The organism is Paenibacillus sp. JT31N11 (assembly GCF_056269285.1).
This window is the reverse complement of the sequence record NZ_JBWDNQ010000001.1, coordinates 1,441,785-1,499,455: the sequence shown is the minus strand read 5'-3', so window position 1 is coordinate 1,499,455 and position 57,671 is coordinate 1,441,785. Positions and strand designations below refer to the sequence as shown.

Annotated in this window: 38 protein-coding genes (1 of these 38 only partly in view); 5 read left to right on the top strand and 33 right to left on the bottom strand. The window is 53.6% G+C overall.

Translation table 11 applies throughout. From position 1 onward, the window contains the following. Nucleotides 1-546 precede the first annotated feature (546 nt). From AC0YNV_RS06530 to AC0YNV_RS06410, 25 genes are all read right to left on the bottom strand, one after another. A complete protein-coding gene (locus AC0YNV_RS06530) occupies nucleotides 547-1,473 on the bottom strand; it encodes a pectinesterase family protein (protein WP_475766827.1) in 927 nt (308 codons plus the stop codon). 132 nt (nucleotides 1,474-1,605) lie between these two features. Further along, nucleotides 1,606-2,511: a 4-hydroxy-tetrahydrodipicolinate synthase gene (gene dapA, locus AC0YNV_RS06525; RefSeq protein WP_475766825.1), complete on the bottom strand. Its 906-nt coding sequence runs from the start codon at nucleotides 2,509-2,511 to the stop codon at nucleotides 1,606-1,608. A gap of 36 nt (nucleotides 2,512-2,547) precedes the next feature. Next, nucleotides 2,548-4,557 carry an alpha/beta hydrolase family protein gene (locus AC0YNV_RS06520; RefSeq protein WP_475766823.1) on the bottom strand — a complete coding sequence of 670 codons (2,010 nt, stop codon included), beginning with the start codon at nucleotides 4,555-4,557 and terminating at the stop codon, nucleotides 2,548-2,550. Nucleotides 4,558-4,616: 59 nt separating this feature from the next. Then, nucleotides 4,617-7,736 (bottom strand): glycosyl hydrolase 2 galactose-binding domain-containing protein, encoded by a 3,120-nt coding sequence (locus AC0YNV_RS06515; RefSeq protein WP_475766822.1) that lies wholly within the window; start codon nucleotides 7,734-7,736, stop codon nucleotides 4,617-4,619. A gap of 58 nt (nucleotides 7,737-7,794) precedes the next feature. Then, nucleotides 7,795-10,182 (bottom strand): glycoside hydrolase family 95 protein, encoded by a 2,388-nt coding sequence (locus tag AC0YNV_RS06510; protein ID WP_475766820.1) that lies wholly within the window; start codon nucleotides 10,180-10,182, stop codon nucleotides 7,795-7,797. Nucleotides 10,183-10,189: 7 nt separating this feature from the next. Then, nucleotides 10,190-11,656, bottom strand: a complete 1,467-nt coding sequence (locus tag AC0YNV_RS06505) for a DUF5060 domain-containing protein (RefSeq protein ID WP_475766819.1) — start codon at nucleotides 11,654-11,656, stop codon at nucleotides 10,190-10,192. After that, nucleotides 11,653-13,119, bottom strand: coding sequence for a DUF5060 domain-containing protein (locus tag AC0YNV_RS06500; protein ID WP_475766817.1), 1,467 nt, complete (start codon nucleotides 13,117-13,119; stop codon nucleotides 11,653-11,655). The genes AC0YNV_RS06505 and AC0YNV_RS06500 overlap by 4 nt, the downstream gene beginning before the upstream one ends. Before the next feature lie 235 nt (nucleotides 13,120-13,354). Beyond that, on the bottom strand, nucleotides 13,355-14,713 hold the full coding sequence (locus AC0YNV_RS06495; RefSeq protein ID WP_475766815.1) for an ABC transporter substrate-binding protein: 1,359 nt from the start codon (nucleotides 14,711-14,713) through the stop codon (nucleotides 13,355-13,357). Nucleotides 14,714-14,789: 76 nt separating this feature from the next. After that, on the bottom strand, nucleotides 14,790-16,172 hold the full coding sequence (locus tag AC0YNV_RS06490; protein WP_475766814.1) for an ABC transporter substrate-binding protein: 1,383 nt from the start codon (nucleotides 16,170-16,172) through the stop codon (nucleotides 14,790-14,792). Nucleotides 16,173-16,393: 221 nt separating this feature from the next. Beyond that, nucleotides 16,394-17,086: a hypothetical protein gene (locus AC0YNV_RS06485; RefSeq protein ID WP_210045957.1), complete on the bottom strand. Its 693-nt coding sequence runs from the start codon at nucleotides 17,084-17,086 to the stop codon at nucleotides 16,394-16,396. 70 nt (nucleotides 17,087-17,156) lie between these two features. Then, on the bottom strand, nucleotides 17,157-18,038 hold the full coding sequence (locus tag AC0YNV_RS06480; protein ID WP_475766812.1) for an ABC transporter ATP-binding protein: 882 nt from the start codon (nucleotides 18,036-18,038) through the stop codon (nucleotides 17,157-17,159). A 2-nt stretch (nucleotides 18,039-18,040) separates the two neighbouring features. Further along, nucleotides 18,041-20,974 (bottom strand): ABC transporter permease, encoded by a 2,934-nt coding sequence (locus tag AC0YNV_RS06475; protein WP_475766809.1) that lies wholly within the window; start codon nucleotides 20,972-20,974, stop codon nucleotides 18,041-18,043. Nucleotides 20,975-20,978: 4 nt separating this feature from the next. Next, nucleotides 20,979-22,010: an efflux RND transporter periplasmic adaptor subunit gene (locus tag AC0YNV_RS06470; RefSeq protein WP_475766808.1), complete on the bottom strand. Its 1,032-nt coding sequence runs from the start codon at nucleotides 22,008-22,010 to the stop codon at nucleotides 20,979-20,981. Next, complete coding sequence (locus AC0YNV_RS06465; protein ID WP_475766807.1) at nucleotides 22,000-22,701, bottom strand: ABC transporter ATP-binding protein; 702 nt, start codon at nucleotides 22,699-22,701, stop codon at nucleotides 22,000-22,002. The genes AC0YNV_RS06470 and AC0YNV_RS06465 overlap by 11 nt, the downstream gene beginning before the upstream one ends. A 139-nt stretch (nucleotides 22,702-22,840) precedes the next feature. Beyond that, on the bottom strand, nucleotides 22,841-23,815 hold the full coding sequence (locus tag AC0YNV_RS06460) for a carbohydrate ABC transporter permease (protein WP_475766805.1): 975 nt from the start codon (nucleotides 23,813-23,815) through the stop codon (nucleotides 22,841-22,843). Nucleotides 23,816-23,853: 38 nt separating this feature from the next. Next, nucleotides 23,854-24,720, bottom strand: a complete 867-nt coding sequence (locus AC0YNV_RS06455; protein WP_210045962.1) for a carbohydrate ABC transporter permease — start codon at nucleotides 24,718-24,720, stop codon at nucleotides 23,854-23,856. Then, nucleotides 24,717-26,996 carry a DUF5696 domain-containing protein gene (locus AC0YNV_RS06450; protein ID WP_475766803.1) on the bottom strand — a complete coding sequence of 760 codons (2,280 nt, stop codon included), beginning with the start codon at nucleotides 26,994-26,996 and terminating at the stop codon, nucleotides 24,717-24,719. Before AC0YNV_RS06450 ends, AC0YNV_RS06455 begins: the two co-directional genes overlap by 4 nt. Continuing rightward, complete coding sequence (locus tag AC0YNV_RS06445) at nucleotides 26,993-29,119, bottom strand: YIP1 family protein (RefSeq protein ID WP_475766801.1); 2,127 nt, start codon at nucleotides 29,117-29,119, stop codon at nucleotides 26,993-26,995. Before AC0YNV_RS06445 ends, AC0YNV_RS06450 begins: the two co-directional genes overlap by 4 nt. Before the next feature lie 25 nt (nucleotides 29,120-29,144). Next, nucleotides 29,145-30,044, bottom strand: coding sequence for a carbohydrate ABC transporter permease (locus AC0YNV_RS06440; RefSeq protein WP_379113237.1), 900 nt, complete (start codon nucleotides 30,042-30,044; stop codon nucleotides 29,145-29,147). After that, nucleotides 30,041-30,961 carry a carbohydrate ABC transporter permease gene (locus AC0YNV_RS06435; protein WP_475767318.1) on the bottom strand — a complete coding sequence of 307 codons (921 nt, stop codon included), beginning with the start codon at nucleotides 30,959-30,961 and terminating at the stop codon, nucleotides 30,041-30,043. Before AC0YNV_RS06435 ends, AC0YNV_RS06440 begins: the two co-directional genes overlap by 4 nt. A 31-nt stretch (nucleotides 30,962-30,992) precedes the next feature. Then, the gene (locus AC0YNV_RS06430) at nucleotides 30,993-34,031 is read right to left on the bottom strand and encodes an extracellular solute-binding protein (protein ID WP_475766799.1); all 3,039 of its coding nucleotides are present in this window, start codon (nucleotides 34,029-34,031) and stop codon (nucleotides 30,993-30,995) included. 25 nt (nucleotides 34,032-34,056) lie between these two features. Further along, the gene (locus tag AC0YNV_RS06425; RefSeq protein WP_475766797.1) at nucleotides 34,057-35,178 is read right to left on the bottom strand and encodes an ABC transporter ATP-binding protein; all 1,122 of its coding nucleotides are present in this window, start codon (nucleotides 35,176-35,178) and stop codon (nucleotides 34,057-34,059) included. A gap of 179 nt (nucleotides 35,179-35,357) precedes the next feature. Next, nucleotides 35,358-36,236, bottom strand: a complete 879-nt coding sequence (locus tag AC0YNV_RS06420) for a helix-turn-helix domain-containing protein (RefSeq protein ID WP_475766795.1) — start codon at nucleotides 36,234-36,236, stop codon at nucleotides 35,358-35,360. Between the two features lie 19 nt (nucleotides 36,237-36,255). Then, nucleotides 36,256-38,403, bottom strand: coding sequence for an MGH1-like glycoside hydrolase domain-containing protein (locus AC0YNV_RS06415; protein ID WP_475766794.1), 2,148 nt, complete (start codon nucleotides 38,401-38,403; stop codon nucleotides 36,256-36,258). Nucleotides 38,404-38,620: 217 nt separating this feature from the next. Next, nucleotides 38,621-41,788, bottom strand: coding sequence for an S-layer homology domain-containing protein (locus AC0YNV_RS06410; RefSeq protein WP_475766792.1), 3,168 nt, complete (start codon nucleotides 41,786-41,788; stop codon nucleotides 38,621-38,623). 530 nt (nucleotides 41,789-42,318) lie between these two features. On the opposite strand from AC0YNV_RS06410, the gene AC0YNV_RS06405 reads away from it, so the two are divergent. The 4 genes from AC0YNV_RS06405 to AC0YNV_RS06390 all read left to right on the top strand — a co-directional run bounded on the left by AC0YNV_RS06405 (nucleotide 42,319) and on the right by AC0YNV_RS06390 (nucleotide 47,489). Then, nucleotides 42,319-43,662 carry an ABC transporter substrate-binding protein gene (locus AC0YNV_RS06405; protein WP_475766791.1) on the top strand — a complete coding sequence of 448 codons (1,344 nt, stop codon included), beginning with the start codon at nucleotides 42,319-42,321 and terminating at the stop codon, nucleotides 43,660-43,662. Nucleotides 43,663-43,823: 161 nt separating this feature from the next. Next, nucleotides 43,824-44,906 carry a GerAB/ArcD/ProY family transporter gene (locus AC0YNV_RS06400; protein ID WP_475766790.1) on the top strand — a complete coding sequence of 361 codons (1,083 nt, stop codon included), beginning with the start codon at nucleotides 43,824-43,826 and terminating at the stop codon, nucleotides 44,904-44,906. Then, entirely contained in the window at nucleotides 44,896-46,341 is a 1,446-nt protein-coding gene (locus AC0YNV_RS06395) for a spore germination protein (RefSeq protein ID WP_475766788.1), read from the top strand. Before AC0YNV_RS06400 ends, AC0YNV_RS06395 begins: the two co-directional genes overlap by 11 nt. Then, nucleotides 46,338-47,489, top strand: a complete 1,152-nt coding sequence (locus AC0YNV_RS06390; RefSeq protein ID WP_475766786.1) for a Ger(x)C family spore germination protein — start codon at nucleotides 46,338-46,340, stop codon at nucleotides 47,487-47,489. Before AC0YNV_RS06395 ends, AC0YNV_RS06390 begins: the two co-directional genes overlap by 4 nt. A gap of 144 nt (nucleotides 47,490-47,633) precedes the next feature. Here the strand turns inward: AC0YNV_RS06390 and AC0YNV_RS06385 are convergent, their stop codons facing one another. Next, a complete protein-coding gene (locus AC0YNV_RS06385) occupies nucleotides 47,634-49,493 on the bottom strand; it encodes an LTA synthase family protein (RefSeq protein ID WP_475766784.1) in 1,860 nt (619 codons plus the stop codon). A gap of 212 nt (nucleotides 49,494-49,705) precedes the next feature. On the opposite strand from AC0YNV_RS06385, the gene AC0YNV_RS06380 reads away from it, so the two are divergent. After that, complete coding sequence (locus tag AC0YNV_RS06380; protein ID WP_475766782.1) at nucleotides 49,706-50,827, top strand: GerAB/ArcD/ProY family transporter; 1,122 nt, start codon at nucleotides 49,706-49,708, stop codon at nucleotides 50,825-50,827. 296 nt (nucleotides 50,828-51,123) lie between these two features. On the opposite strand, the gene AC0YNV_RS06375 is transcribed toward AC0YNV_RS06380, so the two are convergent. The 7 genes from AC0YNV_RS06375 to AC0YNV_RS06345 all read right to left on the bottom strand — a co-directional run. Then, nucleotides 51,124-51,735, bottom strand: a complete 612-nt coding sequence (locus AC0YNV_RS06375) for a nitroreductase family protein (RefSeq protein WP_475766780.1) — start codon at nucleotides 51,733-51,735, stop codon at nucleotides 51,124-51,126. 76 nt (nucleotides 51,736-51,811) lie between these two features. Continuing rightward, a complete protein-coding gene (locus AC0YNV_RS06370; RefSeq protein WP_475766779.1) occupies nucleotides 51,812-52,633 on the bottom strand; it encodes a GNAT family N-acetyltransferase in 822 nt (273 codons plus the stop codon). Between the two features lie 309 nt (nucleotides 52,634-52,942). Beyond that, nucleotides 52,943-53,119, bottom strand: a complete 177-nt coding sequence (locus AC0YNV_RS06365) for a hypothetical protein (RefSeq protein WP_475766778.1) — start codon at nucleotides 53,117-53,119, stop codon at nucleotides 52,943-52,945. Nucleotides 53,120-53,743: 624 nt separating this feature from the next. Further along, nucleotides 53,744-55,000, bottom strand: coding sequence for a cytochrome P450 (locus AC0YNV_RS06360; RefSeq protein ID WP_475766776.1), 1,257 nt, complete (start codon nucleotides 54,998-55,000; stop codon nucleotides 53,744-53,746). 404 nt (nucleotides 55,001-55,404) lie between these two features. Beyond that, nucleotides 55,405-56,199 carry a Nif3-like dinuclear metal center hexameric protein gene (locus AC0YNV_RS06355; RefSeq protein WP_475766774.1) on the bottom strand — a complete coding sequence of 265 codons (795 nt, stop codon included), beginning with the start codon at nucleotides 56,197-56,199 and terminating at the stop codon, nucleotides 55,405-55,407. 276 nt (nucleotides 56,200-56,475) lie between these two features. Then, complete coding sequence (locus tag AC0YNV_RS06350; RefSeq protein ID WP_475766773.1) at nucleotides 56,476-57,126, bottom strand: succinate dehydrogenase cytochrome b558 subunit; 651 nt, start codon at nucleotides 57,124-57,126, stop codon at nucleotides 56,476-56,478. An 88-nt stretch (nucleotides 57,127-57,214) separates the two neighbouring features. Continuing rightward, nucleotides 57,215-57,671, bottom strand: the final stretch of a protein-coding gene (locus AC0YNV_RS06345) for an NAD(P)/FAD-dependent oxidoreductase (protein WP_475766772.1). 728 nt of this gene lie beyond the right edge of the window; the window shows 457 of its 1,185 coding nt (coding positions 729-1,185); the start codon falls outside the window, past its right edge; the stop codon is at nucleotides 57,215-57,217.

Here is a 57,671-nt window from a genome sequence, read left to right as displayed (position 1 = left end):
CGCGCCGTGCGGCCCCTCGACCTTCTGGAGTTCATTATAACTCGGGGTAAAATCCTATTTTTAGGCGGAATCCGCTTCTTCTATAGGGATATCCTGCGCAAGACGACGGGCCGGAGATGGCCGCCTGTCCAGGTCGTCATTCTTAATACATACTTACTACGCCGGTTGGCGATGCTGCACGGTTTTTCCCGTTTACAGAACCTCAACCTCCGGGCAGCCGGCCTGCAAGAAGGATTTTGCTTGCTGGAATTGGCGGCTTCACCGTGCCATACTTTCGCCTTCTGATATCGTAAGAAGAAACAGCATCGTCGCGGATTTATGGCGGCAACCGCAAGTTTCTTCGTCTTCTTCCAATTACTGTATGGATATTGAGCCTGATTTATATTTTCACAACGTTCAAAAAAAGATCGGCAAGACCATTTTCCATTCCAGGCTCATGAGATACATCCTGTAGAATGGATCTTACACACGCGCCGCAGCAGATCCGCCGTCTCCCATCTTGACTATCCGGTACGTTCAACCACCAATGTTTCGGGATTCCACTCTTTACAATCCGCTGTAATCCACCGTCATTGCATCGGGGTCCCATCCATCGCTTCCGCCCAGCGCGGACGATTTCAGCCCGTCGGCTTCCGGTCCCGGCAGCCGTTTCGCCCAGGCTGCGCGGCTTTCCGGCCGGGCACCCGGACCGGTGCTGCCGAATTCGGCGAACGAGGCCGTCTTTTCCCGGCTCGGATCGCGCCAGTTGTCCCAGCCCGCCGGCCGGATGTGGCGGTCCATCCACGAGCGGACAAACGCGACCTTGGCGTGCGGCCGCCAAGGCCTGCCGAGACTGACGCTGTGCTCCGGCGCTGCGCCGGTCAGCTTGCAGTTGACAAAGACGTAGCCATAAGCCTGCTCCTCGGCTGTGGAGGCAGCGGTCACATATCCGCTATGTCTTCGGATGCTGTGAATTTCACATCGCTCGAACACCGCCGTCGCCGATCCGAATATAAAATCGACCGTTCCCTCGATGTAACTGTCTGCGTAATATTGTCTTCCCTGTCCGGGCGTGTACAAGGTATCCTGGTTTCCCCGGATACAGACGTCGCGGAAGACGGCCCGGTCTCCGGCCACGGCCAGCGCCAGCGCCTGCCCTTTGTACAATCCGGCCTGATTGGAGAAGGTGAGTCTTTCCGCGTGGAAATCATCGGCGTAAACATAGGTGCTGGCGCTGTTGTCGTTGCCGATCTTCATGCCATCCTGTCCGATCATGTTCGCGTAATCCGAATAAACGAGCACAGTGCCCTCGCGGCTTTCCCCGATCAGACTAAGCCCCTTCTTGCTTGCCGGAACGATAACCTTCTCTTCGTAAATGCCCTTGCGGATATAAATAACCGTCCTCCCGTCGGAATGCTCCGGTGCAGCCGCCACCGCCTCCTGGACGGTCCGGAAATCGCCTTCCCCGCGGCCATCCACCACTATTGTCGCCACTTATCCTGTCCCCTTTCCCGATCCCATCCTCTAAACGCCCAACCCGCTTACTCGCATTTTCCGGACAACGGAGCATCCCCCGGTTATCCGACTCGAAGCTGAATATAAAGCTGTATCCTGTCGTCATTCATTTCATGACAATTCCTCGCGGATGCAGCCCAGCTCCCGGTAGTATCCGAGCACATGATCGAGCTCTGCGGAAGCATCCGGATTAAGCGGAGCGATCGGTGACCGGCATGGACCTGCGTCAAGTCCCATACGGTTCATCGCTTCCTTGAATACCGACGGCAGCGTCGCCTTCTGGTACACTTGCGACAGTGGAGCCAGCAGCGCCTGCGCCTTCTCGGCCGCCTCCTCATCACCGTTTTGCCAAAGGTTATAGATGGATACAAGCAGCTCCGGCAGCACGTTGGCCGACCCGCTGACGCCGCCTTTTCCCCCAGCTCTCAGCGTCTGCAGGAGCAGAGCGTCCGAACCGGAGAGGACGGCAAAATCCGGCCCCGCAGCGGCAATGTACTGCTTAATCAAATCCAGGCTGCCGCTGCTGTCCTTGATCGCGACGATATTGCCGACTTTCGCAAGCTCCGCGACCGTCCGCGGCTCGAGATTGACACCCGTCCGTGCGGGGAAATTGTACAGCACGATCGGCAGCGATACCGACGCGGCGACGCTCCGGTAATGGTCGATCAGCTCCTGCTGGGTGAAGGGAAGAAAGTACGGCGCAATGATCGACAGCGCATCCGCTCCGATCTCCTCCATCCGCTCGGACAGCGCCGCGACCTCTCTTGTGCTGATGCCGCCCGTTCCCGCATAAATCGGAACCTTTCCTTTCGCTTCTTCCACGACGATCTTCATGATCCGGATTTTCTCCTCCTGCGTAAGGGAGAAAAATTCCCCGTTCGTGCCGAGACCAAACAGCCCGTGTGCGCCGGCGTCCAGAAAGCGTCGGACAAACCGGCGCAGCGCGCCCTCGTTTATTTCCTGATCCTTCGTAAAGGGCGTCATAATCACAGGAATAACTCCTTGCAGCAGCTTCACTTGATTCAACCTCCATCATTCGATTCTTGAAACAGATCAGTTGGCCCGGTTAAGATCGGCTTCGACTGCGGCGGGTTCAGCTTCCCGCTTCAAACGGCCTTCCGCCTCCAGCCACCGGTCCATGTCCGGCAGGTCGAAATACCGCAGCATGTCGGGAAGTATATAGCTGAGCGAGTCTTCAGACTCACCCCATGGACTGCGGATCCATTCCGCCAGGCTGACGAAGGAGCGGTCCATCCTGACGCTTTTTACCTTCGGCTGGAGCATTGCGGCCCAGCCCGCATATACCGCATACCTGCCGCAGCCGTATAATTCGATATCCTCTTCGTCGACCACGTCAGCCATTCCCGCCGCCAGATCCACGGCGCGCAGAACATCATAGACGCGCATGGCCGCCAGACTGTCACCAAGCCACATCAATTCATCCGTATGCTTGTCGAGAACACCAAACAGCTTATACGGATCTTCATCCGGTTCGTCCAGATGCGGCAGAAGGGGGCCAACCGCTGTAGGATTGAGCACCATAACGATTCTGCCCGCCGAACAGGCCTGCCGGATCCATGAAGCATGCGGCTCCAGGCAATGTGTCCCGCGGTCCCAAACTGCTATGGTTACCGGACGTTTGCCGCTTTCCGGACAGTCGTCGCTGAAAAACAGGGCATGATTCAACAAGCCGCGCTGGCTCCACCATACGGCGCGGCTTACCAGCATCCCGTCATAAACGCCGCCTCCGGCATGGCGGGGATTCATGTCAACGGGGCACCTGCCTGCATAAACGGCTGATCGCAGCCATTCCACAGCCTTTTGCTTCAGCATACCGCCCTGAAGCTGCCGCCTCTCCGACTCGATCTCCGCAAGCCGCTTCCCATTCTCATCATATATGCCCATTGCCCCGTCCAGCTCTCCGATCACCTGTCCGCTCCGGGTGCACCACAGCTGCTCCGGCGGCAGCAGCTCAATGCTTTTCTCAGCCGGAGGCCCGGAAGTTTCCAGCAGATGCTTCGAGAAGAACCGGACGGCCGCGCGCACCAGCGGGACAGTGAAGCGGTGCGCGTTCTCGTCCTCGTACAATTCCAGACGATCGCCCTGTCCGAACAGCTCCCAGAACCTTTTGTTCACTCCGACCGTATGACGCGGCCCTTCGATCGGGACGGAATCGTAAGTTGTCGCAAGCACAAGAACCGGACGGGGCGCCATGGCAAGCACAATATCCTCATGATCGAAGCCGGACGCCGAGAAGCCGGGCCATTTCTGCTCCGCGTCCTGCGTCTTGCCGGTAAGCAGGAAGTACGGGCGGTTCATGATGAATCCGCCGGGTGCGGCAGCCGCTAACCGGCGGTCGTACATCATCAGGAGCGAGGTCTGCATCCCCCCGCCGGAATGGCCGATTGCTCCGATCCGGTTAGGATCGACCTCCGGCCGGGTGCATAAATAGTCGATCGCCCGGACTGCGTCATGCAGCATGAAGCGCGCCAGGCTGTCGCCCATCGGCAGGAGCCTGCGGCCGGCATTCTCATGATCCCGCACGCTTGACATGAGGGCCTGCCTCGTGACCGGGTCAAACAAGTTCAACCGCTCTCCCTGGCCGATCGGATCAATCGCCAATACGACAAGTCCGGCATGAACGAGGTGATGGCAGGCGGTCTGATATTCGTCGCAATGCTTGGCCTTCTCGCGGTGGCCGCATAACAGCAGCACCGCGCCGCGCGGCCGTTCGATGCCCGCTGGAACGTATAAGTTCGCGGTTACATGCACATTGGGCCTCGATTCAAATATCACTTTCTCGATACGGAAGCCGCTGCCCTCGACGATCCCGGAAATCCATGGATTCAGCGGAGTGTCCATTGGCGGCATGCCCCCGACGGACCGCTCGATGCCTTCGCGGACGGCCATCTGCCGGCGCTCCACGTCCGCAATCGTTTGAAGCTTCGCCCGCTCCCGTTCGCCTTCCGCCGCCGCGCGCATCGCCGCTTCGTATACCAGCCGCGGCAGCTGGCTTCTCACATCGAAGCCTGCAACCCGCGAGTTCTCGAGTTTTTCCCACATGGCCGAATAGTCGCCTCCTCCTTGAAATCGCTGGAAACGCTTGAATCGCTGCACTGGAATTAGGCCTGCCTTTCCTGACTGGACACCGACTGCACCGCAGCGGCCTCATGACCGCGGCCGGAACTCCCCAGCAAGGAAATAAGGAACCGGTCAAGCACCGGATTGCAGCCGACCCGTCCGGCAAGCGGCAGCGCGATGAAATAGATGACACCCTTACCGAGAAGCTTGCTTGCAACGACAGGCAGCTTAACCTTCTCGCCGGCCGAGCGCCGGTACAGATAGGTGAACACAATGGTCTCCAGCCCTTTCCCCGCCAGCTGGCTGTCGGCCATTCCCTCGATCCGCCCGCAGCTCTTGTCATAGAAGTAAGAGAAATCGTCTTCTCTCATCCATTCCAGGCCGGGCGTTCCGCGTTCAATCGCCAGCGTGTATCTGGTTTTCATTCTGACCGCTTCCACATTTTCCCCTTCAATCTCCCAGGCATCCTGCTCGCCTCCGCTGCCGCTGCCGCGGATCAGCAGGAGTGAAGCGCCTTCCCTCACCCGCTTCAGCAGGGAAGCCTTGCGGACCGCGAATTCCTTGCCTGACGAGACGATAAGCGGAACATCGCCGCGCCAGTCCGCGCCCTCATCCGCCCCGGTCTCTTTAACCGCCTCCGCAGACAGCCGCAATGAGGCGGCAAGCCGCTTGGCATCCTCCCCGATATATGCGGCCTTAATAGGAAGACTCCCGGCTGCGATATCCGGAAACGCTTCGAACTCCAGGCGTTCCCTGTTCACGGCATTTCCGGCCTCGTCAAGCAGGGAAGCGTCCACATACAGACAACGCCTTTCCGTGACCTGAGGAACGGTGAACCGGATCGTGCCCGCATACTTCGAGGCCGTATGCGGGACGGACTCCGCAGGCAGCTCATAATGCCCATAATCGCCTGCTTCGTCCCGCAGCGTCGCGAGAATGCGGCAGTTCTCAAGCGCATTTGCCGTGTCATTCAGAAGCCACACCTCGATCTCCAGCTGTTCCCCCTCGTACGCCTTCAGCCTGTCGCAGCGCAGATGAACGCGGACCGGCTCCAGACAGGAGCGGTAAATGAAATAGGCCGGCTTCGGGACCCGGTCGACGCCGACCAGCGCCTTCATCCAGCCGGAAGGCCATGCGTCAATCAGCAGATGCACGGCGGTGGAAACGACATAATCGACTCTTCTTCTCCATGCGTCCGTCATCCATTTCGTCGCCAGGCTTTGATGCCGCTGGCTGGCGCGAATCCATTCCCCGATCGTCCGCTGCTCCGTATACCAGTCGCCGTGCATGCCGTATGTCTGCGCACGGACGATTTTCTCGGGGGTCCAGGGCTCATTCTCGCTTTCGACGGCTGGAAGCCAAGCCTTGGGATAATAAGCCCTCATGACATCCAGATTATCGAGCCCCTCCGCTCCGTATTCGCCGCAGCCCGCCTTCCATCCCTCCCGGATGGGCGGCAGGAAGCCTTGGTGCATTTTGCCGACGGGCATAATATTGTCGGTGTACCACATGGTGTAGCAATGAAAATCGGGAAGCCCCTCGCGGGTCGGCGGGTCGTAATCTCCGTCGGTGTTCTTGACGACGCGATCCGGATTCTCGATATAAATCGCCTGCCTGGCCGCGACGAAGAACGCTTCCAGTTCATCGCGGAACAGGAAACGATGGCCTTTCCTTCTCTTCTCCGTCCGCGAAGGCTCATTGATCAGCGATACGATGACGGAGGACGGATGGCTCCTGATGAGCCGTTCCATCTCCGCCGCCTGCCGCACCGCTTCGACGAACTGATTGCGCCGGATATGGCCGAACGTCGGCAAATCGCTTTGATGCAGCATGCCAAGACGGTCGAAATAATCGTAAATTTCTTCCTGTACGGGACGCTGCGTCATCCGGAAAAAATTCATATTTGCCAGCTTGGCGATGAGGATGTCGTCGATCAGCTGCCCGTCATCACCGCGCATCACACACTGCTGGAGATGGCCCATCTCATTGGCGCCGCGCAGTATAATCGGGCGGTTGTTGAGATAGAGAGACCCCTTCGGCAGCGACTGTTCATCCAGTTGAAATTTCCGCATCCCGAAATGGCGGTCCCGACAATCGGTCCATTGGCCTCCGCTCCCCAGAGAGACGCGGGCTACATACAAGCAGGGCGATTCCAGCTCCCACAGCCGGAAAGCCGGCAATTCGATCCTGTACCTGAAATAGTTCATTCCCGGGCCGGCATACGCTATAACGAACGAAAAAGGACCGTATGTCTCACCGGTGAAGTTGTCCGGCAGAATTTCGATGCATATTTCCCTGTCCTCGATCAGGCCGTCCGTCGCATTCTCCGCGTCCACCCATATCTCCGCATACGCTTCGTCTATATTGGGCCTGACGAATATGTCCTTGATGAACAGCGGCGGCCTTTCCTCCACAAATACCTTGTTATACAAGCCGGCGCCCGGAGGGCAGTGATGCCAGCCGCTTTCCGGATCGTCCCACCCCGGACCGGTCGCCGCATATATTTTGTCCCCGTCCAGCAGCGTTCCGCCGACACCCATCATGGGATAATCGTTTTGTACTTCGATCACAAGCGTATTGTTCTCCTGCAGCAGCTCCGTCACGTCGAATTCGAAAGGGGCGAAGAAGCCCTCATGCGCGCCTACGCATTTGTCATTGAAATAGACAGCCGCCTTGTAGTCGACTCCCTTGAATGCGATATAAACGCGATTATCCGGCGAAGCCGGGCGGAAAGCGAATTCGGTGCGGTAATATCCCGTCCAACGTCCTTCTTCATCCGTCGGTCCCCGAAAATCGGGAATACCCGCCGTCTCCCATTTGCCCTCGCCCTCCAGGATGCGCCGGAACCGGCTGTCCTCCTCCGCCTTGTAACGGAATTGAAATTCGGCGAGCTCTATCCGTGAACGCTCCAGGCTGGCCTCTGGCGCCAGCTTTCGCAGAAATGGCGCATATTGGCCGCGAAGCTGTTCAAGCTGCTCCTGAAAAAGGGCAAGCTGCTGCTCATACGAGGCTTCCTCCGGTTTATCCGATGCTTGCCGGCCGGGCGCAAAATAGGTTTTCTGATAAGCTAACGGCGGGATCTCCTTAAAATGTTCCCCATTAGACGGATGCTCGCGGGAAGCGATTTCCGCAAACGGGTCGTGCTGACGATGTCGCTCCATTTCATGCCCCCTGGCGGAAAATTATAATTCCGGCAGCACTGTGCCGCCGGATTCTGCGTTAAAGAGCTTCACTCCTGTCCATCTCGCCTGCGTTTCCCATAAACGCTGAAGCGCGCAGCTCACGGCGCACCGGGGTCAGGAAATAAGTTCTGCCCGCTTCTGCTTCGAATTCCGTGATGAACCCGTCTGAGGTTCGTGCGACCTCCGCCTGATCCGCAGCGATATGCAGCGTCATCAGCGGATAAGCGTATACGACCCGGCATAATCCGCTCTTCGTCGCGATAATCCGGCAGCCTGCAAGCTGTCCATCAGCCCATTCCAGATCGACTGTATAACCGCCACGCGCCCTTAGTCCCTGAACGCTGCCCTGCTTCCAGGCGCCTGGCAGCGCCGGCAGCAGATTCAATTGTCCGCGGTGAGACTGCAGCAGCATTTCCGCAACGCCCGCCGTTCCGCCGAAGTTGCCGTCAATCTGGAACGGGGGGTGATTGTCGAACAGATTCGGCAGCGTGGAGTTGGCAATCAGCAGCTTCAAATGCTCGTAAGCCTTCTCCTGCTGTTCCAGCCGCGCCCAGAAATTCACAATCCATGCCCGGCTCCAACCTGTATGTCCCCCGCCGTTTTCCAGCCTGCGCTCCAGCGCCCGCGCCGCCGCCGCCGCCCATTCCGGCGTATCGCGGACATGGATCATTTCCCCGGGGTACAGGGCGAAGAGATGGGAGATATGCCGATGTCCCGCTTTGGCCTCATCCCAGTCCTCCAGCCATTCCTGCAGCTGGCCGTATTTGCCGATCTGCGGCTGAGGCAGACGGCGCAGCGTATCCTCCCATTTGCGGCAAAGCATCTCATCCGTCGGCACCATCTTCGCCGCCTCCAGGCACGCGCTTAGCAGCGTATACACAATTTGCGTATCCATGGATGGAGCCATGCAGAGCGAGCCCACTGCTCCATTGGAACGGATAAACCGGTTCTCGGGTGAAGTGGAAGGTCCGGTTATGAGCCGTCCCTGCTCATCCTCCGTCAAGTAGTCCAGGAAAAAATCCGCCGCTTCGCGCATGACCGGGAACGCCTTCTCACGCAGAAACGCCTCATCCATGCCGAACCTGTAATGCTCCCAAAGATGCAGGGAAAGCCAGGCCGCGCCCATCGGCCATACCGATGCCGGCATATGATTGCCTTCGATTTGCGTCGATCCCCACATATCCGTATTATGATGGGCGACGAACCCGCCGCAGCCGTATATTTCGGAAGCCGTTCTTCTGCCATTGGGCCTCATCCGCTCGATCAGATCGAACAGCGGTTCATGGCATTCGGACAGATTGCATGATTCGGCAGGCCAATAATTCATCTCCGTGTTGATGTTGATCGTATACTTCGACTCCCAGGACGGGGTATAGCTCTCGTTCCATATGCCCTGCAAATTCGCAGGATTGCTGCCGGGGCGCGAGCTGGACATGAGAAGATAGCGCCCGTACTGGAAATATAGCGAAATAAGCGGAAGATCCTCTTTTCCCTCCTTGAAGCGATCCAGCCGCACATTGGTCGGGACCTTCTGCGCAAGGGCGCCGCTGTCAGGGGACCCGAGCTCAAGCCGGACCCGCCGGAATTTGGCGGTGTGCTCCGCAGTATGGTCCCGCTTCACCTCCATGAAGCCTTTGCTTGCCGCCGCCTCCACCTGCCGGAGGCATTCCGCTTCGGGGTTGTCGAAACGGAATGTCGTGGCTGCCGACAGATAGAGCGTGACCTCCTCGGCATGGCGGACCAGCAGAAAATCCCCGATCGTCTGCACCGTTCCTCCCTTGGCGGAAGCCTTGAGCGCGGTGCAGAAGGAAATGCCGTTCTTCCCGCATTCCCCCTTCATCAGCAGGCTGTCGCCGGTTGGCGTGGCCGTGCCTTCGTCGAAGGGGCGCCGGCTCAATTGAAACCGGAGGTTCAATTTGCCCGGCGTTTCGCTGGCGATCCGGATGACGATCACCTGATCAACCGAGCTGCTGAACATCTCGCGCTCGTAGCGTACGCCGTTCAAGCGGTACCTTACATGCGCGATTCCCTGCCCGATATCAAGATCCCGGTAATAATCCGAGATCATCTCCTTCTCCCCATTATGGTAAATGTTCAAATCCCCGAGCGGCTGATACGGATTCAGCGATTTCGGAATCGACATCATCCCCATCTGGGCCAGCTCCTCCGCCTCCTGCTGCCGCCCTTCCCTGAGCAGCCGCCTGACTTCGGGCAAATTCCGTTTCGCCTCGGGATTATCTCCGTTCTTCACACCTCCGTACCACACGGAATCTTCATTCAACTGCAGCCTTTCCAGATAGACCTTGCCGAAAATCATTGCTCCCAGCCGTCCATTGCCGATCGGCAGCGCCTCATCCCAGATTTTGGCCGGTTTGTCGTACCAGAGCTTTGATGAATAGGGTGCGGATTCCATTGTTTTATCCAAGGCCGTGTCACTCTCCCGTTATAGCGTTACTATCCTCGTTGACCCTTTGAATCCGTAAAGCATAATAAAGCTCCGACGGCAGCTCGATGCGCGATCTTCCTTCAAACCTTCCCTCTAAAGGGGTTACCGTCATGTTCCAGGTGTCGATCAAATCCGCTTTGTACGTTCCTTCGGGGAAGGCAAATTCCCGGAAAGCAAAGCGGTGCGGGCCGAAATACTGAAAATAAAAGTCGCCGGCGATTTCCAGCGTTGAAGCGTCGTAGCGAGCGGTGCAGTATTTGATCGAATCCGGCGCCTCCGCGAGCAGCCGCGCCAGAAAAGCGATCCGCGGCACGCTTGCTCCATGGAGCTCTCCTCCATGCGACCACCAGAGAATATCGTCTGGATGGACGTAGGTTTCCCCGTGCGTCACATAGCCGCCGCGGAACGTCCCTTCCCAAATCCGGCATACCATCTCTTCCGGCGTAAGACTGCCCCATCGGGTATGGATGTTTCCTTCATAACCGCATTCGTCGATCACGACCGGCTTGCCATAATTGCGCGTGCATCCGGAAACGGCCTTGACATCATTGGTTTGAATGCTGGCGTGGGTAACCCAGGGCTTACCGTAATCGTACCGCTCGCGGCAGTTATGGATCGAACGCAGATGATTGCCGTAATCGCATTCCTGAACGATGCGGAAATACCGGTCCCAATCCTCCGGCTTTTTCTCTGTCATCAAATCATATTCATTGGCGAGCGACCACCATACATTCCGGTAAGCGGCCAGTCTGGCGAGCGTATAGCGCAGGTAGCGCTCATCCTGCTCCGCGTTCATCCGGTCGAAGCCCCAGCGCCCCTTGTCGTACGGGTGAAACAGAATCAGATCCGCCTGGATGCCGAGCTCGGACAGCGCCAGAACATTACGCTCCAGCTCCCCGAAATATGCGGGATTGAATCTCGCAAGGTCGAATCCGTCCCTTGGCGATCCATCGAACGGATAATGCTCCGGCTCATCGGGATTAAACAGGTACGACTTTGGAAACAGACACATGCGAAGCTTGTTGAAAGGCGAAGACTTCAGTGTCTGCAGCGTTTTCTCCCGCAGCTCCCCGTCTTGCAGATGCCAGACATAGCATGTTGTGCCCAGCGGAAAATAGCGGGTACCGTCCTCATATCCGAAGAGTGTCTCGTCCTTGACCCGCACTGGTCCGTGATTGCCGGCCGAAGGCGGGGTGCAGTGAAATTCCCCGACAATTTTGTCCAGATACCGGCAGCCGCTTACGGTCGTATATGTCCAGACGCCCTCCGTTTCAGGCATGAAACGGACCCGGTACACGCCGTCGCCGTCATAGAAGCCGTCGGCCTCGAACTCCTGCGTTCCTATTCTGAACCGGGCTCCAAACTGTATGTCGACAAACGGATTGCCATCGTCCGGCCCCGCCAGACTGAGCTCAAACACGCCCCAGCGCTCTACCTCTTTCGTAACCTTCAAGCGATTTCACTCCTTGCGAAGCCATGATTGTTTTTGCGGATGCGCAGAGCCATATATGGGCGGCTGGGAAGCTCGACACGGAAGCGTCCCCGGATCGAACCGATAACCGGAGTTACAGTCATGTTCCAGGCATCGATCAGCTCGATGGAATACGAGCCTTCCTCCGGCAGGGCTACTTCATAATAGGCATGCTGATGCCGTCCAAAATAATACAGGAAATACTCGCCATTTCTTGCAGAGCCCAGCCAATCCTCAGGTCCTTCCTCCAGAATCCGGCGCAGGAAAGCGATTCTGTCCATGCTTTCCCCGTACAGCGCGCCGCCCGACGATACCCATGCCCGCGTTTCCTTATCGGTGAAGGCTTCACCGTGGGTGACGTATCCCCCCCGCGCCGCCGTTTCCCAGCAGCGGTGCGCCATCTCCTCGCCGGAGATGTTGCCCCATCTCCGGGAGCTGTTTCCCTCATAGCAGATTTCATCGATCACGACCGGTTTCGCGGCCATGCTCCGCCACTGCGTCGTCAATTCGGGATCCCAGTGCTGAATGCTCTGGTGGGTAATCCAGGACTTCGTATAATCGTACAGCAGCGAGGATTCGTACATCTTGGTGCCGTTGTGAATGGAACGCAGATGCTGGTAAGGATCGATGCGCTGGACGAATTGAATAAGCCTGTCCCAATCCTCCACTGTCTTGAATTTATTGAAATCATATTCATTGGATAAGGACCACCATACATTCCGGTAGGCAGCCAGGCGTGCAATGACATACCGCAAATAGAAAAAATCGGTTTCCCGGTCCATGCCGTCGAACCCCCACTCGCCTTTATCGTATGGGTGGAACAGGATCAGATCGGCCTCGATTCCAAGCCGCTGCAGATCTCCGAGCCTTTGCTCCAAATGGGCAAAGAATACCGGGTTAAACCGCGAGCGGTCCGCATCCTCCGGACAGGTTCCGGCAAAAGCGATATGCGGCGGTCTCATCCCCCGTGTCGGCAGTATGCACATCCGCACTTTATTGAAAGGGGAGTCCTGCAGCGTCAGCAGCGTCAGCTCCTCATTCTTGTCATCCCCATGGTGGGTCCAATGATAGCAGGTCGTGCCAAAAGGCCTGTACGAGCTGCCGTCCTCATAGACAAACAGGTAATCGTCCTTCACCCGTACGGGGCCGTGATTGCCAGGTGACGGCTGGATGCAGAGAAACTCGCCGCGATGGCCATCCAGCCCGGTGAGGCTGCTTGATGTTTCGTATCTCCACGGCCCGGTTTCATCCGGCATGAAGCGGATGCGGTAAACGCCATCGCCGTCATAGAAGCCTTCCGGCTCAACCGTGCGGTTTCTGTATTGAAAACGTGCGGAGAACCGGACGTCCCGGTACGGATTTTCTTCCCCTTCGGACGGGACATTAAAGCTTAGCTCCAACATTGCCCATCGTTCCACTTCCTGCATAGTTTGCCGGACTTCCATCAATCGTTTCGCACTCCTTTCATCCCGATCGTTGCCCTCATTATACTGCGATCCTTTTCGCCGATTATAGGTGATGATCACTTAATCTATAGGTGATTTATGCTATCAGCCCGCGGCAGGGACATAAGCTTTCCCGCGGGCTAAAGGAAGACACGCTGCGGGATTCGGCTTTCGATGCCACATTTCGATGAAGAACGAAAGACAACATAGGTGGAATCAGTCTCATAGGGCTGTCTTACTGGTATTGGGTTCCGTCGCCCCCTGCCTCCACGGCCGCCTTCGTTTCCGCAAGCTGCTTGTCGATCATTTCATTGACGACCCGAAGCGCCGTGGAGCTGTCCTTGGACTGGTCAAATATATTGGGCTGAAACACCTGCTGCACCGGAGGGTTGATAAACGTCAGACCCGGCTTGCGGGATGCTGGCATGGCGCTTTTCAGAGCAAAAATACTTGCGGTATGCTTATCCTTCATCTGCGGAATATTTTGCGCGAAGGCCTGCTGGACAGCCTCGCTGTTCAGCGGGCTGATGAGCGCGTCCCTGGATCTGGCATCCTGAACCTCATCCGACAGCAAATACTGGATCACCTGAAAAGCAAGATCCTTATGCTTCGACTCCTTCGTGATAAACAGACCGTTCGCGTTCGGCTGGTATTTGTACGCCGGCGCTTCCGGAAATACAGGAACTGATGCGATGTCGAAGTTCAAATCGGGATAATCGACAGACCAATTCAGCACATTCTCGATCACATCCACCGACATCGCCATCTGCCCTTTGGGGAAGTCGGTTGTCGTGGTGAACTGGTTGCCGGGGATTTCATAGAAGCGTCTGATGTTGTTGACGATTTTCAGCCATTCCGTCGAATCCAGATCCCCCTTGTCTTCATTCGGATCCAGCACGGGCTCGGACAGCTGATTGTAATACATATAATGGCTCGGATGCTGCTGGTAGCCCTTGTAGGTGATATCGCCATCCTGACGGGTCATCTTCTGGGCCAGCGAATAGATTTCGTCGTAGGTCATGCCGTCCTTCGGGTAATCCACGCCGTATTTATCGAACAGGTCCTTGTTGTAGACGAGAACATAATCGTTTAATTCGAATGGCAGCGCGTACAGTTTGCCGTCCGATGCCGTTTTGGTCTTTTCCATGCTTCCCGGGTCCAGCTGGTTGATATCGAAATTATATTTTTTGACCAAATCCGACATGTCATATTCCAGGCCGAACTTCTCGATCATGCGATGGGTATTGCGGTACGTTTCCTCGAGTACGATGTCGGGTATGGTTCCTTTGGCCATCAAATCCTCATACCTCGTGCCATCGTTCCAATGGACATGCTTCAGCGTAATATCGGGAAACTTCTTCCTGATATATTGGCCGATCAGGCGGTCGAAGCTGGCTTCGTCCTCATAGGTTTTATTCTGGGCCGTATAGAAGAACAGCTCGTCATCACCCGAATCTGTCCCGTCTGCGGCATTGTTGCCTTCTGCGGTCCCGGACGTCTGGCCGGCAGTGTCCGCGGACTCGGTATTATTAAAGCATCCGGCGGCTCCAACGAGCATAATAAGTGATGCAAGCAGCAGCATAATCTTTTTCATTTTATGTATCCTCCTGATTGTTGGCAGATATATGGATATAAAGACCTCCCCATTCAGGAGAGGCCTTCGCAAACTGTTATTGATAGGCGGTTCCGTCGCCTCCGGCTTCTATCGCCGCCTTGGTCTCGGCCAGCTGTTTGTTGATCATTTCATTGACGACCCTAAGCGCCGTCGCGCTGTCCTTGGACTGCTCGAATATATTCGGCTGGAACACCTGCTGCACCGGCGGGTTAATGAACGTCAGGCCCGGTTTGCGGGGCGCCGGCATCGCGCTTTTCAGAGCGAACAGCGCTTCGGTATGCTTGCTGCTCATCTGCGGAATATTCTGGGCGAATGCCTGCTGGACCACATCGGAGCTCAGCGGCCCGATAATCGCCTCCTTCGCTCGTTCGGCCTGCACTTCATCGGAGAGCAGGTATTGAATAACCTCGAAGGCAAGCTCCTTGTGCTTGGACTGCTGGGTGATGAAGAGCCCGTTCAGGTTGGGCTGATATTTGGCGCCCGGCGCTTCCGGAAATACGGGCACCGACGCGATGTCGAAGTTCAAATCCGGATTTTCGACCGACCATCTCAGAACGTTCTCCAGCACATCGACGGACATGCCCATCTGCCCTTTCGGGAAGTCAGTTGTCGTGGTGAACTGGTTGCCGGGAATCTCATAGAAGCGTCTGATGTTGTTGACGATCTTCAGCCAATTGTCCGAATCCATCGCGCCTTTATCCTCATTGGGATCAAGCGAAGGCTCCGACAGCTGGTTGTACATCATATAATGGCTTGGATGCTGCTGAAGTCCTTTATAGGTGATATCCCCGTCCTGGCGGGTCAATTTCTTGGCCAGCTCGTAGGCTTCATCATATGTCATGCCGTCCTTCGGATAATCCAGACCGTATTTATCGAAAATATCCTTGTTATACGCCAGTACAAAATCGCTCAATTCAAAGGGCAGCGAATAAATTTTGCCGTCCGAAGCCGTTTTAATAACCTCCATGCTTGCGGGGTCCAGCTTGCTGATGTCGAAGTTGTACTGCTTGATCAGATCCGACATATCGTATTCCATCTTGAATTTCTTGACCATTCTGGAGGTATTGCGGCGGACCTGCTCGAACACGATATCCGGAATCGTGCCTTTGGCGATCAAATCCTCGTATCTCGTGCCGTCGTTCCAGTGGACATGCTTGAGCGTAATATCCGGGAACTTCTTCTTGATGTACTGGCCGATCAGCCGGTCGAAATTCGCTTCGTCTTCATAAACCGGATTTTGTGCGGTATAGAAGAAAAGAGTGTTGTCGTCCGCCTCACCGCCCGTATCATCGGGGGTCGTCGGTGTATTCTCCGTTCCGGGGTTCTCCGCGGTATTGGACTGCTCCGGCGTCCCGCCGCCATTATTGCTGCCTGTGCAGCCGGCTATGCTTGTGAGCGTCAAAATAACCAACAGAGCCGAGATGAACAATTTTTTCATGAACATGGATTCCTCCCTTTTAGGATCAATCTAATTTAGAAGCGCTTTCATTACGAAGTGCGTGCCTCGCTCAACTTGGCCGCATCCCCCCCTTAATCATAGATAGAAAAGGCCAAACTCCATTCATAGCGAGCTCCTTACTAAAATTACCATGGAACAAGAGCAGAATTATGGGCTTATATTTTCACCTTTATAGGCGGTTTGCTTCATCTGGGGGCGGCTTATTCAGCGTCCGCCGCCCAATGGATGGCCGCATCGAAAAGCTTCCAGCCCTCGTCGGTATGATAGATGATGTCCTCCGGTGACAGATAGAAAAACACGCGGCGTGCGGGTGCTGCATTCCCGATCATATTTTTCGCTCCCGTATCGTAGGCGCAGATGAGCGCTTTCTTGTCGTCATCCGGAGCCGTCGCAATCACCGACACCTCGCCGCCCGGCACCACGAACTGGAAGCTGCCGTCGGATTTGTAGACATCCACGCTGCCGCTAAGTCCGGCGGCCATCGGATGCTTGCTGTCCTTAATCGTAATGGTCTTGCCGATAAATTTGCCGTAGTCGGTATTCTCCTGTGTGCCGGATACATCGTTATAGCTCATCACCTTCGGAGAAGAATAGATGACAGGAACGGGGGTATTATACAGCTTCGTGCCGATATTGCCGGCGCTGCTGATGGAGGAGTTGATATAAACAAGCGAGTAGTTCTTCGCTTTCTCATCCGTAATCTCCCGGTCGGTCATCTCTGTCACTTCATAGCCAAGCTCTGTCAGATGGCCTTTCGTCAGCGTATCTCCAATGGTGTCGTTGCCGACATAGATAACCGTTTTCTTCTCCGGCTCATCCGAAGCGGAGTTTGAGCATGCTCCCAATGCCACCGTCATCAACACGGCAGCCAGCATCAGAATCATACGTTTCATTGATTCGATTCCCCCATCCCAATTCGATATTGACTAGCTTATTCCAGCGTATTTCTGCCCTTGACGCCAGCTATTGCGGCGGCGACAGCACGATCCTTCCTTCCTCCAAAGTCACCCGGATTTTGTTCTTGTTCTTCATGCCGATCGCATCGAGATAGGCAGACGGAATTTGCAGACGGCACGCCCTGTCCAGTACCGCATATTCGATATGCGACTGCTCCGGCTGCTCCGCTCCGGCGCCGCTGCCCAGTTCCTCCAGCTCCTGCGCATAGGATTTGCGCCGGATCATTTCCGAAGACGTCTTGCCGTCGCGGATCGCGATGACGCGGTCCACCTTCCCGGCCAGCAGCGGGTCGTGGGTGACGATCACGATCGTCAGTCCGAGGCTGCGGCACAGATTCCGGAACAGATCGAGGATCTGATTGGCCATATTGGAATCGACCGACCCCGTCGGTTCGTCGGCAAGCAGCAGCTTCGGATGATTGGCCAGCGCAATGGCGATGGCCACCCGCTGCTGTTCGCCGCCGGAAAGCTGGTTCAGCCGGTTTTTCCGCCGGTGGCTCAGACCGACTGCATCGAGCAGCTCAAGAGCGCGGATCTGCTTTCGCCGTCCCTTCAGCAGAATGGGCAGCTCGACATTCTCCTGCGCGGTCAGGTACGGAATCAGATTCCGGGCGTTGTTCTGCCAGACAAAACCGACGCTTTCCCGCTTATAGAGGACCAGCTCATTTTCCGATATTTGCAGCAAATCCTTCCCGTCCACAGTCACCTGTCCGGCGGTAGGGCGGTCAAGCCCCCCAAGCACATTCAACAGGGTCGATTTGCCGCTTCCGCTGTTGCCGATAATCGCTGTCAGCTCCCCGGCCTCCACATGCAGATCAAGACCCTGCAGGGCCACCACTTCCAAATCGGCCCGCTTATAAATTTTCACCAGATTTTCACACCGGATCATCTTCAATCCTCCCCCAGTTTGACAGCCTGGTGAATCCGGATGCGGGACACGGTATACCCAAGGATGAAAATGCCGATGAGCACCATTCCTGTAACAATGGCATACAGCCGCAGCTGATCGCGCGCATCGAAGGTCACTTCAAACGGCAGCACCTGCGTCTTGGGATCGAAGGACATTTCGAACAGCCGTACGAACAAGCGGCTCGTCACATTGCCGCTCAGCATCCCCATTCCGATAGCCGCACCCGAAATCAGCAGCTGTTCGACGATCAGCATGCCGATCAGCTGGAAATAAGAGATTCCCATCGCCCGCAAAATGCCGAATTGCAGCGTCCGCGATAGAAGCGAAAGCACCCAATAGAGCAGGAACCCAAGAAATGTAATGACGATCGAAATCATAAAATCAAGCGTCATCACGCCGTTGATGGCAAGCTGGAACGGGTCGTTAAGCTCCTGGATCCGCTCCTGATTGGCATCCCGCAGCGAGAGGATATCATAGCCTTTATCCACAACGTCGTTGTACACGGTTTCGCTTGACGTCCCCGGCTTCAGCCTCAGCCAGACCTCATAGGGCTCAAGCCCAAGACTGTTCTGGATATAGGACAGATTCCCGATGACGAGATTGGGCCTGCCGGACTGGTTGGAATCACTGTCCTCCGCAGCCGTCTGCGTCTGGGCGCCCGCGCCGGGATTCCAGGACGGCCAGTAATCGACGATGCCGTATACGATGAAATCAACGGCTTCCACGCCATACCAGCCAAGTTGAATGAGATCTCCCGGCTTCACGCCGTGCTGCTCCGCCATCGAGCGGGAAATAAGCACGGCAGACGGATCAGAGGCAATCAGATTCAGATAAGAGCTGAAGGAATAGTCGAGCAGACCGTCTCTCATCCACCCGGTTTGACCAAATTCATAGGTGTCGATCCCCATCATTTCGACCTTATCCTGTTCCCTACGCTGCGGATTGGCGTCACCTCGTCCCTTCTCCTGCGTATAATAAGAGACTTCCTTCTTGATAAACACCTTCGCAGCATGCTCCACGCCCGGGATTTGGGTGAAGGGGAGAAAAGAAGGCTCGCTGTACTGCGTCTTTTGCGGCGCCGCAGCGGATGCAGCGCTTTCGGGCGACCCCCCCTCTTCCCCCTCCTCGTTATCCGTCATCCCGGATAACAGAATGGGAGGCGCGTCGTTCTCCCAACGGATTTGCAGAGCCATATCGGCCCCGGTCCCGTAATTGATTTTATCCGCCACATTTTTGTTGATGGTGCGGTTTGCGCTCGCGCTGAAAATGCCGGTCGCGATTGTAATGATCAGAAATACCATAATAAACTTGAAGGAAGCGGACGTGCGGCCGATCTGGATCAGCGTGTAATACAGCGACGCCGGCCACCACCGCCGGCCGATCAGATAAATCAGCTTGATCAGCCATGGATAGAGCCGCAGCAGCGCAAGGCCCAGCCCCAGCACGAAAAACGCCGGAATAAGAAACAGCAGCGGATCGACGCTCAAATCGGAGGTGTTGATCCCTGAGGCAAGCAGACGGCTCAGCCTCGTTTCGTAGCTCTGCAGACCATATAGCGAAATGCCGATCAGTATGATATCAATGAAGTATTTGTGCCAGAACGACGGCTTGTTGGCCTGCGACTGCTGCTGTTTATGCGCCACGATCGAGAAGCGGGTCGCGAGCAGCACCGGAAGCAGTGTCATCAGCAGGGAGGCGATCACGGCGAGGGAGGCGTATCCGAACGCCTCCCGGTTGACCGAGGCGTCCAGCCTGGCGCGCTGCACGAATTCCAGAAACCCGCTGGATGCGCCCAATACCCGGGTGATCAGGACGCCCAGATACGGACCAATGAGAAAGGCAATCACCCCGAGCACCAGCCCTTCGGCCGTGTAGCTTAATATGATTTGCGTGCGGCTGGCTCCCCGGCTGCGCAGTACGGCGATCTCCGTCTTCTGCCGGTCCGTTATCAGGTTCGCCACCATGTACAGATAGAAGCCGAGCATCAGAAAAACGGGCACATTCAGCGACCAGAGCAGTATCCTCAGCTTTGCCTGTTTCTCCTTGTACTGATTCAACGTCGTCAAGGCGGGAACATTCTTGGAATAGCTCTCATAATTCCCCGCCATATGGGCGCTTATCGAACGGTTGCCGGCAATGAAATCGTTCATGGACCGCAGCGTCATCTTCGTGTAATCGAGAGCGAAATACCAGTAGCTTGCCTTGATCGCCAGCTTGCCTCCGGCCGTAAATTCCCGGTCGAACAGATCAAGACCGATCAGAAAGCTGCTCTTGTAGCTGCTCGACGTGTTGTACCAGAATAAATCCCCGGCATCCTTCGGTTCGATGACGCCGACCGGCTTCACGCGGATGCTTTGCTTGACCTTGTCATCCCTGATCGTAAAGACATTGCCGAGAACGAGGTTCATCTCGGACAACGCATCCGGTACGACAAGCGCCTCATATACGCCATCGACGGGCTCATCCTTCGGCATCCGTCCGTCCACAAGCCGGCTGTGGCTCCCGGCATCGCTTATCACGGTGAAATTTGCCCAGCGCAGCTTGTTGACATCCATTTTCTCGGTGTCGGAGGGCAGGAAGCTGTACACCTCGGTCGACCGTTCGCGGACAAATTGCTGAACCGGTATGCCAAAGCTTGCGCCAGCCTTGTCTTTCATATAATCGTCGGTAGCCCGATAGCCGGAGCCCTGCTGTGCGCCCGGGCCGCTCGCGGTCAGCCAGTAAGTGCCGGGATACTGCCCGCTGTCCGTCTGCAGATTCCGCAGCTGCTGGCTCAGCATCCGCTGCAGAATGGCGCTCGTATAGATCGGCATGCTGCTGGTCAAGGCGACGGATAAGACAAGGCCGAGCAGCAGGCTGAGCTCCAGCCATTTATTGCTGACCATTTTGCGCAGGATCATGATCAATAATGCCATTGCTTCAGCCCCCCAGAATCACCTTCTGCCCTTTCGTCAGGCCTTTTCTGATTTCCACCTGCGTATCGGTTACAATACCCTTCTCCACATCGATCTCTTTGCGGCTTTCCCCTTCCAGCACCTGCACATAATCGCGCTCCATGTAGGAACGCAGGCCCGATCTTGGAATAATCAATACCGCATCCCTGTTTTCCGTGACGATGGTGATGTCCGCCTGGTCGCCGATGTTCACGTCCGATGGCAGCCCCGCCACATCGACGAGAACCGATTTGGCGTTGCGGGCTTCGATCGCTTCATTATCGTTTTTTGGCGCCGTCGACGGGATTTGAACGACTTTTCCCTGATAGGTTTTGTCCTTGATCTTGACACTGACGTTCATATTGATCTGTACCCCTGCCAAATTGCCGCGGTCCGACGCCTCGTATACAAGCTTCATCTTGCCCGGATCGGAAATCGTCACCAATTTCTTGTAGGCGGTAACCTGTTCCCCAAGCTCCATCGGTTCGATATACGTGACAAGACCGCTGACGGTAGATACGAGTCTTGTATTCTGAAGCTGTTTGCGAAGCAGATCCATCTGGATTTGGGCGCTCTCCAGATCAAGCGTAATGGTCCTGACCGACGGATCCTTCGCCCCGTTTGCTGCAGTCGCCTGCTCCAGTTCAATCTTGATTTTCTCAATGGCGATTTCCTGCAGCTGCACCTTCGCTTCCAGTTCGTCTGTTTCCGTGGACAGCAGAATATCGCCCGCCTTTACCGTTTTGCCCGAACTGACATTTATTTGCGATAATCTGCCGCCGGATTCCCTGAAGAACAGATAGTCCATTTTGTCCGAAACGAAGGTCGCCACTCCCGTAATTTGTTTGACGATATCGCCTTGCGTCACATCCGCCGTTTCGAGATTCTGCTTGACGGGCTTGGCAAGCGGCGGCTTGAGCACCTGTTCTTCGGCCGGAAGCAGGGAACAGCCCGACAGGCACAAGCTGACGACGAACACGCCGAGTACGGTTCGAAGCCGGTTTCCTCTAATCGACAATGCGACCATCCTCCAATGCATAGACATGATCGACGATTTCCATAATGGCGGCGTCATGCGTCGTCATTATAATCGTCATTCCCTCGTGCTTGACCAGATCCGTAAAAACCCTCATGACCTGAAGACCCATTCGGCTGTCGAGCTCCGCCGTCGGTTCGTCCGATAGAATAAGCGAAGGCTTATGGGCGATGGCCCTTGCAATGGCGACCCGCTGCTGCTCGCCTCCCGACATTTCGAACGGCCGGTGCTTCATCCGGTCCTTGAGCCCCACCAGTTCAAGCGCTTTGACCGCATAACTCCGGTGGCTTGCGGCGGGAATGCCCGCAATGCGCAGGGCGAACTCCACATTCTCATAGGCGGACATCATCGGCACAAGAGCGAACGATTGGAAAATCAGCCCGATTTTGCTTCGTCGCAGCTTGTTGCGTTTGTGCTCGGACAGCCCGCCGATTTCCGCATCCCCGTAATACACCGCTCCTTCCGTCGGCCGGTCAAGCGCTCCCAATATATTCAGGAGCGTCGTCTTGCCCGAGCCCGACCTTCCTTTGATTGCCACAAGACTCTGCGGCCGGATCGCAAGGCTTGCTCCCTGCAGAACGGTCACCGCACCGGTTCCGTGTCCGAACACCTTGGTAATTCCCTCCGCTCTTACCAGCGGGCCGTCATGACGCGGCCCCGCAGCTGTTTTCATTTAACCTCCCCCTGACTGTAAATTTCGTGCCCGCTTGGAATTCCACTTCCTTCCACTGCCCTTCTAATTTATCGCGAAAGCGCTTCCTGCTTGTAGGCGGATTATTTCACCTTTATAGGCGATATTTCTCAACTATCGCTTATTCCACAAGCCCCGTTCTCTCAACCCCTTCAATGAACCAGCGCTGCGCGAACATATACAGCACGATCGGCGGCAGGATCATCAGGAACGTCGTCGCCATGCTGATCGGTTCGGTGAAGATCGAAGGCCCGCTGAGCTCAGCCTGATCCCGGAGCATGGTGGCGATGCGCGATATCCCGAGGGACAGGGGCGGCGTCTCCACATTGGACAGATACATGCTGGGCAGGTAGAAGTCATTCCATGTCCAGACGAAGGAGAACAGGAATACAACAAGAATGGCCGGCTTGGCCAAGGGCAGCATGACCCTGAGGAAGACCTTGTATACATTTGCCCCGTCGATTCTCGCTGCCTCTTCCAGCTCCTTGGGCTGGGTGGAGAAGAACTGCCGATAGATGATGACAAACAGCGCTCCCTTAAGCCCCAGCCCGAAAATCGCGGGAACGATAATCGGAATGATCGTATCCAGTACCCCCGTCACTCTGGCAAAAACCAGATTGGGCAGGACCGTCAGCTGGAGGGGAACGATGAACGTCAGCAGCAGAAAGAAGAACAAGACCGATTTGAAAGGCACTTTAAGCCTGGCAAAGGCATAACCCGCGACCGCGCAGGAGCAGGTCTGCAGCAGCGCCACGGAGCAGGATAGCAGCATGCTCAAGCCCAGCGCCTGCGGATATTTCAGCCATGTCCACGCCTCCTGCAAATTGCCAAGGTAGATGGCATTCGGTATCCAGTTCACCGAGGGATCCAGCAGATCCGACCCGTTCTTGACCATCGTTGTCACCATGTGCAGGACGGGCTTCAAATAGATATAGGCAGCGTCGATCAGAATCAGATAAATAAACGCTTTGTAAATCAGACCTTTATCCGCTTCTCTGCCGAAAATCAAATAACGGATTCTGGTCAGCCGGTTCAGGAAGGAGGAAGCGTCCGGGCGTTTTGTTCGCAGAGTGATTTTGGCCAATATTTTCTCCATCTTGTCTCACCTCTTCATTTCGTTTATTGCAGGCATGCTTATACGGACCGCCGCTGCGACCTGGTTGCTCTGCTGAAGAACAGGAAAATAATAGCCAGAAAGAAGCTGATAATAATGAAATAAATCCAGATCAGCGCACTGTACTGCCCGTATTCGCTGTCGCGGACCTGCATGATGATCGGGTTGGTGGGAAAAGTGAACAAATCGACGACCGTATAGATCATGTTCAGGAAAATAAACGGCGTCATGGCCGGAAGCGTAATTTTCCAAAATGTCGCCCAGGGGCCGGCCCCGTCGATACGGGCCGCTTCGTAGGCCGAATTGGAGATGGTCTGCCGTCCGCCCAGAAAAATCAGAATCTGGACCCCGGAATACCACAAAATCAGCACGAACGAGCTGAGTATCCACAAGAGCGGAGTCGACCAGGTGGAAGACAGGTTCCCGCTGATCAGACCCGAAACATTGTATTTGGACATAAAGCCGAGACCGCCCTCGCCCTGCGTCAGGAGCTCGCTGACGACCTGCCCCGTCGACAGAATGACAGGAAGAAAGAAAATGGCCCGGAACAGCGAGCGTCCGGCGAATTTCTGGTTCAGCATAATCGCGATCAGCAGCGCGAAAATAACGATGATGGGCACCATGAACAAGGTTTTCTGCAGGAAAGGGATCAAATCGTTATACAGGAGACTGCCGTCCTCCAGCAGTATCGTTTTGTAATTTTTCAGGCCCACGCTGGAGCTTGTGATCCCTGTTGCCACCACCATCACCTTGCGGAAGCTCATATACAGGGAGAAGCCGAGGGGGAAGGCCATAAACAACAAGAACCCGATAAACCAGGGAGCTATAAAAATCGTGCCATCCACATATTCCATCAAAGTCGCCTTAAGCTTGATTCTCCGGTTCATCGGCCTGCCGTGCCTCCTTCCATGACAATGAAGTTTTGCGCCGGAACGTCCACATTTCCGCTGCGGAACGGCTCCGTATTATAATTGACGATAATCCGCTTGCCGTTCTCGTAGGTCGTTTCCTTCACGTTCGGTGCAAGCGATCTGTGGCCCACGATAAAGAGGTTCTGCACATCCCCCAGCGCCTCGTTGAACCGCTTGTACTCCTCCGCCGCGACCGATGCCCAGTCGGAAAACTTCGTGCTGTAGAAACGGATGCCGTACGCATTCAGAAAATCGCTTGTATCCGCATGGGTGAACACATAAGAGGGAACGGAGCCGTATTCGATTTCGCGCAGGAAGCCGTTGATATTCTCGTCGCGGTTATTCGAATAATCGAATGAATAGGTAATCAGGCCATGCGTCGCAATTTGCGCGAAAGGAACCGCCTCATCGGAGAACAGATCATAGGAATAATCCGAGACCATGTTCTGGATATGATGCACGTAAGGCAATGCGTAGAAATTCGAGCTGACTCCCTCAACACCGCCCAATTTGTCCTGAATGGACTTCAAAATATCGGTCTGCACGTCCCTCGCTTCGTCCCGGGATGAGCCATATTGGGTGTTGTAGTCGCTGTACAGCTCCCTTCCGATCCGGTTGACCACAAGGCCGTCCACACCCAGCTTCCTGTAATCCGCCAGATCATCGTTCATGGATTTCATGGCGAATTTGTCGCTGACGGCAGATATGCTGTCGGTGTTGTAGAGCATGCGGACATCGATATTCTGGCCGGCAAGATTCGCCACGCCCGCGAATTTCTTCTCGAAGCCTCCCGCGCCTGTATTGTTCAAGCCGTATTCGGTGTCCAGGTATACCGGAGCCCCAAGGCTGTGGGCATAGTCGACAAACTTCTTCATCCCGTCGTCGCCGCCGATGGCCGGGTCGACCGGCAGCGTCCGTCCGAATTCGCTGTAGCCGCCCTGCTGCCAGCCCGAATACGTGACGGACATATTTCCGATCCCCTTGTCATGCATAGACTTAAGCATCTGCTCTGCTTCAAGCGTGGTGGTTCCTTTAATATAGCGGTTGGTCAAGGTCCCCTTCTCCTGGTCCCCGCCGATAACGGTAACATGGAGCGGTACGCCTGACTTCCCGGCCCCGGTCTTCGCAAGTCCCTTCTCTTCCATTAAATACTGGCGGTATCTTGCGGCCATGCCGACATAATCCGAGCTGCCCTTGCCGAGGATGTAATACCGGACAACGCGGTCGCTTCCAAACAGCTCGTCCTTGTTGAAATCGACAAAGCCCGGATCCTCGGCATTGTTCCTCCTGGTATATTGCAGGAAGCTGGACCTGTAATTCATCTGCGGGGCGATCCAGTTATAGCCGCTGAACACCCCTGCCGGTGACGCCACGATATTGGCATATTCTTCGCCCTCGTGAAGGACGGCGACGAACCCCTTGTCATCCGATTTCATTCCGAAGACAGGCATGGCGACCGGATTCCGGTTGTTGTCCAATCCGTTATAGACCATATCCGCCCCGTACACGCTCTCGTCATAGACCTTATTGACGTTCAACGTATTGTCTTTGAATTTGATTAGCGCCCCCGTTCCGTCGGGAATGAGCATATAGCCCTCCCGGCCGTCCGTATGGACTGCGCCGAAGAAGGGGAACAGCCGGATCCAGATGAGACCCAGGCGGTCTTCTTTAATGCCCTCCCTTACAATCTTCGTCTGGACGTAATCGCCTTCAATCGTGACCTGTACCGGAATCGCAAAACCCGCCTCAGGCAGCACATACGTGAGCTGGAATCCTCCGGGAATCAATTCGAGATTATCAATCCGGTCGATTCCCGGCGAGAAGCTCATATCCTTCGGATTTACGATCGGCTCCGAGAAGTCCGCGTATTGAAGCATGAAAGGTGAAGACAAATGCTGTTTCCACGTGCTCGACACCGTCTCCTCCGACCAATATTCCGGATCGGGATACGAGTAGTACTCTTCATTGCTCCGCTTGTCCTCCACAATAAAATGTCCGGTAGCCCGGTTCATCTTAAGCCGTAAAATATCCGTCTCCGCAGCCAGCTCGAACCCATCCTGCTCCGGCAATACGGGCGGCTTGGCCTGAGCGGTTCCCGCCTCCGTATCCTTCGGCACCGCAACGGTTGGCGCAGCCAGCCCCCATTCGATCTTGACGCGGGCCGAAGCGTACAGGATGAAGGCCGCAATAAGGACGGCAATGAGGATGGCGAACAAGCTCCGCTTGCCCGACAGCGCTTTAAGCCCCATCATCTTAGCGACACCTCCTGATAAATTTCATAAAGGAATGATATAAAGTCGCTTGTCAAGCCAAGCGTAATGAAGAGCAGAATGCCGATTACAATCATCGTAACGAGCGTCAGGAAAATATTGATCAGCGTTTCCCCCACGCTGTAATTGTGGATCCACTGCGTATTCCAGAACATGAGCAGTCCGATCCAGATGACCAGACCCTGGGAGATAAAATGATAAATGGATGATTCGGATAAGGTCATCGCATTCGACAGGAAAGCGAGCGGGATGCCGATCAGAATATAGGGGACGAGCGCATAAGCGCTGCCGATAAAAATATCTCTGAACCGGCCTTCGCCCCGGTAAATCGAGCTGACCAGGTAATTTGCGATGACCCAGGTGATCCATACGATGAAGAATTGAGTGAACACCGTATAGACATTGACGAAAGCCGTGAGTTGAAACGAGAAGCTGGTCACGTATTCGCGGATCAGCAGCGCCGAATAGGTGCCGGCAATGAGAATGGCGGCGCTCCAATAGGTGCCCTTGCCCTCATAGCGGATGGCGGTAAAGCCGTCGACCGGATGGCGCAGGATATAGAAGGCATGCTTGAAATGCGTAATGAGCGGATTGCGCGAGCGTTCCCGGCTGCGCCACTTCGCCCGCAGCCTTCTCGTTACCGGCCATTTCTCCAGCCCAACCATCAGCAGGAAGCCGATCAGAATGACGCTGGCAATCCACGAGAAGTTTTTCTGGAACCACTGCAGACGCGTTTGCCAGAACGACTCGGAATATCCTTCCTGGTTGCCGACTGCCTTGAATAATTTTCCTGCTTCAACATACTGCTCCTTCTTGAAGGCTGCCTGCGCCAGGCCTTCGATTGCCGGAGGAAATTCGGCATTCATCCGCAGCACTTCCCTCCACAGCTGCTCGCTCTCCGTATAGAAGCCGGACAGGGTCAGCTTGTTCGCTTGAATGACCTTGCCGCCAAATTCCGACATCCGGAATTTCTGAATAATATTTTCCTGGTCATCCAGCACATACAGCTCGTTCCTGGAGTTGAAATCGAGCGCTGCCGGACTCTTCATGAGCCCGATCTGGGAGGTTCCCGCCGATGACGGCCCGCCCCAGAAATAAAGCAGGTTCCCGTTGCTGTCGTAGTGGCTGATATACTTGAATTGCTGATCGACCACGGCAATATTTCCGTCGCTGTCCACGGCCACGTCAATCAGCTGAGGCGTCTTCAGAGCGGTCGGCGCCAAATCCCGCGTATCAGCCGCACGGAATTCTCCGAACGAGCCCTGGGAGCTGCGAAGCATATTATCCCCGCGCGAATTCAGCTTCTTCAATTGATTGCCCGAAATTGCGCCTCCGGTGACGGTATAGATGAATCCGCTGCCGTCGGTGGCCAGACTGTTGATCGTTTCCGGCCTTTTCTGCACTTCTCTCGCATACATTTCCTCGGTATACAGCCATCGCTTCAAGGCATCCAGGGCAGACAGCACGGTCTGGTTCGTTCCGAAATATCCCTGCAGACTGCCGTCTGGATCCAGCACCAGCAGCCCTTCGTAGCTGCCCTGCGAAGCGACGTACAGAAAGCCGCGTTCATCGACGATCAGCTTCACGGGAGTGAATACGAAGGTGTCGGAGATAAAGGGCGAAGAAGGCTTGGCGATCTCCTGGACCATCTTGCCGTTTTTGTCCAGTTTGACGATTCTGCGGTTGCCCGTATCGGCAATGAATATGTCGCCAGCCTCGGTCACAAACACCCCTTCGGGCTTGTTCAACGGGCTCTCCGGAACCGTGATGTAGCGGATAAGCTTGCCGTCCCTGTCCAGATGGACGATCCGATTGTTGCCCGTGTCGGCAATAAAGATTTGATCGTCTGAATCGATATAAATGTCCTTGGGATGCTGCATGGACGATACCGTCCTGACGGACGGGTCCTGCGGATCGGCAAGATACAGATCTTCCCCGATCACATCAATCGGGATGTAGGCTGGCTGCAGCCAGACCAGGTTTCCTGCGCTGTTCTTCGTGAACGTGGCGTATTTCACATTGGCGTAAGCCGTTGCCGGCAATAATGCGGCGCTCAGCATGATCAGTATAAGGGCCGACCACAGCCTGCCGCGTTTGTTATTCATGCTTTAGACCTCCGTATACTTCTTGTCACTTGATGCCCGAATGAGCCATGGTGGCAATAACCTTGCTCTGGAAGAGCAGGAATATAATCAAATTCGGCAGGAACATGATCAGCGCCGCCGCTGTCGCCGCTCCCTGTCTGGCCACATTGTTGGCCATGTTGGAGGTCAGCGTCGAAATAAAGAAAGGAAAGGTCTTCATCGTTTCGTCCTGCATGAAGAGGCTGGACGTCTCTGTATTTCCCCAGGCGTCCTGGAAAGCGATAATGCTGATTGTCGCGACTGCCGGCATGCAGATCGGAATGACGATTTTCAGGAAGATGGTAAACTCCCTGGCCCCATCCATCTTGGCCGAATCGAGCAGCTCGTTCGGGAGCTGGTCGATGAACTGCTTCATGAGGAAGACACCGACAGGCACCGCCACCATCGGCAGCAGATGGCCGAAATAAGTGTTCATGATCCCCAGCTTGCTGACAACCAGATAGCGCGGAATGGCCACGGTTTCCGGTGCGAACAAGAGGGTGAGCAGAATGGCGCCGAAGACAATCTTATGTCCCGGAAATTTATGCTTGGAAATCGGATAAGCGCACATGGCGCTGACGCCTGTCACAAGAATAACCGTGAGCACGGCTACAAATACGCTGTTGAAGATGTATCGCGACATCGGGATAGCCGAATTTTTCGTAATCGCCCACAGCTCGATGAAGTTTTGAAACGAAGGGTTGCGCACCCACAGCGTTGGCGGATAGATGAACAGCTCCTGATAGGGCTTTAGGGCATTATTGAAAATATAGACAAGCGGCATCAGCATGAAAATGCTGAGAAGGACAAGAAGGAACGCCGAAATTTTCTCCGTCGGACTCAGGCGAAAATGCTTCGGGCGTCTCTTCCACAGCCGTAAATTCCAGGCAGCAGCTTGTTTCATCATTCATCCTCCTTGGTGCCGAACAATCTCCAGCAAAATTTGTTGGCCAGATACATCATGAACAGAAGAAAGACGGATAACGCCGTGGCGTACCCAAGCTCCATGCGGATGAACCCGTAATCGTTAATGTGGTTGACGATCAAATGCCCCGAATACTCCGGCGTCGGATTCATGCCGGACAGCTGTGTGCCGATTCCGCCGGCCTTGAATGTGCCGACAATGGCCATGACCGCGCCGAACAGCATTTGCGGCTTCATGGAAGGAATCGTAATGTACCATATTTCCTCCAGACGGCTTTTAATTCCATCCAGCTTCCCTGCCTCATACAGCTCGGCATTCACATTCAGGATCCCGGCCAGCATAGCGAGGAATCCGATCCCCATGCTGGACCAGAGCGTTACGCCGATCATCGAGGTCATCAGATATTCCTTGCTCGTCACCCACAGCTGCGGCTCGCCGATCAGCCCGAGCTTGAGCAGGAAGCTGTTCAGGTATCCGATGCGGTCCCCGGTCAGCATAGGCTGCCAGACGATCGCCATGGCGACGCCCCCCGTCAGGGACGGGGAGTACATCGCCAGCGCGAACCATTTGCGGGACCTGCCCGGCAGGATCGAGATCAGCCAGGCAAGCATAAAGGCGGCTATATAGCCCCCCGGCCCGACGATCACGGAGAACTTGAATGTATTAGGCAGCGCGTATTTGATAAAGAGCAAATCCTGCGAAATCATATAGCGGAAATTGTCCCACCCGACAAACCGGGGAGGCTCCAGGGAGTTGAAATACGTAAAGCTGAGCCCGAAGGCCGCCGCGACCGGAATCATGATAAATACGGTGAAGCAGATCATGAACGGCGCAATGAACAAATAGGAGACGCGGTAGGACCATACGGTGGCGAAGAACGTCTTGTTCTTCCGCACCATCTCCTGAACGGCAGTCTGAGAGAGACCCGCCTTACTTGCTTCCGCCTTTAACATACGGCTCCACTCCTTTCCACGGCTCTGTCACGGCCGGCAGGTTCAAGGAATGGACGGCCTTGCCGCTGCCGTCAATGAACTTGAACTCCGCAAGCTTCCGCGTCATTTCCCGCTCGATCTCCTTGATCGCCGTCTCCAGCGAGCTGCGGGAGTTGATCCCGTCCAGCACCGTCCGGTTCCATGCATTCTGAAGCTCACGGGCCAAATAATAGGAACCGGGCACATTAGGCACCTCCTTGAACCATCTCCACTGCTCCAGAATGCTGTCGACATCCTCCGGCTTCCAGGGCAGCGACATAAAGGCTTCAATATTGGAAGTATTCCACCGGAAGGTCACGCCGTTGAGCGTTTCGATATCGTTCCCGAACCGCTCCTGAACGGCGGCAGAGGTCCACCATTTCAGGAATTCCCAGCCTTCCTCGGCCTTTTTCGAGTTTTTGAAAATAACGCCGCTTTGCACGCCCCCGCTCATCCAGCGGGTGATCGTGCCATCCTCCTGCTTGACGCCCGGAACCGGCGCTATTCCCCAGAGGCCATTCAATTCCGGTGCTGCCACCATCAATTGAATATAGGTGGTAATATCGGAAATCCCCATAGGCACCGTTCCGCTGCGGAACCCCTGGAAGAAGCTGGCCAGCGACTGGTCCGCAGCATGGACATTGTACAAATCCGTCCATTCCTTGAAGCCCTGGAATCCCTTCTGCGACGATAAAGCCGTCTTCAATCCGTCCGGCGTGAAGAATTCGGCACCGTTCTGGTAGAAGAACGGGGTATAAGGCACCGGAGGCATATTCATGTTGTTTTGCTGCAGCGTAGGCAGCATCTTGTAAACTTCCTCCCATGTGCCGGGAACCTTCTGTCCCAACCGGTCCAGAATATCCTTGCGGTAATAGAGCATTTCGAAGGTTTGCGTTTCCGGGACGCCGTAATAACCTCCGTTGTAATAGAACGGTATCCACGTACCCGGAGCAAAACGCTCATAAAGCTGATTGAAGTCCGGAAATTGGGCAAGATTGTACAATCCGCCCCGCAGGGCGTATTCGAACGGCAGATCCTGCGACAATCCGAGCGCCACGTCGGGCGCGATTCCGGCGGCGTTCATCAGGACAAGCAGATCGGAATCGGGAAGCAGGTTAACCTTCACCTTGATTCCGGTCTCCGCCGTAAACATTTCATCGGTCAGCTGCTGAATCAGATTGACGTAGTCCCTTCCCCGCTGCACCCAGACGTTCAACACTCCGTCGTCCACGCTGCTCAGCTCCGATTTGGGCTTGAACGTATACAGAAAATCGGAAATGGAACCTTTGAGCTCCTGGAAGAAGGTCGAGGTCATTCTCGGAATCTTCTTGCCTGACGGCACAACATAGATCCGGTCGAGCTGGAGCGGCTGAGCATTGAGCTGCTGCAGATAATCGGCCAGCTTGCCCTCCATATTCACCAGCTTATCCGCTTCGTAAGGAACACGATTGATATTGTCAAGAAGCTCCTTCAAATCCTTCACGACCGTGACGATCCCCTGCGTTACCGCATCGGAACGGCCGTTCACGGCCACAAGGCTCTCCTGGACTCCGGCAAGACGGTCGTACAGCTCCCCGAATTGACCGACAAACCCCGGCAGGTCGCGTTCGACATTCCAGGTCCGGTTCGCGTCCACAGTGCCGCCGGTCAGCGCCTGGATATCCAATCCCCGTTCCTTCATATCGGATATGATGTTCTCCAACTCGACCAACAGCGGTTTGAGCGGTGCCTGTGTCACGCGCATCGTCAGCGTATTCGTACCTTTGTTCAGCGCAAATTCAAACGGCGCTCCCTCCCCGTCCTCAAGCGTAATGCCCTGCCAGCCGGTCGCATAAGGAAACCGGTAAGCCGCAAGCTCCGAGAACGGCACCTGTCCGTTCACGGAAATGGTCCTGAACGTGGAGCGGTTCGACGAATAGGACTGCTGGGCGCGCATGGCGATTTTGTACATACCGCTTTCCGGAACATCGAAGGTCCACGTAATCTCCTGATTGCCTGTCGACCAGCGCTCTCCGTTGATGACGTTATAGACCATCTTGCCTCTCTCGTAAGGAGTGGACGAAATATTGTTGTCGTAGGCGAGCGGAATGGAGGAGTCGTTCTTCGAGGACGCCTGTTCCGCTTCTATGACAATGGGATCGCCGGAGGGCGATGCCGCATTCTCCGGCTGTTTGCTTCTGACCGTCTTGTAATCTTCAATTTTGAGCGGCGCATGCAGCTCAATCTTCTCGATTGCCACCGGATCGCTGCCCGAGAGCCGCATAATATGCTTCCCCGCGGACAAATGCCACAGCAGCGGGCTTTCGTAGGAGCCTCCCGAATCTCTTAACGGCTCCGTCTTCCACCCGCTGACATCGATCGACGGCGGACGGATTTCATCGCCGTAGTCATCCTTTTTCGCCGGCATCTGGTCCTGCCATTGCCGGTAGAGTTGCACGGACCTTGACTCCAGATACGGGCTGACATAATCGAAGGTCAGGCCAAGCGTAATCGGCTTGCGGTATTTTTCACCGATGAACGGATGGTAGGATACATCGATCGCATACAGCCCATCCTGCGCAATGTCTACCTCATATTCGATCCATTCGTCGGACACGGCGCTCCAGATAAGCACATCGTCCTTGTTCTCGAAGGAGCCTGCTGCAACCTTCGCCTGCTCCGATTGTCTCGAATAATCGGTACCCGGTATGGCAATCGTTCCGCTTTGCCCGGCAACGATTCCCTTCTGCTTCCACTGCTCCAGCAGTTCGATATAATATGGCTCCGGGGCATCCGCCGCCGCAAGCGCTGAGCCGACATCCCCTGAAGCAGGGTTAGCTCCTGCATCGGACCGGGCAATGTCCGGTTCCGGAGACTCCGCATCCGGATCGCCGGAAGCGGCCGTGTTCTCGCCGGACAGATCCGGCGATCCGGCGTAACCGTCAATGGCTGTGCCGAATAACAGAAGCAGGAACAGCATGATCACGATCCCTGCCCGAAAACGCAACAACGTTTTCAACTTGCATCCCTCCACATGCTAATCGTTACTGCATTAAATTTTCACCTGTATCGGTATCAAAATAAAGCGCCTTCCGCAGATCCAGAGTAAGCGTTACTTTCTCGTTATCATCATAGGTCTGATCGAGATCAGCGCGTGCGATGAACAGATTGGATGCCCCGATATCCGCATACAAAAAGAGATCAGCTCCCATAAACTCGCTGATTTTATGGCTGCCCGGAATTTGCGAGCGCGGGTGCGCGTCGCGGTAGGCCGGGTCCAGATGCACATGCTCGCTGCGGATGCCGATCGTGACGACCCGGTTGACTTTTCGCTTCTCGATCAGCCTGTTCGACTGGCTTGCCGGGATGGCGAGCGCATACTGCTTCGTATGAAATTCCAGCAGGCCTTCCGGGCCTTCAAGCAGCTTCCCTTCGATGAAATTGATCGGAGGGCTGCCCATGAATCCGGCCACGAACATATTTGCCGGATTTAAGTAAATATTTTGCGGCGTATCGACCTGCTGAACGATGCCGTCCTTCATCACGACGATGCGGCTGCCCATCGTCATCGCTTCGACCTGATCATGCGTCACGTATACTGTCGTGACGCCAAGCTGCTTATGCAGCTTGATCAGCTCGGTCCGCATCTGTACCCTCAGCTTCGCATCGAGATTGGAGAGCGGCTCATCCATCAGGAACACCTGCGGGCTGCGCACAATCGCCCGGCCAAGCGCGACTCGCTGGCGCTGGCCGCCGGACAGCTCCTTCGGCTTGCGCCCGAGAAAATTTTCGATTTCAAGCGTACGCGCCGCTTTCTTGACCGCCAGATCGATCTCATGCTTGGGCAGCTTGCGCATGCGCAGACTGAACGCGATATTCTCATAAACATTCATATTCGGATACAGCGCATAGTTCTGGAACACCATCGCAATATCGCGATCCTTTGACGGCAAATGATTGACCAGCCTGTCCCCGATAAAGATTTCGCCCGAGGATATGTCCTCAAGTCCCGCGATCATTCTTAATGTCGTCGACTTCCCGCATCCGGACGGACCGACCATAACGAGAAATTCCCCGTCCTCGATCTCCAGATTAAAATCCTTCACGGCATATAATTTGTCCTTGCCGTAGCGTTTCTCCACATGGTTCAGCACAATGCAGCCCACTGCTCGCACACCTCCGTTTTTTCTTGCTTCGTACCCATCCGACCTATAAGGGAATGCAGCCCGGTAATGAGAACGGTTTCAAAACTTCCATTATGTGTTCTCATTATATATGGGCCGCCTGCGCGAATTATAGGCGATGCTTGCCCATTCTATAGGTGAATCGCGCTTTGCAAGGGATGTTAATCGATTTTCGGTTCCTGGTAGTTCTGCCGGTACTGCCTCGGCGTAACCCCGGTTTTTTTTCGGAACAACGCATGGAAAAACTTCATATCCAGATACCCGACCAGATTGGCCGTTTCGTGAATGGAGATATCGGTGGATTCCAGCAGATCGCAGCATTTCTGAATCCGGATATTCTGCAAATACTGGATGAACGTCAGCTCCGTCGACTTTTTGAACAGCCGCTGAAAATGGCTTACGCTCATATAGAAATGGTCCGCAACATGCTGGGCCGTAATATTCTTGGAGTAATTATTCTTGATATAATGCAGGACATCCTCCAGCTTGTTGTTCGGAGAAGGCGTGAAATCCCGCTCCATCTCCAGACGCTGCAGCAGCATCAGCATCTGGATGAGCGAGGTGGTCAATATAATTTCACAGCCCTGGTTCCGTTTCAAATACTCCCAGTGCATATTATGGAACATGGCCTGCAGCGTGTTGTGCTTGTCGTGGAACTGCAGCCATCTTCCCTTGCGCTCATGGGGGTAATAGATCATGCGGAGCATCTCTGAATCCTCGGCGAAATAATGCCTCCAGTTCTCAATCGCTCTATTGCGGAAAATACAGTTATACACGACGAGCACTTTGTCGCGCTCCGGAGAGGATGGGCGGAATACATGGGAGGTGCCAATCGGGATCAGAAACAAATCCCCCTGCTTGACGGGCAGCACTTGATCCTCAATATAATGGAAGCCGCATCCTTCTCCGACGATGCAGATCTCGACAAAATCATGCGTGTGCTGGCAGAGGGAGAACGACTCCTGTTCACGGTTCACGAATATATCGATGTCGAGGTCAAAGAACCGTTCGCCCCTGAGCTCCTTCACTCTTCCATTCACCTTGCTCGCCCCTTTTCGCTTACGATCGGATTTCCCGTAAAGGCAGTTCGAACCGGCTAAGCCGGCCGCTTGAGAAAACAAGCTTGCCGTTAACAAACAAACGGTATCCTTCTTCGATATCTGCCGCATCCGGCGCGCTTCCGGGCTTACGGTACGTAATCCGAATTTCAGCCCCTGCGGCCCGGACCCGCTCCAGACAGAAATAATCCAGCCCCGTATCGATTGGATCCAGAACGAGCCGGTCGCTCTCTACGGACAATCCGGCCACATGCGTGATCAGCAGATCAATATAAAAGGAATGATTGTATTCCTGCTCGTCGCTGAGCGGCTCGCCGGTGGCACTGTTGTAATGCTCGACAAGCCCGGGCTGGCTCAAGTCCCGGTTGAAGAAATGCAGGAATGAATATTCGCGCAAATAATGGGCGAACTGGCGGTCAAACAGGTGCTCGCGCCGTTTGCTCTCCTTCGCCAGCGCATCAAGGACGATGGAATTGGTATACGGCCATGTCGGCCCGTCCCATACGCAGCCGTTGCGGCCTTTGACAAAATGGCCCATCCAGCCGCCATCCTTCGAATAGGCCGGGCAATCGGCGGATACGGACGGAAACGGGCAGCCCGTATCGAACTCGCCCCGCTCGAACAGATGACCGATCAGCGCGTCATGTTCAGTGTCAATGATTTGCGCCCATGCCGGATAGAAGCCGACGATATTTTTGACCAGCGCCTTCTCGTCGGTTTCGTGATGAAGGTCGTAGAAGAAAGCGCTCTCTTCATCCCACATTTTTAACAGAATATCGCTTTTGATCGCCTCTGCCCGCCTATGGAATTCCTCCGCTTCGGGGTCCTCAAGCTCTTCGCACAGCCTGGCTACCGCAAGCGTATTCAAATAATGGTATACCGTCCGGTCCACTCTCTTCACATGCGTATAGGTTGCCGGATCCTTGGGGTTTCTCGGGAATTGGTGGAAGTACCAGTAGCTCGGCTGATATTCTTTTCCCGTCCTGGTGTGGCGGTATTCAATCATCAATTCGTCGCGGTCATTCCCGTGCGCCCGGCTCCAGGCCGGCAGCTGCGCCTTCAGGGACGGCAGCAGCGCCGCCATGGCCTCCCGGTTCCGGTGCACCAGATAGAGCTGATAGGCGGCCCAGCAGGAGAAATTGGCAAAGGCGTGCATGACGGTGTCGACGGTCATACAGCAGAACATCCCGTCCTCGTTCGGATTGTCCTTCATATTATTGAAGGGGCCTTCACTGTAAGAGGAGTCGTGGTACCAGCGGGCATCCATCACGTGCAGGGGGACGGATAAATTGATCAGCTTGCAGAACTCCCAGCCCCCTTTGCTGAATGGGGATTTGCTTTTCTTATGGGATCTGCCTTCATAGAATAACGGTGATTGCAGATTCCCGTACTTGGGTTCGGCCAAATTATGGCGGAGCAGAAACCAGCGGTAAGCCCAGGTTCTGTTCAGCAGCTCATCGCTGCAGCGGAAGGCCGGCGCCCGGTCGAACCACTGGCTGTAAGCCTGTATATAATCGGAGAAGGCCTGCTCGACTGGCCTGTCGAGGGCATAGGCGCCAGCCCTCCGCTTGAGCAGCTCGGGCTCATCCTTCCCGTGGATGCCGAGGGCGGCCGCGATTGCGAAGGTTCTCGTCTCTCCCGGCTTCAGCCGGAGCCCGGTTAACAGCTTCGCATCGCTAAGTGTCAACGCCGCGTCGATATCGAAGCTTAGATGCGGTACAGGAAATGTGCCGTTTAGCCCGCCATCCGGCGTTGTATGGAAGAGGTCACCATACGTGGAGAGGCGCAGAACAAGCTCCTCGGTATCCTTGTTGGTCCAGGTCTGAAAGGATACGGCACAGTCGTCCCATGAAATAAATTTCCGTTCTTGCAGCGAGAAGCGGACTCCTTCGTATTCCATCCGCATATGGCTCGGATACCAGCGGGCGCGGCAGGGCTCGTAATTGTCGGCAGCGTCTGCCGATACGGTGTACAGCAAAGGAATATTGATCTTGTGAATAAAATCGAACCGGCCGCTAAAGCCGGGCCGGGGCTCCAAATAATCGGCCCATAAACGGGCTCCCGTCGAACCGAGCAATAAAGACCCGGGAAGCGTGCGGAGCGATTTGCTGACGCCGCCCAATTGCTCGTCCAAGCCGCTTGCGTTCATGAAGAATCCCCCATTTCACATTTTACAATGTCGTACATATCTTCAAAATCAGTATATATCACTTGCTTCCCTCTTCATTGGTGGATTCTGCTCGAACTATGGGGGAATCCTGCTTTTCATGGCGGATATTCGCCCCGATTCTGTCCCTATTCGCCCTATATCACATGTGAAATACCCCTGCCGGATGCCGGCAAGGGTATGATGGCCTTTCCTTAACTTACTGGACGGATATGAAGGTCGAATACGTTTTGCCGTCAGGCGTAATGGCTGTCAGCGTGAAGTCTTCCACATTATTGTCAATGGGGTTGCCGCTGCCTGGCTGGTAGACAATGCGGCCGCCGCCGTCGATGTAGAGAATATCCTTCATGGCCGGAGCGGTATTCGGCCTGAAGTGGATGTCGCCAATTAGATAGACAATGCCGAAAATATCGTTGTAGCGCGCCAGTTTGTCATTATCGAAGCTGTCTCCGAATTGGTCCTTGACCGTGATCTTCTTCATCAAATTCGCGTCCCAGGGCAGCAGACCGTTCAGCTGCGCGCTGTCGACGACATTCGCCGACTTGTCCACCTTCACTTCCTGGATCGCCGGGCGTTCATATTTGACTTCCACTTCCTTGCTCAGCGTCCTCGCCCCTGTCGGCGAATCGAAAATGACGGTGACTGTCGATTTGCCCGCATTCAGGCCGATAATCCGGTTCACATCGTCGTCTCCGATCATATCGGGATTGGCCGATCCGATGCTCCTGACGATATTGGACGGCAGAGTCACCTCGCGGCCCAGCTCATCCTTGGCGCTGATTTCAATTTCTCTGGCAAATACGTCTTTATTTTCAAGCAGGTAGGTGGCATCGGTAACGCTCCTGATCACCCCATGCTCGTAATAATATCTGCCTGCCGCAAACAATGCGTCATCCAGATCCATTTCATACGTTAACGCCTGGCTGCCGCCGAATACCTCGGCAACCGACGAAGCTGCGGCCAAGGTGCCGATAACCGCTCCGCCGGCGTCAACCCGCACCAATGAGGCCTTAAGCCTGTAGGTTCCCATCTTGAGCGTATCTGCAACGAAGGTGACGCCTTTGCCCGAGCTGTCATTGATTTCACGGCGGATTGCCGGAGCAGCATCGGTCAGAACGGCAGCGCCCTTGGTCGTAATCGCGCCGGACTCACCGCTGACCCGCTCCAGCTTGTAATCGACTTTGTAATCGGGGAGCGTCGTATTCAATTGGTCTCCGTACTGGTCGAGAATCTTGAATTTGATCTGGTGCTCGGTACCGGGAAAGAGCAGATTATTGCTGTCTCCGTCAAGCTCGACCGAAGCCGGAGTCCTCTCCCTCGCCTGCTCAATATTGAGGTTGAACGTCTCCATTTTGGAGGAATACGGCAATAGAATGGAAATAAAAGCAGGTCCATAGTTCATGACGCGGGCAATCCGGATTTTCCCCCTGTCGGAGCCGGTTGCCTGCACAGCCGTCTGGCGAACCGCATTGGGCGTCACACTGTAATCGGTCCGCGTCGGCGGATCGGATTCCAGCACCAGCTGATTCGAACCGGTTACCTGGAGCCGGCCGGTTGTCTCGGCATTCACGATATCCTCGGGAGATAATTCCTTGCCTTCCGCATCCTTGACGATAATCGGGATATATTCGTCTTCGTCACCGATCGTCAGAGTGTCGGAATAATCGAATTCGACCGAAGCCGGTATTTTGGACAGCACGACTTTCAGGGTAACGGACGCGGGCTCGCCATATATCCGGGAGAGCAGCATCAGGTTTACTTGCTTGTCGACCTTCACGTCGGGAGAAACCTCAAGCGACAGATCGACATAACCGTCATCGTCATAATCGAAAAACTTGTCCAGCGACGGTTTGTCGTTGAAAATTCCCGGTTCCGAGAACACCGTATCGATGCCTCTCTCTCCGCCCAGAAGCTCGGGATCGGTTACGCGGAAGCCGTATTGATCATAGGCGGCAAATAACAGATAGGCTCGGCCGCCGGGCTTGAGCGCGGTATCCGCTCCAAAAAACTTAAGATCGCCTGCTTCCACCTTCGAAACGACAGGCAGGTCCCCGACGGTGAAGACTTTGGTGACAGGCTTCAGGGTGGTGTCCGTTAACGGCTTCCGGAACAGAATAATCGAGATTCCAGCACCTTTGGGCAATCGGCTTACATCCAGCTGAAAAGCCTGTTTGCCCGGCAGCTGAACCGCATTCACATCCGCTCCCGTCGCCTTGATTTCAAAATCGCCGGACGTCCAATCGGATGTCTCGCCGTACTGGTTCTCCGCTTTGAAATCGACAATCACCTTGGAGCGCGGCAATATATCGGAAGGAGCGGCAAATGCCAGTGTTTCCAGCCGTTCGTCCTCCGCGTCGAATTCCGCTTCCGCCCGGTCAACGGTCCCTTCGTCCAGGCCGGACAGCTTAACCTGATATTTCCCGTGAGCCAGCTTCTCGTCCAGCGTAATGGTCGCGGACATGTTGTCTTCCGCCCACTCGGCTTCCCCGGAAACCTCATCTCCGCCGGCAGATGCGGTCAGCTTCGCCTTTTCGGTATCGACCTCCTGGCTGAGCTTGACGGCTACCTTCCTGGCACCGGAAGCTTTCGCTTCCAGAATGGATACTTTGCCCGCCTCCTGAATGCCTGCGAGGAATATATTCCGCGCCTCGTAAGCGGCCAACGCCAGCTCATAACGGCTAACGGGCGATGTACCCTCGAATGTGCCGCTGTCACTGGCGGGAAGTAAATTCTTCTCCAGCGCAAATGTGGCATACGTTCGCGCCCATGGACTGACTGTAGCGTCATCGGACGGATCGGCCTCCCTGGCCTCGGCTTCCATGCCGAGTCCCCGGATCAGAAACGCCGCAAGCTCCTGCCGGCTGACCTTGCCGGACGGGTTGTAGCGTGTGGTATCCGAGCCGTAGCCGTTGGTCAGCTCCGCTATTTTGAGGGCTTCAATATAAGGCAGAGCGTACCCGTTGGCTTTATCGTCCACCTTGACATCGGAGAAGCTGGAGATTGCCAGCTTATCGTCGACAGGCAAAGCGAAAATAAGTGCCGCCACTTTGGCGAACTGCGCGCGGGTCATGTTGAGGTCCAATCCGAACAGGCCGTCAGATATCCCTTTGAATACACCCGCTTCGATCAGCGTGCCGAACTTCTCCTTAACTTCCGCGGGAAGATCCTTTAAATCCGTAAAACGGTCTGCCGCGTTCTCCGCCGTACCCGGTTCAGGGCTTACGGCAGGCGCCTCCTCCTCCACTGCACTCGGTTCCGGGCTTACAGCAGGGGCCTCCTCCTCTGGCGTGTCCCCTTCCGCCGCTACGGGCGAAGCAAATACGGATAACAAAAGCATGATAGCCAGAAGCCAGTTGATACTTTTCATCGATTTCTACATCCTTTCAGGCAAAATATCGTCAGATAAGCGCTTACAAAAACCTTTTTAAAAGAATCCCCCCTCAGGTACTGCAGGCATCTTGAATTCCGCGCTGCTGCAGAATCTCGCATTGGAATGAATATAGGATAAATTGTATATGTCCCGTTCCGCGGCATTATAGGCTGACTCCATCGTTATTATAGGCTTTTTCACTCTCCCGCCGCTGCTTGCATTCTCTCATTTTGCCGGCTGGCGCGAGGAACGGATACATGATGGGATACGCCTATAATTTGCACAAATAACCCATTGCCGGCATTCACCATTGTAGATATGTTTAATAGACTTCCACTGCCGTCCTTCGCTTTTTCAGGATATCGAGCAGCTGGTTGAACATGAATTCATGTCAGGGGGTGACCGTGATGAAGCTTTATTTTTGTAAGCGCTGACATATCCCGTCTATCAATCTATGACTCCGCTGGCGGTTGCCCGATGAAGAATCTTCCCGATGCATACAAACATTTTGGAGGTCTGAACGGATCATGAAAAAAATTATCAGTATCGCGCTCTTGACGGTAATGACGATAATGGGGGCGGCGGCTTGTACCGAAGAAAAGGGCGCGGAAGTAAACAAAGCAAACATCGTAAACGAGGTTTCTCAAGAAACGGCGGAAACATCCGCTAATGAGCTGACTATCTTTACGGCATGGCCTGCATTCTATGTCAACGAGGACATATACGAGAAACAGGTCGGCCAATATATCAAAGCCAAATTCCCCGATGTTACGTTCAAGCATATTGCCTGGAACGATGGTACGCGGTATGAGGATTTGATCGCCAAGGGCACGATACCCGACATTGTATTCGACGAGGTCGGCCGCAATACGTACAGGCAAATCCGCAGATTCAAGATGGAATACGATATGACCGATCTGGTCAAAAAATACAACTTCGACACCGGCACATTGAACCCGGCGGATTTTCAGCATTCCGTCAATACATCGGACGGCAAATTGTACTCGCTTCCGTTCAATTCGAACGACTGGGTGCTCGTATATAACAAGGATATTTTCGACCAGTTTGGCCTGGACTACCCCAAGGACGGCATGACTTGGGATGAAGCCTATGAAATGACCAAAAAGCTTACCCGTCAGGTCGGTGATATCACCTATAAAGGCTTTCAGATGAACCCCGCCCACTATATGAGATTCAATCAGCTCTCGGAGCCCGCGCTTAATCCCAATGAAGACAAATCTTCCATGGTCTCGGACAATTGGCTGAAGATTTTAAGCAATATCAGGGCGTTCTACGAAATTCCCGGCAATCAGCTGGTGAAAACGAATGAATTCGTCACGGGGAAAATTGCGATGATTGTGGATTCACTGGAGAACGTCAATAAATTGCTCGACGAGAACAAGGATTTGAACTTTGACATCTCATCGGTTCCCGTATTTCCCGATGCGCCGAAGTCCAAATTCCAGCCCGATACGAACGGCATGTTTATTACGAATCAGTCCGCCGACAAGGATCTGGCGTTCCAGGTCATCCAATACCTGCTGTCGCCGGAGTATCAAACCGAATTGTCCAGGCAGGGTGTCATCTCGCCGCTTGCCGATCCGGCTGTTCAGGAGGCATACGGAAAGGACGTGCCCGGTTGGGAAGGCAAGCATCTTCAATCGATTTTCTATTTGAGCGGTGCTATGCCGCCTGCCCGCAAGCCGAACCTGACCTATATCTATGCCAATACGGATATGGTTTGGAAGCTCATTTCAACGGAATCCAAGGACAATCAGACTGCGCTGAGGATGGCTGACGAGGCCATGAACAAGGCTATCGAGGAGACGATAGTAATCCATAAGGAAGGCGGGATCAGCCCGCATGAGTAATGAGTAAACAGGTTGGCATTCTCCGATAGGGAGCGTGCGAATAACGGGGTTAGCCGGCATCATCCGGTTAACCTCGTTTTGTTTCTGCATAAATTTCATACGGCGGCAAATAATACCAATGACGTCCAGACGATCACAATGATCGGGGGAACAATTAAACCATGATTTCACAAAAGCAGCTGGTGTCTCTGCTGGTATTAATCATTTGCTTCAACAACTTCGGTGTTTTCAAAATGATGACAATGATCCATGGACAGCGGGATGCCTGGATTGGCGTACTCCTGTCGTCAATACCCGCCTTGATTTGGGCTTTCGTACTGGCCTGGATAAGCCATCGCATGTCCTCAGTCACGGTTCAAGGCTGGCTGAAACAACGTGCGGGCACATTCATAGGCATGTTGATTACGGCGGTTTTGGCGGTCATCCTGATGTTGAATCTGTATGTCAACATGACTGATCTTGTACATTGGGTCAACATATGGTTTTTGCCCAATACGCCGAACTTCTTTGTTGTATTCATTATTAGTGTTTCGGTCTTGCTGGGCAGTTTGCTTGGGCTGCGTACCTTGGCAATTGCTGCGGGCGTCCTGCTCCCGATCGTTATCATCCTCTTTGTGGTTCTGCTCTTCGGAATATTCAAATTCCTTCACTTTTATGAATTGGTTCCACTCCTGGAGCGGGGATGGACACCGGTAGGAGGGTCCCTGTTATCCTCACTGGCCGGCATGTCGGATTGGTTTATCCTTATCGTCCTTGCCCCCTTCGTCGACACCAAATCCAAAATCAATTTTAAAACCATTTATGCGCTCCTTCTAGTTCATGTCATCACCCTTGTCGTGCCAATCGTGATTTCTCTTGGCGCATTCGGGACTATTGAGTCGATTCAGCAGCGTACCCCTGTTTTCGAGCAATGGAGACTGGCAAATTTGGGAATGAATTTCTCGCATATCGACTCCTTATCCATCATTTATTTTTTTTCAGTCTGTCTCATCAGACAATCTCTGTTGTTGTTTGCCGTTTGTTCGCTAATGCCGAGAAGGACAATGACCCCTTCTGTTGGCGTCATGGCAGTCCTATGGTTGGCCATCTCGTGCGTGTGCTTGATGTCCACCAATGATTTGAAATTTATTCAGCTTACCGTTCGTTGGCATGATCTTGCGATGGGCTTGGGATTGGGCGCTGCCGCAATGGTATTCTTTATTTTAAGTTTCCGGAGATTGAAGGTGAAACCAGGTGCCGAATAAACATCAAATCACGGAAGAAGCAGCCCGTTCTTTTTTTGCGCACTGCCAGGACGTTACTGTAAAAAAAGCTGCAATCACAGACCATCCCGCAGAGAATGGTCCGTTTATCATGTACTGCGACGGGTTGATCGACGATAAACAGATCAATGAGGTGGTTCTGCCGCTGCTGCACACATTGTCTGAAAATCGGGAAGAAAAAAACCCGGTATGGATGAATGCGGAGATACTGGATGACACAATCTCCTTCACCCGGATAGCGGAAGATATCTTTGCAGGCCATTTTGTGATCGTATTCCCTGACTCCGATCCTTTTGCTCTATCCGTTGATATCGCTATGCGCCCGGAAAGATCAACCGAGGAATCGAATACGGAATCTTCGGTCAAGGGCCCCCGGGACGGATTTACGGAGCAGCTCGGCACAAATGTCGCTTTGATCCGCAAACGGCTGCGCTCCCCCAAGCTGGCCTATAAACGCTATGTCATCGGTACGAGAAGCAAAACGGAAGTAGGACTTTTGTATTTTCATGATTTGGTATCACCTGAGATCATTGCAGAGGCGCAGCGAAGGCTGCTTTCGATACATACCGAAGGCCTGATTGGCTGCAATCAACTGGAAGAAGCGCTGTCAGAGTCCCCCTATCATTTACTGCCGCTGGTCGATTATATCGGCAGACCTGACTTTGCGGCTGAGAGTTTGCTAAACGGAAGGTTCGTCGTATTGATGGATGGGTCGCCGATGGCCATTATAGCCCCAATCAATATAGCAACCTTGTTAAAGTCGCCAGAGGATGAAACCGTATCATTCTATTTCGCCGCATTCCAGCGCATTATCCGCTACAGCGGACTGGTAGTTTCGTTATTTTTGCCAAGCTTGTTTATTGCATTAACGGACTATAACATCGAACAAATCCCACTCTCCTTTCTGGCCACCATAGCCATTTCCCGGATCGGAATCCCGTTTTCCACGCCGTTCGAAGCTTTTCTGATGGTTGGCATGTTTCAACTGTTCAGAGAAGCCGGTGTTCGGCTGCCAAAGGCGGTAGGCGGTACTGTGACGGTGGTGGGCGGTCTTATCGTAGGGGATGCGGCGGTTCGCTCAGGATTAACTTCTCCGACCATGATCGTCGTGATTGCGACAACCACGATCGCTTCGTATACGTTGGTTAACCAAACATTGGCCGGTTTCATTGCCATTCTCCGGATACTGCTGATGATTCTTTCATCGCTATTTGGAATGGTGGGATTTTATCTGGGGTTTTATTTAATTATCATTTATGCATCCTGGTGCAAATCATACGGTATGCCGATTCTTTCCCCTGTCTCTCCTTTCAAATCCCGGGATATCCTCGCAGGGCTCCTTAAAAAACCATGGAGCAGGAAGAGGAAGCCGCAGGATGTGCAAACCTATGTACCTGAAGGAGGCGGCGAGACTTGAAGTGGAAATGTAAAATGGCTGTCTGCATCCTCGTACTGGTGTTATCGACAGGCTGCTGGGATTCGAAAATCATTCAAAATTACATGTATATCTCGGCGCTCGGAATTGATTACAAGGGTAAGGAATATACCGTTTACTTTCAGTTCATGGATCTTGCCGGGATTTCAAAATCGGAAAGCGGCAGTTCAAGCCAACCCAAAAACACGACATGGACTGGAAAAGCAGCGGGTCCGACCCTCAACATGGCTTTTTATAATATGATTAAACTATCACAGCAGCCTATTCTCTGGAGCCACATCAAAATGATGGTTTTCACGCCCGCTGCCTTGGAAATTGGAATAATGCCTCTGTCTAAGGGAGTAACCGGCCAAAGAGATTTACGTTATACTTCCCAGCTTTACGGTACACAAGGCAATCTGGAGGAATTGTTTTCTATTCCCACAAATTCCAATACAACCCTGATCAATTCTTTGCTCATGAGACCTGGACTGGTTTTGAAGCAGTATTCCTATTTCAAGCCTGTGAACCTGCAGGACTTCTTGTTGAATGCGAATAAAAATTACGCCACCTTTGCCATACCGGTTGTTGCTATCAAGGAAGGAGCCTGGTCCAAATCGGAGTCCGGCAAGGATCAATCTACCCCCGTAATTGACGGCGTCATGATGCTGCGCGGAGAAAAATATAGAGGTTCTTTTGACGGTGCGACGGTATCCGGCATGCGCTGGTTGAACAAAAAAGCAATCATTGACCCCCTGCTTCTAAAGAAGGGCGACCGAAATGTTGCCATCCTGCAGATAGAAAGGCCGAAAGTGAAAATACAATTTGCCAACCTGGATAAGAAACCTGCCTTCAGTCTGCATCTAAGGTTTTCAGCGACAGTAGTCGAGATGTTAAGCAGTGAGAATGAAGCAGAATTAAAACGGCTCGCTGAGCAGCAAATCAAAGCAGATATTCTGGACACATTCAAGGCGACAATCGTAAAAGACGTGGATTTGTTTAACGTGGAAGAAATTTTTCATAGAAAACATCAAAAGCAATGGAAGGAATGGTTTCAGAACAACCATTTCAGATGGAACAAGGATTCCCTGACATCCATAAACGTGACAATCAAATTAAAGCATGCCGGCACGAATTATTTGGGAGAATAAGTACCTGCAACGCAATAAACAAAAACAGGACATAGCGGCGCCAATGCCCTGCATCGTCCTGTTTTTTGTTTGTTCAAGCCGTTCAATATACTGAAACGATCCAGTTCTGCTGGTCACGCAGCGGATTCATGGTCCATAGGCTGTCTACTGCTTCCGGTCAGGCAGCTGGATGACGTAGCTGTCGGACATATTCAGCAGCTTGAGCGCCCGATCAAATTGATCCCGGGTAGCTTTGGAGGCGGGATCTTTGAGCCCGGGAACTGGATAATTGGATCCATCCTCGAACCCTTCGCCCGGCAGGAAGATCGACTGGTCGTTGATCAGCGAGCCGGAGGGCAGGTAATAGCGCTGAGGCAGCAGATTGGAAGTCTGGTTCAGCAGATCCTGTCCAAAATGAATATGATCCGCAAGCGGCGCGCCGGTCAGATTGGCTACCGTCGGCAGAATATCCGATTGCGCCCCTGTCTGATTGAATACCTCCGGCTTTGTGACGCCAGGAGAGGCGATAATAAGCGGAATGTTCATCATATCGGCATAGCTGTACTCATGGCCGTAAATTTCCTGCATCAGATCCTTGTCGTCATGATGGAGCGAGTACATGGGAAGGCCCATATGATCGCCGTACACGACGAGAACGCTGTTGTCCCAGACGCCGCGTTTTTTCAGATCGTCAATGAACAGCCCCACCGCGTAGTCAGCATAATTCTGCGCGCGGATATAATCGCCGACGAGGGTGCCCTCATACCGTTCGGGCAGCGTCATTTTGTATTTCCGTTCCGGAATGGTAAAAGGATGATGCGCCGTCATCGAGATGACCTGCGAGTAAAACGGCTTGCCGCTGTCGTTCATCCGCTCCAGCTCCTCGGCCGTCTTCGAGTACAGCACCTCGTCCGATGAGCCGAAGAAAATGGTATCGTCAGTCCCGAAAAAGCTCTGGTCGTAATAATGCTCGAAGCCAAGCGCCTTGTACAGGTTGTTGCGGTTCCAGAATTCGATGACATCCGTATGGAAGGTCGCCGTCTGGTAGCCCTGCGAGGTCATAAGCTTCGGCAGGCTCGGCAGCTCCTTGTTCGCGTACATCATCGTAGCCGGCCCCTGCGGCGGGATGTAGAAGGAAGTGTTCACGACGAACTCGGCGTCTGACGTGTTGCCCTCCCCCACCTGCTGGAAGAAATGCGGAAAGTAAAAGTTGTCATGGGCCAGCTTGTTCAGATTCGGCGTTATTTCCTGCCCGTCGATCTTGAGATCGATTAGGAAGTTCTGGAACGATTCCAACTGCAGAATAATAAGATTTTTACCTTTAGCGGCGTTCCAGTACTGCGGGACAGCAGGCTCCTGCACATTCTTGAGCTTGTCGATGGCGTCCTGCGTAATCTCCTGCGGATCGATGATTTCTTCATTGTTATTGGCGAACAGCGAGTACACCTCATAATTCAGAATACCCATGTCCTCGGCTTTGACGATTTCGTTCATGCTGGCGCGGTTTGGGTAGATGCTGAAAAAGCAGAGAACCAGAGACACCACGAACAGAACCGTAGCCGCCTTCCGGTTCACGCCACGCGTCGCAATCCGCTTCCATATTTGCGCTGTCTTTTTGCGGAACAAGACGAAGCCAAGAACGATAATATCCAGAAAGATAAGCAGATAATAAGGATCAAGAAGCGAGAAAGAGCTGTTCTTCACCGCCGTGACTTGATTAACCTGTTCCAGGGCATGATAGGTAACGATGACGCCATAATATTTGTAATACATAATAACCGCGAAAATAATCGCTGTCACGAACAGGTTGGCCGTCATATACAGCCCGAGCTTGCGCTTGACGGCAAACATCTCGATCACGCAGAACAAGAGCCAGAAGAAGGGCAGCTCGGTCACCAGCATCTTCCACGAAAGCCCCCCGTCGAAAATCGAAAAATAGGCAATCGCGCTTTTTAACAGCAGAATAATCGTAAAAAAAATGAACGGTCTTACGCGCAGAAGGCGCGCAGGGTTGAAAAAAGACACAGAATACTACCTTCCTTTCAGTCGCCCTATGATGGCAGCATAAAAAATAAATAGGACCTGAGCAGTCTATTAATAGAATCCATTATGATCCTTCTGATAGTGGATGTCAAAGTGAACAAACTCCACATTTGTCTGCATCTGCATAATATCCGCCTGCCGGCAAATAATATCAATATGCGAAAGAACCGATCCATAGAGGGGACCAGAAAAGCATGAATCATAAAGATTTTGTGAGCCCTTCTCAAATGGCATTGCTGCTGCTTGCCTTTACCCTTGGCTCCTCCATCGTATTTATTCCAAATCCGGTCATCCATGCTGCCAGCAATAGTGCCTGGATCTCTGTCATCATCTCCGGAACAGCTGGCATTCCCGGACTTCTCAGCGTCCTTTATCTGTACCGGATCTATCCGGACAAATCCTCCATCCAATATCTGGGGGACATCTTCGGCAAATGGATCGGTACGGTCTTTGCCGTGCTGATGCTCCTTGCAATCGTACGAATGACCGCCAATATTGTCATAGGAGTAGGTGCTTTCTTTACTACCACCATGATGCTGGGAACTCCTTTGTATGAGTTTCATGTCCTCATTCTTCTTGTTGCCGCGCTCACGGCGCTGGCCGGAATCGAAGTGACTGCCCGGTTATTCAATCTGTTCCTCCTGTTAATGCTGGCTACAATCATCCTCATTTTGCTTTTTGGCATGGGGAACTACCATCCGGCTAATTTGCTTCCTCAGTTCACGGGCGGCATATCGCCTATTTTGCATGGCGCGATCATCAATTTCGGTTTTCCCTATTCAGAGATTTTCACATTTTCCATACTGCTTTATTTTGTGCGTCCTGCCAGGAATGAACCGCTTGGCAGACTTCTGTTTTCCGTATACGCCCTTAACATGTTGATCTTTATCCTGGTCGTCTTATGCGCCACTATGACGTTTGGAAGCGGGGCAGGCCATCGTAATTTCACCTTGTACGTGATGGCACGCGTGACTCATATTTCCGGATTTGTCGAAAGGAGCGACGCGATTGCCGGTATTACGCTGATTGCAGGATCCTATATCAAAGCAACAATCGCTTTAATTTCGCTCAGCTCGGGGATCGCTCATCTTCTGAAGCTGAAGGACAGCAGGTCCGTCATCCTTCCCCTAGTACTGCTGTTGCTATTTATGTCACTGACCACGTACTCGACTCAAATGGAATCCAGTATAACCTGGTATCTCATCGTGCCTGCTATCAATATGTGCGCTACAATCCCCATTATTCTGGCGGCGGTTACCACCATGATCAAGCGCGGCTTCAGGAAGGAGGGCAAATTGAATACCGCTGAGGAGTGACGTACTGGTGATGAAGACTGCGCCGGATCCGGGGGCTGGATTCAGAAGCTGGCGCTGTCCTAAGGGGCTTCGGGTTTCGGGGGGCTGGCCGACGGGAAAACGGATCTGACCGTATCCAGCTGCAAAGCAAAACAGGACAAAGCTGCGGCAATCGACCTGCTCTGTCCTGTTTCTGGTCATATCTAATTCACAATAATTTCATAGTCATGCCCTGTTCCATATGAAAGACCGGTTTGATCCTCATTCATGTGGCTTTATCAGCCTCGAGTTGGGCTTTGTGGATGGGACTTACCTCTTCAGGATCCTGGTTTGCCTTCAAAAACGACTTCGCTCAGCGGCTTGCGGCCATTAGGCACTTCCCTGAGCCGGACCGCTTCCGGCAATTCGTTTTTGTCGCCCTGATAGCCAATGGCTATCACGGCATGCAGCTCGTAGTTGTCCGGAATCTGTAATGCTTCCCGCGCCGCCTGACGGTCGAAACCGCCTATCGCATGAGTGGACAATCCCTTCAGGGTCGCCTGCAGCGCCAAATATCCCCAGGCGGTTCCGCTGTCGAAGGCATGAGCTCCATTGGGATCGCCGTTTTCACGCAGCTTATCGGAGGCAATGACAACAAGCACAGGCGCACTGGACGCCCAGGTTCTGTTGAAATCGGTAAGGAAGCCATGGAACACGCGCAGCTGCTCCTCCGTCTTCGCCACAATGAAGCGCCATGGCTGGTCATTGTAGGAGGACGGCGCCCAGTGGGCCGCTTCGAGCAGGGTGTTCAGATCCTCTTCGGACACTTGCCGACCGGAAAAAGCACGAGGAGACCAGCGGTTCAAAAACAAAGGGGCAAGCTCATGTTCCGATTTCCGGTTTGCTTGGACCTCCTCGGTAAGTGAGTCGACGATTTGATAGTTGCTCATTGCTTAAACACACCTTTCCAATGGGAATTTGTCTAATTACATTTGTATTTTATCATATATGAGAGCGGGAGAAGGCTTAAAGTTGGTACGAATAATAATCTTGCGCATGTACCGCCTTGAATCCCACAGATTCATACAATCCCAGAGCATGGTTGTTTTTCGTTTCAACCTCCAGGTGTACCGAATGACCGGTTGAACGTTGATCCTGTATGACCCGGCGCAGCACTGCTCTGCCTATTCCCCTGCCCCTCTGATCAGGCAAAATGGAAAATCCATAGATCCACGCCTGCCCATCTTTCCGGCTCACACGAATTTTCCCTACTGTCTTATCGTTCATCTCAATCATATACATATCGGTGTCTTCGTCGTCCTCAACCCTGCTTTCCATAGCTTGGGCATCTGCTTCGTCAATTCCGAACCCTGTGACCGATAAATGCACACGCATGTCAAAATCCTCGGCTGCCGCATGCCTGAGAGCAACCCCCTCAGCGGCATCCAGCGGCCTTTCCTGCCACTCCATTTGATGTTCGGAAAATGCATAAACAGCGCCTTGTTTCTTTAAAAAGGCTTTTGCCGTATCCGACCCTGCAGGAGCATTCAACAATATTTTTTTGTATCCGTTATGCCTGGCTGTTTCCATTCCCTGCCGGAACAATTGCTGGAAATATCCCTTCCGTCGCTCACCAGGCATTACCATACCGCATACTTCAACTGTGGAACCAAAAGGGTACAAGCCTAGAAACGCCGCAAGTTTGCCATTCTCATAATGAATAAAGTCAAGCTGATCCCCTTCCCGATTTCTCAGCATTCCCCAATTAAGTTTAAGCTGCAACTGATCATGCGTTTCACATTCGTGCTGCAGTTGTTCAATATCTTGCAATTGCTTTGTCGTTAACATTATATTCTCCTTGTTTATGGATTTTAAATAAGGACTGGTTCATTTACTCATTCCGCTGGCCTTCCAGCTAAATTAATACAAGTTACTTGAATAAGCAAGAGGAACGAATGAAAACATGATTTAATATTCGATTTTTCCAGGATACAGAAGTAATGAAAAACTCATATGCTGCCGGGCAAGCCTGGAAGTCAGATATACTCAAAAAAGCATTAACCCAATTTATATAGGCTAGTGTCGCTGGGCATTCGCTGAGCATAAGATATCCCATTAGAAAATTCGATTACTGGAGGAAATGATATGTCTTTTAATTCATTTGATCATCCTGCGAACTTTTGGTGGAACCGCAGCATCCTTGGCGGCATTCTCGGCGGCGGATTCCCGGGCGGCATTCTCGGTGGCGGGTTCCCGGGAGGCTTCCCCGGCGGCGGATTCCCGGGGCATGGATTCCCCGGCGGCGGCTTTCCCGGTGGCGGATTCCCGGGGCATGGATTCCCCGGTGGTGGCTTCCCCGGTGGTGGCTTCCCTGGCGGCGGATTTCCCGGCGGTGGCTTCCCCGGCGGCGGATTTCCCGGCGGCGGGTTTCCCGGCGGCGGATTCCCCGGCGGTGGCTTTCCCGGCGGTGGATTCCCCGGTGGTGGCTTCCCCGGCGGCGGCTTTCCCGGCGGCGGGTTCCCGGGCGGTGGCTTTCCCGGCGGTGGATTCCCGGGCGGTGGCTTTCCCGGCGGTGGATTCCCCGGCGGCGGGTTCCCGGGCGGTGGCTTCCCCGGCGGCGGGTTCCCGGGCGGTGGCTTTCCCGGCGGTGGATTCCCCGGTGGTGGTCCCGGCGGCGGCGGCCCCGGCAGGTATCTCCCCAGCGGTGAGGAATTAGATAAACAGGTTGAAGTACCTGTTATTAGGGAGCAACAACCCGGCCCTCGTTCAGCCGCGCCTATCCTATAATAAAAAACACCTGTTTCGAATGGTTGTGATGGCTCGTCGCTCTCACATTAACCATGGAACAGGTGTTTTCCTTACTTATGCCGAAGAAAAATTGATTTTAATTAATATACATAATATTTAATATAATTAATTTTTAATCCAATTAATTATACCCTCTAGAAATGGAAGTCCTCACTTTCGTCTGATATGACTCATCTCGAAGCCGCTTCCAGGTATTGATGGCATCCGTCTCAAACTATACCTTAACTTCTGTTCAGGAACTTCAAATTCAATTTTGTTAACCAGGAAATCCAGGCTCGCCTTCATGATTTCGACTGTTACGCCTTCGCCCGGGCAGCGATGCCCCTTGTCAGGATCGCCTCCGCCCTGGGGGATAAATTCATACCAGCCGCCTTTCCATTCCTTAAATCTCTCCGGCCGGAATTCTTCCGGGTTACTCCAGATTCTGGCGTCATGATTAATACCGTAGATATCAAGAATGCCAAGGGTCCCCTTCTTGAATTCATAATGCTTCCATATAAAGTCCTCACGCACCCTTGCCCCCAGTATAGGGACAAACGGGTAATAGCGACGGACTTCCTGCGTGAACATTTCGAGATCGTCCCCGCTGCCGGCGCGCAGTTTTTCTTTCCATTCCGGATGCTTATACAGCGCTAAAGCTGAAAATGTGATAAAGGTTGCTATCGCTACAATCGGCCGCAATACGTTTATGAGTTCTACTGCAGCTATTTGGGTGTCCAGCTGACTTCCATCAAGCGCCTTGTAGAAAGACATCGAATAGAGTGCTGAATCCTCCTCAGCCTTCAGCTTGCCTTCCCGGACATCTTCAATCAACGATCTGATCCAATCCTCAGTCCGGTTTCTTGCCAGCCTTCCTCGCAAGTGACGCAGGCCGACCGCTCCAAAAGCATCAACCATCGCACTGAAGTCGTTTGCCCTTTCTTTGACTTCTGATTCCTGCAGCGGAACACCTGCCCAAATGCAAGCTGTCCGGCATAGAATTTCCTTCGCTTCTTCAAAAAGCACCACTTTATCGGCGCTTTCCCACTTGCTGGAGGCAGTCTGCCACTGCTCCATGGCAAGCTCGGCAAGCCTTTTCTGATGCGGCGGGGTCAAGAGTGATAAAAAAAGCAGCCTCCGGTGGATGTGCGCTTCGCCATCCATTGTCTGGACGCCATTCGCGCCAAACAACGATTCCTGCAGACGCTTGGGCAAGGCGCCTTTGCGCACAAACCGTTCCGGATCGTAAAACACTTTCACCGCTTCTTCTCCGCTCATGCAAATGACCTTCTGTCCGAGCAAATGCGTTACAAATATATCGGACTTATATTTCTCCATCCGATTTGGAATGAACAAATACCCTTCCCGCATCAGCGCAAGCGTGTGATCAAGACCATGCTCGTGCGGAACCTGCTCTTTCGTTAACATAATCGGTTCATCTCCTGAATTTCAAGTAAGCGGCTCCAACGCTGCTGCACTCCATTGTTTTCCTTGATATTTTGTTATACCCCACCGCGCCCGGAAATTATTCATGATCGGTGCATCCGACCGGTCTAAAGAAAGCTAAGAAAAAGCGGCTTCTGCGTCCCTTGTTGGCATCGTTAGCATCTTCCTCGAAAATATCAAAAAGGGATAAGGTATCTCTAATCGGACATTTTAAGAAGAACCGGCTTCGCCGTCCTTTGGCGGCAAAGTTAGTTTCTTCCCTCAAACCTTATAGAAATTTATAGGCGTGAAACTTATAAATTCTATAAGGTCAAAAAAAACGATACCATAACTGGCATCGTCCTTGAACGTATTCCCTTTGGCCTGGTGAACGATTCGGGCTGTCGTCAAATGCGCTGAACCGCAAGCGTGCTCTCCATGAAGGCTATCTGAAGCTCGGGGAATGCCTCGTGCAGCATCTCCACAACGGTCAGCATGCCAGCCTCCTCGCTCTTCTGATGACCCGTAATGATCAGCGCTTTTGCAAGTCCCATATCGGCAGCGTCCCTTACATATTCATTCGTCTCCCATTCATTCGTCTCGCCAACGATCAGCAGATCGATATCCCGGCTTCCAAGAAATTCGATATGCTGGCGGCCTCCGGACGCTCCGGGCATCAGCCCAAACCGTCTCACCGGCAAATCGGGATCTCCAGCTATCAGCATGCTTTCTATGCCAAGCCTGCTTTTCATATGCGAGGCGATGCTGCGGACTGTGTGCCGCTCGCTCGAAGGAGGCGTAAGCAGGTTTATTTCTGCCGGATCCGAGTATGCTTCCCACTCCAGCTTCTTCAGCATTCCGGTGAGAATGCCGTCCGGTTTGTAGGAATGGACATAATCATGCAGCCGGAAGATTGCGACGCCAGATTCCTCGATAAGCGCATGTTTTCTCTCATAAACCGCATTCCCGTTAAGCCAGGCACCCTCATCCGTATGATTGTAATAAGTCGGTTCATGAGTAATGATCAGATCGGCGCCTGATTCAACGGCCTGCTTGATGATCGCATAAGTGGCCATGAACACAACAGCCACTTTCCGGACCTCGGAATCCATGCGCCCGCTCTTCAGCGTATCGACAGTCGGATCGAGACGTCCGACTGGGCCCGTGAGCCGCTCCAGCACCATCTGTACAGTAATAGTCATAATGGATTCCTCCTTGGAATGCTTGCTTATTTAATTAGTTTACGTTTATTGGCCCATGATAAGCAAGGGCAGGTCAGTTTAGCCTACACGAAACGGCTGAAGCCGTCCTTAGGCTGCTTAGGCCAGTTCCCTCCCACAGAAATATAAGCAAAGTATGGAGGAATTTTATACCTGCTTATATTACAAAAAAGCCGCCCTTAGGGCGACCTTTCAGATGACAATATATTCAGAACAGATGCCCCCCTCCCCCGTTCTGGAGACGGTTCCCTATCCGCATCATGCCAAACCAGCCGCTTCTTTGAATTCATCGCCAGTGAAGGCAAGGAGGGAAAGAATGAACAACGCCGACAGAAGCACGAATACGGCCATGCAAATAAAAGAAGAGATTTTTTGCGCTCGCGGGGTAATCGTGATGCCCCAACTGATCAGAAAAGCCCATAGACCATTGCTGAAATGGAATACCGCCGACAATACGCCGATAACGTAAATGACAAAGAACGAGGGATTCGTGGTGATTTGATGCATCGTCGAACCAAGTTCCTCGTGCGTGATATTGCCCATGTAAACTTGAAAACGGATATTATAAAAATGCCAGCACACGAAAATAAACGTAATTACACCGGTAATACGCTGCACCGTGAAAGCCCAATTTCGTCCGTACGAATATTGCCCTGAATTCAGATTGGACTGATAGGCCATGTACAATCCATAAATGCCGTGAAACAAAATCGGAAGATAGATCACAATAAACTCAAGCACTGGCAAAAGCGGCAGGCTGTTGATGAAATGCACTGCGCCCGCGAATCCTTCAGGCCCGCGCTCAAACGCTTGATAATTGGCCAATGTGTGTACAAGAATGAAGCCCCCGAGCGGAATGACCCCAAGCAGCGAGTGCAGCTTGCGCCAATAGTACGAGTTTCCTTTCATTTTCCTATTTCTCCTTTATAGAGGCTGCTTCCCTTTTCGCTTGATTCAAAAGGGATCTGAAAAGAAGGGATGACAATTTCATTGCCCTTTATTTCTGCAGGCTTGCCGCGTCCCAGATATATTTTTTTATACGCCAGCCCAGCTTGCCTGTTATAACAAAGTCGATTCCCCATTTTTGTGCCCAGGTCAATCCTTTCCCAGGACCCAAACCAATGCAGAACGCATCCATATAACTGGTATGCACAGGTGCGGAAAGTCCTTCAAGATCAGCCGCCAAAATCTTGCCGAGCCTTGCCGCTTGGGCGATCGCTTCCTTGCAGGTCATCCCGTCTGCCCGCCCGGTGTGCGGATCTACAGCTTTGGCACAGTCGCCGATGCTGTATACCCCTTGCATGCCTTGAACCCGATAGCTTGAATCAATCATCACATACCCTTCCCCAGTGACCGGCAGGCCAATTTTACTCAGCATTGGGTTGGGCTGCAGCCCCAATGTCCATACGCATAAACCTACAGACTGCGTCTCACCGCTGGCCAGTGTTAGTTTC

Bases quoted from the DNA above. Each gene is read 5' to 3' on its own strand.
- AC0YNV_RS06415 (WP_475766794.1), bottom strand. From the start codon at position 38,403: ATGAACGCAAGCGGCTTGGACGAGCAATTGGGCGGCGTCAGCAAATCG.
- AC0YNV_RS06465 (WP_475766807.1), bottom strand. From the start codon at position 22,701: ATGAAAACAGCTGCGGGGCCGCGTCATGACGGCCCGCTGGTAAGAGCG.
- AC0YNV_RS06375 (WP_475766780.1), bottom strand. From the start codon at position 51,735: ATGAGCAACTATCAAATCGTCGACTCACTTACCGAGGAGGTCCAAGCA.
- AC0YNV_RS06435 (WP_475767318.1), bottom strand. From the start codon at position 30,961: ATGGTGCGGAAGAACAAGACGTTCTTCGCCACCGTATGGTCCTACCGC.
- AC0YNV_RS06350 (WP_475766773.1), bottom strand. From the start codon at position 57,126: ATGAAAGGAAACTCGTACTATTGGCGCAAGCTGCACTCGCTGCTTGGG.
- AC0YNV_RS06360 (WP_475766776.1), bottom strand. From the start codon at position 55,000: ATGTTAACGAAAGAGCAGGTTCCGCACGAGCATGGTCTTGATCACACG.
- AC0YNV_RS06445 (WP_475766801.1), bottom strand. From the start codon at position 29,119: ATGAATAACAAACGCGGCAGGCTGTGGTCGGCCCTTATACTGATCATG.
- AC0YNV_RS06520 (WP_475766823.1), bottom strand. From the start codon at position 4,557: ATGTGGGAAAAACTCGAGAACTCGCGGGTTGCAGGCTTCGATGTGAGA.
- AC0YNV_RS06355 (WP_475766774.1), bottom strand. From the start codon at position 56,199: ATGACTATTACTGTACAGATGGTGCTGGAGCGGCTCACGGGCCCAGTC.
- AC0YNV_RS06490 (WP_475766814.1), bottom strand. From the start codon at position 16,172: ATGAAAAAATTGTTCATCTCGGCTCTGTTGGTTATTTTGACGCTCACA.
- AC0YNV_RS06380 (WP_475766782.1), top strand. From the start codon at position 49,706: ATGAATCATAAAGATTTTGTGAGCCCTTCTCAAATGGCATTGCTGCTG.
- AC0YNV_RS06450 (WP_475766803.1), bottom strand. From the start codon at position 26,996: ATGATGGGGCTTAAAGCGCTGTCGGGCAAGCGGAGCTTGTTCGCCATC.
- AC0YNV_RS06485 (WP_210045957.1), bottom strand. From the start codon at position 17,086: ATGAAACGTATGATTCTGATGCTGGCTGCCGTGTTGATGACGGTGGCA.
- AC0YNV_RS06455 (WP_210045962.1), bottom strand. From the start codon at position 24,720: ATGAACCGGAGAATCAAGCTTAAGGCGACTTTGATGGAATATGTGGAT.
- AC0YNV_RS06515 (WP_475766822.1), bottom strand. From the start codon at position 7,736: ATGGAGCGACATCGTCAGCACGACCCGTTTGCGGAAATCGCTTCCCGC.
- AC0YNV_RS06475 (WP_475766809.1), bottom strand. From the start codon at position 20,974: ATGGCATTATTGATCATGATCCTGCGCAAAATGGTCAGCAATAAATGG.
- AC0YNV_RS06410 (WP_475766792.1), bottom strand. From the start codon at position 41,788: ATGAAAAGTATCAACTGGCTTCTGGCTATCATGCTTTTGTTATCCGTA.
- AC0YNV_RS06440 (WP_379113237.1), bottom strand. From the start codon at position 30,044: ATGATGAAACAAGCTGCTGCCTGGAATTTACGGCTGTGGAAGAGACGC.
- AC0YNV_RS06500 (WP_475766817.1), bottom strand. From the start codon at position 13,119: ATGGAAGTCCGGCAAACTATGCAGGAAGTGGAACGATGGGCAATGTTG.
- AC0YNV_RS06370 (WP_475766779.1), bottom strand. From the start codon at position 52,633: ATGTTAACGACAAAGCAATTGCAAGATATTGAACAACTGCAGCACGAA.
- AC0YNV_RS06460 (WP_475766805.1), bottom strand. From the start codon at position 23,815: ATGGAGAAAATATTGGCCAAAATCACTCTGCGAACAAAACGCCCGGAC.
- AC0YNV_RS06400 (WP_475766790.1), top strand. From the start codon at position 43,824: ATGATTTCACAAAAGCAGCTGGTGTCTCTGCTGGTATTAATCATTTGC.
- AC0YNV_RS06405 (WP_475766791.1), top strand. From the start codon at position 42,319: ATGAAAAAAATTATCAGTATCGCGCTCTTGACGGTAATGACGATAATG.
- AC0YNV_RS06480 (WP_475766812.1), bottom strand. From the start codon at position 18,038: ATGATCCGGTGTGAAAATCTGGTGAAAATTTATAAGCGGGCCGATTTG.
- AC0YNV_RS06365 (WP_475766778.1), bottom strand. From the start codon at position 53,119: ATGCCCCGGGAATCCGCCACCGGGAAAGCCGCCGCCGGGGAATCCATG.
- AC0YNV_RS06495 (WP_475766815.1), bottom strand. From the start codon at position 14,713: ATGAAAAAGATTATGCTGCTGCTTGCATCACTTATTATGCTCGTTGGA.